This window comes from Tenericutes bacterium MZ-XQ (assembly GCA_002838205.1).
Classification (GTDB): domain Bacteria; phylum Bacillota_I; class Bacilli_A; order Acholeplasmatales; family Acholeplasmataceae; genus Mariniplasma.
In genome coordinates this window covers 807399-865069 of sequence record CP017950.1, presented here as the reverse complement: position 1 = coordinate 865069, position 57671 = coordinate 807399, and the positions used below count along the sequence as shown (strand labels likewise).

At 32.1% G+C, this 57671-nt stretch carries 61 protein-coding genes and 1 other annotated feature (2 of these 62 cut by a window edge); of the genes, 58 read left to right on the top strand and 3 right to left on the bottom strand.

Annotated features, from left to right (window positions below; translation table 11 throughout):
- A protein-coding gene (locus BK011_04300) for a phosphoglycerate mutase (2,3-diphosphoglycerate-independent) (GenBank protein ID AUD64935.1) crosses the window boundary here: on the bottom strand, positions 1 to 787 show its 5' portion. 737 nt of this gene lie to the left of the window's left edge; 787 of the gene's 1524 nt are visible here — the first part of the coding sequence; its start codon is at positions 785 to 787; the stop codon falls past the left edge of the window.
- A gap of 144 nt (positions 788 to 931) precedes the next feature.
- Positions 932 to 1045: a binding site (FMN riboswitch), on the top strand.
- A 280-nt stretch (positions 1046 to 1325) separates the two neighbouring features.
- Here BK011_04300 and BK011_04295 point away from each other — a divergent pair.
- The 26 genes from BK011_04295 to BK011_04170 all read left to right on the top strand — a co-directional run bounded on the left by BK011_04295 (position 1326) and on the right by BK011_04170 (position 24492).
- Positions 1326 to 2372, top strand: coding sequence for a hypothetical protein (locus BK011_04295; GenBank protein ID AUD64934.1), 1047 nt, complete (start codon positions 1326 to 1328; stop codon positions 2370 to 2372).
- A gap of 37 nt (positions 2373 to 2409) precedes the next feature.
- Complete coding sequence (locus BK011_04290) at positions 2410 to 3075, top strand: hypothetical protein (GenBank protein AUD64933.1); 666 nt, start codon at positions 2410 to 2412, stop codon at positions 3073 to 3075.
- A gap of 123 nt (positions 3076 to 3198) precedes the next feature.
- Positions 3199 to 3669 carry a hypothetical protein gene (locus BK011_04285; protein AUD64932.1) on the top strand — a complete coding sequence of 157 codons (471 nt, stop codon included), beginning with the start codon at positions 3199 to 3201 and terminating at the stop codon, positions 3667 to 3669.
- A gap of 98 nt (positions 3670 to 3767) precedes the next feature.
- Positions 3768 to 5063: a phosphopyruvate hydratase gene (locus BK011_04280; protein ID AUD64931.1), complete on the top strand. Its 1296-nt coding sequence runs from the start codon at positions 3768 to 3770 to the stop codon at positions 5061 to 5063.
- A 111-nt stretch (positions 5064 to 5174) separates the two neighbouring features.
- A complete protein-coding gene (locus BK011_04275) occupies positions 5175 to 7178 on the top strand; it encodes a ribonuclease R (protein ID AUD64930.1) in 2004 nt (667 codons plus the stop codon).
- 13 nt (positions 7179 to 7191) lie between these two features.
- Complete coding sequence (locus BK011_04270) at positions 7192 to 7635, top strand: SsrA-binding protein (GenBank protein ID AUD64929.1); 444 nt, start codon at positions 7192 to 7194, stop codon at positions 7633 to 7635.
- A gap of 5 nt (positions 7636 to 7640) precedes the next feature.
- A complete protein-coding gene (locus BK011_04265; protein ID AUD64928.1) occupies positions 7641 to 8531 on the top strand; it encodes a hypothetical protein in 891 nt (296 codons plus the stop codon).
- Positions 8522 to 9373, top strand: a complete 852-nt coding sequence (locus BK011_04260; GenBank protein ID AUD64927.1) for a hypothetical protein — start codon at positions 8522 to 8524, stop codon at positions 9371 to 9373. The genes BK011_04265 and BK011_04260 overlap by 10 nt, the downstream gene beginning before the upstream one ends.
- Positions 9351 to 9797, top strand: a complete 447-nt coding sequence (locus BK011_04255) for a hypothetical protein (GenBank protein ID AUD64926.1) — start codon at positions 9351 to 9353, stop codon at positions 9795 to 9797. Before BK011_04260 ends, BK011_04255 begins: the two co-directional genes overlap by 23 nt.
- A 262-nt stretch (positions 9798 to 10059) precedes the next feature.
- Complete coding sequence (locus tag BK011_04250; protein AUD64925.1) at positions 10060 to 12639, top strand: alanine--tRNA ligase; 2580 nt, start codon at positions 10060 to 10062, stop codon at positions 12637 to 12639.
- Entirely contained in the window at positions 12636 to 13058 is a 423-nt protein-coding gene (locus BK011_04245) for a crossover junction endodeoxyribonuclease RuvA (GenBank protein AUD64924.1), read from the top strand. The genes BK011_04250 and BK011_04245 overlap by 4 nt, the downstream gene beginning before the upstream one ends.
- Positions 13039 to 13326, top strand: coding sequence for a hypothetical protein (locus tag BK011_04240; GenBank protein ID AUD64923.1), 288 nt, complete (start codon positions 13039 to 13041; stop codon positions 13324 to 13326). Before BK011_04245 ends, BK011_04240 begins: the two co-directional genes overlap by 20 nt.
- A complete protein-coding gene (locus BK011_04235) occupies positions 13326 to 13883 on the top strand; it encodes a hypothetical protein (GenBank protein AUD64922.1) in 558 nt (185 codons plus the stop codon). The genes BK011_04240 and BK011_04235 overlap by 1 nt, the downstream gene beginning before the upstream one ends.
- A 1-nt stretch (position 13884) precedes the next feature.
- Complete coding sequence (locus tag BK011_04230) at positions 13885 to 14766, top strand: hypothetical protein (GenBank protein ID AUD64921.1); 882 nt, start codon at positions 13885 to 13887, stop codon at positions 14764 to 14766.
- Positions 14767 to 14768: 2 nt separating this feature from the next.
- The gene (locus BK011_04225; GenBank protein AUD64920.1) at positions 14769 to 15950 is read left to right on the top strand and encodes a protease; all 1182 of its coding nucleotides are present in this window, start codon (positions 14769 to 14771) and stop codon (positions 15948 to 15950) included.
- The gene (locus BK011_04220) at positions 15947 to 16606 is read left to right on the top strand and encodes a hypothetical protein (protein AUD64919.1); all 660 of its coding nucleotides are present in this window, start codon (positions 15947 to 15949) and stop codon (positions 16604 to 16606) included. The genes BK011_04225 and BK011_04220 overlap by 4 nt, the downstream gene beginning before the upstream one ends.
- Before the next feature lie 41 nt (positions 16607 to 16647).
- Positions 16648 to 17157: a transcription elongation factor GreA gene (locus BK011_04215; GenBank protein AUD64918.1), complete on the top strand. Its 510-nt coding sequence runs from the start codon at positions 16648 to 16650 to the stop codon at positions 17155 to 17157.
- Positions 17157 to 17711: a hypothetical protein gene (locus BK011_04210; protein AUD64917.1), complete on the top strand. Its 555-nt coding sequence runs from the start codon at positions 17157 to 17159 to the stop codon at positions 17709 to 17711. The genes BK011_04215 and BK011_04210 overlap by 1 nt, the downstream gene beginning before the upstream one ends.
- Positions 17689 to 18714, top strand: coding sequence for a hypothetical protein (locus BK011_04205; protein AUD64916.1), 1026 nt, complete (start codon positions 17689 to 17691; stop codon positions 18712 to 18714). The genes BK011_04210 and BK011_04205 overlap by 23 nt, the downstream gene beginning before the upstream one ends.
- The gene (locus BK011_04200) at positions 18711 to 19292 is read left to right on the top strand and encodes a hypothetical protein (protein ID AUD64915.1); all 582 of its coding nucleotides are present in this window, start codon (positions 18711 to 18713) and stop codon (positions 19290 to 19292) included. Before BK011_04205 ends, BK011_04200 begins: the two co-directional genes overlap by 4 nt.
- Positions 19267 to 19581, top strand: coding sequence for a ribosome silencing factor (locus BK011_04195; GenBank protein AUD64914.1), 315 nt, complete (start codon positions 19267 to 19269; stop codon positions 19579 to 19581). Before BK011_04200 ends, BK011_04195 begins: the two co-directional genes overlap by 26 nt.
- A gap of 2 nt (positions 19582 to 19583) precedes the next feature.
- On the top strand, positions 19584 to 20228 hold the full coding sequence (locus tag BK011_04190) for a hypothetical protein (protein AUD64913.1): 645 nt from the start codon (positions 19584 to 19586) through the stop codon (positions 20226 to 20228).
- 61 nt (positions 20229 to 20289) lie between these two features.
- Positions 20290 to 20793: a hypothetical protein gene (locus BK011_04185; GenBank protein AUD64912.1), complete on the top strand. Its 504-nt coding sequence runs from the start codon at positions 20290 to 20292 to the stop codon at positions 20791 to 20793.
- Positions 20762 to 22843, top strand: a complete 2082-nt coding sequence (locus BK011_04180) for a hypothetical protein (GenBank protein AUD64911.1) — start codon at positions 20762 to 20764, stop codon at positions 22841 to 22843. The genes BK011_04185 and BK011_04180 overlap by 32 nt, the downstream gene beginning before the upstream one ends.
- 45 nt (positions 22844 to 22888) lie before the next feature.
- Complete coding sequence (locus BK011_04175) at positions 22889 to 23836, top strand: DNA polymerase III subunit delta (protein ID AUD64910.1); 948 nt, start codon at positions 22889 to 22891, stop codon at positions 23834 to 23836.
- A 2-nt stretch (positions 23837 to 23838) separates the two neighbouring features.
- Positions 23839 to 24492 carry a hypothetical protein gene (locus tag BK011_04170; protein AUD64909.1) on the top strand — a complete coding sequence of 218 codons (654 nt, stop codon included), beginning with the start codon at positions 23839 to 23841 and terminating at the stop codon, positions 24490 to 24492.
- 32 nt (positions 24493 to 24524) lie between these two features.
- Here the strand turns inward: BK011_04170 and BK011_04165 are convergent, their stop codons facing one another.
- Positions 24525 to 24785, bottom strand: coding sequence for a 30S ribosomal protein S20 (locus BK011_04165; GenBank protein ID AUD64908.1), 261 nt, complete (start codon positions 24783 to 24785; stop codon positions 24525 to 24527).
- Between the two features lie 116 nt (positions 24786 to 24901).
- Between BK011_04165 and BK011_04160 the strand changes: the two genes are divergently transcribed.
- From BK011_04160 to lolD, 7 genes are all read left to right on the top strand, one after another.
- Entirely contained in the window at positions 24902 to 25471 is a 570-nt protein-coding gene (locus BK011_04160; GenBank protein ID AUD64907.1) for a CDP-diacylglycerol--glycerol-3-phosphate 3-phosphatidyltransferase, read from the top strand.
- 44 nt (positions 25472 to 25515) lie between these two features.
- On the top strand, positions 25516 to 26511 hold the full coding sequence (locus tag BK011_04155; protein AUD64906.1) for a recombinase RecA: 996 nt from the start codon (positions 25516 to 25518) through the stop codon (positions 26509 to 26511).
- 137 nt (positions 26512 to 26648) lie between these two features.
- Entirely contained in the window at positions 26649 to 29138 is a 2490-nt protein-coding gene (locus BK011_04150) for a hypothetical protein (GenBank protein ID AUD64905.1), read from the top strand.
- On the top strand, positions 29135 to 29653 hold the full coding sequence (locus BK011_04145) for a hypothetical protein (protein ID AUD64904.1): 519 nt from the start codon (positions 29135 to 29137) through the stop codon (positions 29651 to 29653). Before BK011_04150 ends, BK011_04145 begins: the two co-directional genes overlap by 4 nt.
- A 93-nt stretch (positions 29654 to 29746) precedes the next feature.
- Complete coding sequence (locus tag BK011_04140; GenBank protein AUD64903.1) at positions 29747 to 30397, top strand: hypothetical protein; 651 nt, start codon at positions 29747 to 29749, stop codon at positions 30395 to 30397.
- Positions 30394 to 31620, top strand: a complete 1227-nt coding sequence (locus BK011_04135; protein ID AUD64902.1) for a hypothetical protein — start codon at positions 30394 to 30396, stop codon at positions 31618 to 31620. Before BK011_04140 ends, BK011_04135 begins: the two co-directional genes overlap by 4 nt.
- A complete protein-coding gene (gene lolD, locus BK011_04130; protein AUD64901.1) occupies positions 31613 to 32323 on the top strand; it encodes a lipoprotein ABC transporter ATP-binding protein LolD in 711 nt (236 codons plus the stop codon). The genes BK011_04135 and lolD overlap by 8 nt, the downstream gene beginning before the upstream one ends.
- A 43-nt stretch (positions 32324 to 32366) precedes the next feature.
- On the opposite strand, the gene BK011_04125 is transcribed toward lolD, so the two are convergent.
- Entirely contained in the window at positions 32367 to 32987 is a 621-nt protein-coding gene (locus tag BK011_04125) for a hypothetical protein (protein AUD64900.1), read from the bottom strand.
- A gap of 203 nt (positions 32988 to 33190) precedes the next feature.
- Between BK011_04125 and BK011_04120 the strand changes: the two genes are divergently transcribed.
- The 25 genes from BK011_04120 to BK011_04000 form a co-directional block, all read left to right on the top strand.
- A complete protein-coding gene (locus BK011_04120) occupies positions 33191 to 34771 on the top strand; it encodes a ribonuclease Y (protein AUD64899.1) in 1581 nt (526 codons plus the stop codon).
- Positions 34772 to 34812: 41 nt separating this feature from the next.
- Positions 34813 to 35574 carry a metallophosphoesterase gene (locus tag BK011_04115; GenBank protein ID AUD64898.1) on the top strand — a complete coding sequence of 254 codons (762 nt, stop codon included), beginning with the start codon at positions 34813 to 34815 and terminating at the stop codon, positions 35572 to 35574.
- 41 nt (positions 35575 to 35615) lie between these two features.
- A complete protein-coding gene (locus BK011_04110; protein ID AUD64897.1) occupies positions 35616 to 37061 on the top strand; it encodes a tRNA (N6-isopentenyl adenosine(37)-C2)-methylthiotransferase MiaB in 1446 nt (481 codons plus the stop codon).
- Positions 37054 to 37389, top strand: coding sequence for a hypothetical protein (locus BK011_04105; GenBank protein AUD64896.1), 336 nt, complete (start codon positions 37054 to 37056; stop codon positions 37387 to 37389). Before BK011_04110 ends, BK011_04105 begins: the two co-directional genes overlap by 8 nt.
- Positions 37390 to 37487: 98 nt before the next feature.
- Positions 37488 to 39182: a hypothetical protein gene (locus BK011_04100; GenBank protein ID AUD64895.1), complete on the top strand. Its 1695-nt coding sequence runs from the start codon at positions 37488 to 37490 to the stop codon at positions 39180 to 39182.
- A gap of 24 nt (positions 39183 to 39206) precedes the next feature.
- On the top strand, positions 39207 to 41726 hold the full coding sequence (locus BK011_04095) for a DNA mismatch repair protein MutS (GenBank protein AUD64894.1): 2520 nt from the start codon (positions 39207 to 39209) through the stop codon (positions 41724 to 41726).
- A 6-nt stretch (positions 41727 to 41732) separates the two neighbouring features.
- A complete protein-coding gene (locus BK011_04090; GenBank protein ID AUD64893.1) occupies positions 41733 to 43418 on the top strand; it encodes a hypothetical protein in 1686 nt (561 codons plus the stop codon).
- Positions 43418 to 44287, top strand: a complete 870-nt coding sequence (locus tag BK011_04085; protein ID AUD64892.1) for a tRNA (adenosine(37)-N6)-dimethylallyltransferase MiaA — start codon at positions 43418 to 43420, stop codon at positions 44285 to 44287. Before BK011_04090 ends, BK011_04085 begins: the two co-directional genes overlap by 1 nt.
- A 9-nt stretch (positions 44288 to 44296) precedes the next feature.
- Entirely contained in the window at positions 44297 to 44788 is a 492-nt protein-coding gene (locus BK011_04080) for a hypothetical protein (protein AUD64891.1), read from the top strand.
- Complete coding sequence (locus tag BK011_04075; protein AUD64890.1) at positions 44788 to 45243, top strand: 3-dehydroquinate dehydratase; 456 nt, start codon at positions 44788 to 44790, stop codon at positions 45241 to 45243. Before BK011_04080 ends, BK011_04075 begins: the two co-directional genes overlap by 1 nt.
- Positions 45244 to 45353: 110 nt before the next feature.
- Positions 45354 to 45551, top strand: a complete 198-nt coding sequence (locus BK011_04070; protein AUD64889.1) for a cold-shock protein — start codon at positions 45354 to 45356, stop codon at positions 45549 to 45551.
- A 372-nt stretch (positions 45552 to 45923) separates the two neighbouring features.
- Positions 45924 to 46760, top strand: a complete 837-nt coding sequence (locus BK011_04065) for a hypothetical protein (GenBank protein AUD64888.1) — start codon at positions 45924 to 45926, stop codon at positions 46758 to 46760.
- A 50-nt stretch (positions 46761 to 46810) separates the two neighbouring features.
- Positions 46811 to 47509 carry a hypothetical protein gene (locus BK011_04060; GenBank protein AUD66143.1) on the top strand — a complete coding sequence of 233 codons (699 nt, stop codon included), beginning with the start codon at positions 46811 to 46813 and terminating at the stop codon, positions 47507 to 47509.
- Positions 47502 to 48254, top strand: a complete 753-nt coding sequence (locus BK011_04055; GenBank protein AUD64887.1) for a hypothetical protein — start codon at positions 47502 to 47504, stop codon at positions 48252 to 48254. Before BK011_04060 ends, BK011_04055 begins: the two co-directional genes overlap by 8 nt.
- 82 nt (positions 48255 to 48336) lie before the next feature.
- Positions 48337 to 49062: a hypothetical protein gene (locus BK011_04050; protein ID AUD64886.1), complete on the top strand. Its 726-nt coding sequence runs from the start codon at positions 48337 to 48339 to the stop codon at positions 49060 to 49062.
- A 70-nt stretch (positions 49063 to 49132) separates the two neighbouring features.
- Positions 49133 to 49972, top strand: coding sequence for a hypothetical protein (locus tag BK011_04045; GenBank protein ID AUD64885.1), 840 nt, complete (start codon positions 49133 to 49135; stop codon positions 49970 to 49972).
- A 1-nt stretch (position 49973) separates the two neighbouring features.
- Positions 49974 to 50342, top strand: coding sequence for a hypothetical protein (locus BK011_04040; GenBank protein AUD64884.1), 369 nt, complete (start codon positions 49974 to 49976; stop codon positions 50340 to 50342).
- Positions 50343 to 50354: 12 nt separating this feature from the next.
- Entirely contained in the window at positions 50355 to 51785 is a 1431-nt protein-coding gene (locus BK011_04035; protein AUD64883.1) for a proline--tRNA ligase, read from the top strand.
- Between the two features lie 49 nt (positions 51786 to 51834).
- Positions 51835 to 52146 carry a hypothetical protein gene (locus BK011_04030; GenBank protein AUD64882.1) on the top strand — a complete coding sequence of 104 codons (312 nt, stop codon included), beginning with the start codon at positions 51835 to 51837 and terminating at the stop codon, positions 52144 to 52146.
- Positions 52147 to 52166: 20 nt separating this feature from the next.
- On the top strand, positions 52167 to 53204 hold the full coding sequence (locus tag BK011_04025) for a hypothetical protein (GenBank protein AUD64881.1): 1038 nt from the start codon (positions 52167 to 52169) through the stop codon (positions 53202 to 53204).
- 10 nt (positions 53205 to 53214) lie between these two features.
- The gene (locus BK011_04020) at positions 53215 to 55137 is read left to right on the top strand and encodes a V-type ATP synthase subunit I (GenBank protein AUD64880.1); all 1923 of its coding nucleotides are present in this window, start codon (positions 53215 to 53217) and stop codon (positions 55135 to 55137) included.
- Between the two features lie 19 nt (positions 55138 to 55156).
- Positions 55157 to 55609 (top strand): ATPase, encoded by a 453-nt coding sequence (locus BK011_04015; protein ID AUD64879.1) that lies wholly within the window; start codon positions 55157 to 55159, stop codon positions 55607 to 55609.
- Between the two features lie 19 nt (positions 55610 to 55628).
- Positions 55629 to 55937 (top strand): ATP synthase subunit F, encoded by a 309-nt coding sequence (locus tag BK011_04010; GenBank protein AUD64878.1) that lies wholly within the window; start codon positions 55629 to 55631, stop codon positions 55935 to 55937.
- 10 nt (positions 55938 to 55947) lie between these two features.
- Positions 55948 to 56553: a hypothetical protein gene (locus BK011_04005; GenBank protein ID AUD64877.1), complete on the top strand. Its 606-nt coding sequence runs from the start codon at positions 55948 to 55950 to the stop codon at positions 56551 to 56553.
- A 9-nt stretch (positions 56554 to 56562) separates the two neighbouring features.
- On the top strand, positions 56563 to 57671 hold the 5' portion of the coding sequence (locus tag BK011_04000) for a V-type ATP synthase subunit A (GenBank protein ID AUD64876.1). It continues 643 nt past the right edge of the window; 1109 of the gene's 1752 nt are visible here — the first part of the coding sequence; its start codon is at positions 56563 to 56565; its stop codon lies beyond the right edge, outside the window.

The window sequence follows — 57671 nt, the reverse complement described above, 5'->3', positions numbered from 1 at the left end:
TAGATAAAGCAACAGACATACGGATTGCTCTATCTGGTCTAAAGTTCGCGAATAGTACAGCATCATGATCTTCGATTAAACCGGCTTTATCAACTAAGAAAGGTTTAATAAACTCATCAGTAATATTTTGATCATACGATGCTTGCATGCCTTCTAAAGGGTCAGCAAATGTCTCACCTGTTCCTAAAACCATATTGTCATAAGCTTGCTGCAAACGATCCCAGTTATTATCTCTATCCATTGCATAATAACGACCTGAAACAGTCGCAATCTTCATGCCATGATCGATTAAATCTTTTAGATATCCTAATCCAGCATCAGTTGGTGTATCTCTACCATCCATAAATGCATGCATATATGGCGTAATTCCATTTTGAACAGCTAGATCATGTAGTGCTTTGATATGAGTAGGATATGAGTGAACACCACCATCAGAAACTAAACCCATGATATGTAATTTTGAATTGTTTTTCTTTACATGTGCAATCGCATCTAAAAATGCTTTATTTTTAAAGAAAGAACCATCTTTAATCGCAACATTAATTCTTGTTAGTGATTGATAAACCACACGTCCGGCACCTAAGTTTAAGTGACCGACTTCACTGTTTCCCATTTGTCCTTCTGGAAGACCTACGGCTTCACCACTTGCTTCTAAAGTGTTTGTTGGATATTCGCTAAAAAGTTTATCTAAGAAAGGTTTTTTAGCTAGATGTACGGCATTTGATTCACTTGGTTCACCAAGTCCGTAGCCGTCCATGATAATAAGACCTGCAAATTTTTTATTCATAATAACTCCTTCATATACGTTTTTTCATCACCTCTATTATACTAAAAAAAAGTTAATAAGTTAAACATACTGAATGTAAAACGTTTACAGTTGATAATTTCTGTTGATTTAATTTAGAATTATGTTAAAATAAAAGTGCAAAATAAAATACTTCGGGGCACCGTGTAATTCGGGACCGGCGGTAAAGTCCGCGAGCCTTAGGGTTGAACTTGTGAAATTCAAGTACCGACAGTAAAGTCTGGATGGAAGAAGAATATGTCATTTTTTGATGTCTCTTTTGTCGCCGAAGTAATTTGGCGATTTTTTATTTAATTTATAACTGTGTTCAAGATAAATACTGATTTTGTATAACTCATAATTGAATAATAACCTTACGTTTGGTAAAATGATTATGCCAAACAAGAATAGTGAATAGAATACCTTTTAAGTTGATGTCTTTAATCAACCAGCTTGGACACTATTTCTTGTTTGGCGATAAGAAAGTTCCTATTCAAGCTGGTTGCTTAAGGACATTTATCATTTAAGGAGTCTACCAAACATGAATCAAGCTATAACACCAGAAACATTGTACCCAATCATTCAAACTTTATGTGCTGATGATTATAATGAACTGCTTAAGAAAATGCAGCTGAATCAAAAGATAATCAATGATGCTGCGAATGCTCTTCATAAAATCATCTTTAGAGAGCGTCGAGTTCCTAACGGATATGTTAGAAACGGTAAGACACCTACTGGTCGTCAAAAGTATCTCAATCCTCAAACCAGTAGATCTATTTCAGATACCCATCATTCCATCGTTCGTTACTCCAAGAAGTCATATGAACAGTGGTTGATGTTTATCAAATGTATGCTCTATGGTCTATCTTTAAGAAAGAGTGCATCTGAAGTTGGGATTTCAACGACTACTGCCTTTGCGTGGCGTCATAAAGTCATCGAAGCGATGAAAGACTATCAGGAAGTTGTCAAACTGTCTGGGGAAATAGAGATTGATGAAACTTATTTTCTTCTTAACATGAAGGGTCCTTGGAAAGGTAAACAAATGCCAAGATCTGCTAAGAAGAAAGGTGAACCCGCCGTTTTACGTGGTGTTTCTAATGAACATGTTTGTGTTCTTATCGCACTTGATGAAAATGATCAGGTTTTAACGAAGGTCGTTGGTCAAGGAAATCCGTGGAAAGATGATATCTTCGATGCCATTAAAGGTAAGGTTAAAGCGGGTAGTCATATCACATCAGATAGTAAATCATCTTATTTTGATATTGCTCATCAATTAGAATGTTCAGTTACACAAATTCCTTCTGGTGAACACACCAAAGATGAATACAGTTTAGGAGTTATTAATAATTATCATAGTGAATTAAAAACCTGGTTTAGAAGATTTAGAGGCGTATCTACGAAACATTTAGAGGGTTACTTGATGTGGTTTAGGTTCATGAAGTATTTAAAGTATCAATTGGAGTATGACAAGCACTTAAATGCGGCATTAAAATATGTCATATCAAACCATGTTTCAATCAAATCAAGTGATATTCATCAAAGAGATTGGCCTATTGATATTTTTAAGCCATATCAGTATTTATCTTGAACACAGTTTAATTTATAAAAATCAGGAGGTTAAAAAAATGTCAAATTACTTGCGCTTAAAAAAGATGTTGTATGTGGTATCACTTGCAGCTGTATCGATTATCTTATCGTTAATCGAGATTCCTTGGTTTCCGCCATTTTCATTTCTAAAGATTGACTTTAGTGAAGTGGCAATATTGGTTGCGTTACTTGTTCTAGGTAACAAAGAAACAATATTTGTTGTTTTAATTAGAACAATAGCTAGAAGATTATTTAGAGGATTTGATCCAGCAGATTTAGTTGGTGAAGCTTTAGCAATGTTTGCATCTTTTTCAATTATCTTTGCGTATAATTTAGCTAAGAAATTCTTAAAAGATCATTCAAAACCATTGATGATTGAAGTTGGTGTGAATCACAATAAGATTACGCTAAAAGAATATATTGTATATACTGCAACAATCGCAGTGACGTTAAGTGTTATCTTAACAACAATTAATTTCTTTTTCTCGACACCACTATTTTTAACATTACCACCGATTGCGATGGCTGAAAGTGGTAAGGTGCATTTCTGGGCATTTAGTTTTATTGAAGATTCTTTTTATACATTTGGTACATATTTAGCATTTATTTTAACTGCATATATTCCATTCAATTTAGTTAAAGGTTCTGTAGTAACGATTGTGTTCTTATTATTAAAACCAAGAATTAAATATTTAGAGTTATAATGTATAAGATGATAGGGCTGCCTATCATCTTTTTTTTACATAATTTGCCAATGTCGTCCTATGGATTTAGATTTTGTCTCAATGTTTGGTAAAATAGAAATAAACAACTAATGGAGAAGTGACATGGGATTAAAACAAAAATTTCAACAACCAATATACAAAGATGATTTGATATATGTGATTAGACAAGTTTTATTTATGGGTTTTACTGGTGGTATTTTAATTGGAGCATTACAATTATTGATGATCTATCTATTTAATTTTGAACTCACATGGTTAATGTTATTTGTTTTAGCATTTTTAACCGCTAGACGAATTAAACAAGTCATACAAGAAAACCATATCATCTATAATTTACTTAGTGTATTAGCATTTATTTTAGGTTACTATATTTTAAATATTACAACGAGAGTGGGTATCTTTTATTTATTGACTGGGTCTTTATCTAATGTCCCCGTTTTAGCAATTTTAAATCCAATCATTTATTTTCAATTTTTAAATCCATTGAGTTCAACTTTTTTACAGGTAAATAACCTATTAGAAATCTTATTCTTCATTATTGGGATATATTATGCATTTCAGTATAGCAAGTAAACGTTTTTATAAAGTTTATACCTTTATTTAACACATGAAATTGTGTATAATAGATATGGTAATTTAAACAGGCAAAAACTATATAAAGGAGTGAAATTATGCCATTTATTAGCGATATTTATGCACGCGAGGTATTAGACTCAAGAGGTAATCCAACTGTTGAAGTTGAAGTTTACACTGATTCTGGTGCGTTTGGACGTGCGATTGTTCCATCAGGAGCATCAACAGGTGAGCATGAAGCAGTAGAATTAAGAGACGGAGATAAGAAACGTTATTTAGGAAAAGGTGTTGAAAAGGCAGTTAAGAATGTTAACGAAGTCATTGCACCTGAGTTAGTTGGTTTTGATGTAACAAATCAAAATGCAATCGACATGATGATGATTGAATTAGACGGCACTAAGAACAAAGGTAAATTAGGCGCTAACGCAATCTTAGGTGTATCTATGGCAGTTGCAAAAGCTGCAGCAGATTTTTTAGGTGTTGAATTATATCAATACCTTGGTGGTTTCAATACAAAACAGTTACCAGTTCCTATGATGAACATCATTAATGGTGGTTCACATGCTGATAACAATGTTGACTTCCAAGAATTTATGATTCTTCCAGTAGGAGCTAAGACTTTCAAAGAAGCAATCCGTATGGGTGCTGAAATTTTCCACAACTTAAAGAAAGTTTTAAATGCTAAAGGATACAACACTGGCGTAGGCGATGAAGGTGGATTTGCACCTAACTTAGGATCTAACGAAGAAGCATTACAAGTCATTATGGAAGCTATTGAAAAAGCTGGATTCAAACCTGGTGAAGATATTTTCTTAGGTATGGACGTTGCATCAAGTGAATTCTATAACAAAGAAACTAAGAAATATGTATTAGCTGGTGAAGGTGGAAAAGAGTTTGATGCTAAAGAATTAACTCATTTCTATGAAAACTTAGTCGCTAAATACCCTATCATTTCAATCGAAGATGGTTTAGATGAAAATGATTGGGAAGGTTGGAAGTATTTAACTGAAAAACTAGGTAAGAAAATTCAATTAGTTGGTGATGATTTATTCGTAACTAACACTGAAAAATTAGCTAGAGGTATTGAAGAAAAAATTGGTAACTCAATTTTAATTAAAGTAAACCAAATCGGTACTTTAACTGAAACTTTCGATGCAATCGAAATGGCTAAACGTGCTGGATATACTGCAGTTGTATCACATCGTTCAGGTGAAACTGAAGATACAACAATTGCTGATATCGCAGTTGCAACTAATGCTGGTCAAATTAAGACTGGTAGTGCTTCAAGAACTGATAGAATTGCTAAGTATAACCAATTACTTAGAATTGAAGATCAACTTGGTGTAGTTGCAGAATATAGAGGATTAAATTCTTTCTATAACTTAAAAAAATAATTTAAAGATTTTACTAGAAAACGCATGAATTTCATGCGTTTTTTTGTAATATTTATCTTAGTAATAAAGCGATGCATTTGATAATATGATATAATACTAACGAGGTATACTATGGAAAATATATATTTAGAGTTTTATAAAGAACAAACAAGAAAATTACATAAAGATACGTTTAAAGATGTCGATGTTAATGATTATCAATATCTTATCTTTGAAGATCCATATATCATGCTTGATCATGATATATTAATTGGTAGACTTGATCGCAAAAAATCATTTGGTTTTTTAAGACAAGAACTAGAAGATATTTATATTGAGTATCAACATTTATCAGATGCTATGCACGATGATATCGTTCTTGTTAAAGATGATATTGAACCAAAAGTAGTTTATATCGTTGAACGCGCGTTAAAAGTTTTAATCGCAACCGTTAGAAAACATAAAAAAGGGTTGTTTTTTGAGCCTGAAGAATTTATAGAAAAAAGATTATTTGTGGATGACTATCCTGGATTAGTTGAAGGGCATGTTGTTTTATTAGAGGTTGATTCAATTGATAAGTTTACAGTTAATTCTCATGTCAAAAAGGTCATCGGACATGTCAATGATCCAGATATCAATACATTAAAAATTGTTCATGCATACGAATGGCCAGATCATTTTCCTAAAGATGTGATGGATGATCTTGATAACATTTCTATTGATATTGAGCAAGAGAAAAAACAAAGACTTGATTTAACCAATGATTTAATCATCACCATTGATGGTGCTGATGCTAAAGACTTAGATGATGCGATTAGTTTAAGATATGAAGATGGAAAGTATTATCTAGGTGTTCATATCGCAGATGTCAGTCATTATGTTAGAAATGGATCATTTTTAGATATTGAAGCATATAATCGTTCGACCAGTGTTTATTTAGCAGATCGAGTCATTCCAATGCTACCGCATTTACTTTCAAATGATAAATGTTCATTAAATCCTGATGAGTTAAAACTTACACTATCATGTATGATGACTTTAGATGAGAACGCAAAAGTCATTGATTATGATATTCAAAAGAGTTTTATCACTTCAAAAAGAAGAATGACTTATAGTGAAGTCAATCAGTTTTTAAAAGACGGAAAATCACTTGGAAATAAAGAAATAGAAGACATGCTTTTAAGCATGAATGAATTATCATTAAAATTAAAACAAATTCGAAAAAAACGTGGTGAAATTGAGTTTGAAAGTAGTGAATTAGGATTTATTGTTGATAAACAAGGAAAAGTTTTAGATGTTTATGAAAGATCAACTGATGATGCAGAAGAGTTAATTGAATCATTTATGTTAATTGCAAATGAAACAGTTGCGTTTCACATGCATCATGCAGATCTACCTTCAATTTATAGAATCCATGAAAAACCAGATGTTGTGAAACTTAAAAATGCACTTCAAATGGTTTCTAGATTAGGGTTTAGTGTCAACATGAAACAATTAGGAAGACCTGAACCACTTCAAATGATTACTAAAAATACATTAAACACACCATATAGTTATGTTGTGCATATGTTATTACTTAGAGCGATGCAAAAAGCGAAATATTCACATCAAAAAGATATCCATTATGGGCTAGGTGCAACTTATTATACACACTTTACATCACCAATTAGAAGATATCCAGATTTAGTTCTACATAGACTCATTCACTTATTTGTTTTAGGTGAAGCTAAAGACTTGAAAAAGCAAATCTATCATTATGAAGCAGTGATGCCTGATATTGCTAAACATACCTCTGATCAAGAAAGAAAAGCTGTACAAATGGAAAGAGATGTTGCTAAACTTAAGAGTTGTGAGTTTATGGAAGATAAAGTGGGTAACTACTTTAAAGGAACTATTACACAAATGATGCCAAGTGGTATGTTTGTAAAACTCTTAAATGGTATTGAAGGATTTGTACCTTTAAGAGAATTAGATGATTATTATATGTATAATGAATCACTACTGACTTATATTGGCAGAAGAGGAAAAAAATATCGACTAGGAGATCAAGTTAAAGTTGAGCTTTTAAAAGTCGATGTGAGTGAAAAGAAGATGGACTTTACCATCGTTGATAAAAAGAAAAACAAAAAGAAATAAAGAGGTTTAAGGCATGAAGATTATCAGTCAAAATAAAAAAGCCAGACACGATTATTTTATCGAAGAAACCTATGAAGCAGGCATGAAGCTTATGGGTAGTGAAATTAAATCGATTAGACAAGGAAAGGTTAACTTAAGTGATAGTTATGTCACTTTTAAAGATGGAGAAGCCTTTATTTTAAACATGCATATTTCAAAATATGATTATTCTAATAGGTTTAACCACGATGAAACCAGAACAAGAAAAATATTACTTCATAAAAATGAAATCTTAAAACTTTTTGGCAAAACTAGAGAACAAGGTTATGCAGTCATTCCATTAAAAGTATATTTAAAAGAAGGACTAGCAAAAGTTGAAATTGGTCTTGCCAAAGGTAAGAAAGATTACGATAAACGTCAAACATTAAAAGAAAAAGATGCGCAAAAGCGCATGGATAAAATCTTAAAGCACAGGTGAATGAAATGAAAGTCAAAGTTGGATTAGCTCTTGGTGGTGGGGGAGCACGAGGATCTTACCAAATTGGTGTATTAGAAGCATTTAGACAAGAAGGATTACTCAAAGATATTAAACATGTTTCTGGGACATCCATTGGAGCCATCAATACCATGATGGTCATGGCTAATTTTAGCTATGAACGCATGTTAGAGACTTGGGAAAAAATTGAAAACAGAGATATTTATGGTAAGAAGTTTGACAAATTTAAGTTTGATAAACAAGGTCTTTTTAGTTTGCAGGATGTCTTTGAAAAGCTTTCAAAAGAGGTCACATTAAGTGAAATTAGAGAAAGCAAAATTCATGGATATGCTACAGCTGCAAAACTAAAAAAAGGTAGTCTACTTGATCAAGTTTTAATCCATAGAATGGAAAAAGAAGTTTTCTATTTGAATGATTTTAAAGATCCATTAAAGGCAGTTTTAGCGAGTGCATCCATTCCTATTTTGTTTGGGACAACAGAGATCGATGATGAAGCTTATGTGGATGGTGGAACTTTAGATAATTGTCCAATTCAACCTTTAGTTGATGCAGGGTGTAAAGTGATTTTAACGATACCCATTGATGGTATGTTTAGTAGAAGAAAGTTTAAGAATCATTCAATTTTACTAGTCAATTTTGAAACCCATTACTTATTTAAACTCATTCCTTATGATATCTTAGATTTTAAAACTGAAGATATTAAGAAAAAAGCACTATATGGCGAAAAAATGGGATATGCGCTTATTAAAAAATTAAGAGAAGAAAAGATACTTGATGACAAAAACGAATGGCATATAAAAGATGAGTTCACTTATGTTTCTATGACAAAAGAAACAGAAAAACCAATAAGAGATGAGGTCAAAGCATTATGGACTTAAGGATTATTGAATTTATGGGATTGATTAGAAATCCAGCATTAGACTGGTTTTTCTATATCACGACAAACTTAGGGGATCAATATGCATTTATATTGGTTGCTGCTGTATTGTACTGGACGTTTGATAAGAAATATGCGCATAAGTTTGCTTTAACTTTTATGGCAAGCGCAATCATCAATACTGGATTAAAAGAGTTAATCCAAAGACCAAGACCTTATACAGTTGATGGTATAGAACCACCATTTGGATATGAAACGCATGGGTATTCATTTCCAAGTGGTCACTCACAAGCAGCAGGGGTATTAGGGTATACATTTTATGACTTATCTAAGAAAACTAAATTGAGTTGGTTTAAATGGGTAGCCCTTTTCATTGTGATTGTTGTTCCATTATCTAGAGTGTATTTGGCACAACACTACCTATCTGATGTGATTGTTGGTTTACTTTTAAGTATCATCATCTCAATCTATATGTTTAAATTGATTGATAAAATGAATGATAAAGAAGAGATTTATACGCTTTATGCAATACCTTTCTTTTTGATACTTATGATATTTGTTCAAAATCATGATTTATATATTGCAGCTGGTGGATTTATTGGGTTTGCACTTGGATACTTTTTAGAAAAAAGATATATCAAGTATAGTGTTGAAGCTAAACCTATAACTCAAGTATTAAAAGTCTTATTAGGTATCATCATTGCACTCGCAATTAAAGAAGGACTTAAACTTATTTTTCCAGACATTTTAATCTTTGATTTCATAAGATACTTAATGATTGGAGGATGGGCTGCACTTGGTGCACCTTATATGTTCAAATATGTCTTTAAAAACAATCATTAAAAAATCGTTTGATGAATTATCAAATGAAGAGTTATACGATATCTTAGATTTAAGATATACTGTCTTTATGATGGAACAAAAGATCATTTATGTCGATACGGATTATAAAGATCAAAAATGTATGCATTACTTTGTTAAAAATAAAGAAGGTAAAATCATATCTTACTTAAGACTCATCCCTAAAGGATTGAAATATGAGGAGTACTCCATGGGAAGAGTCGTCACAGATGCTAACTATAGAAAAAAAGGATTGGCAACGCTCCTTATAGAAGAAGTAAAAAAAGATCTTAAAGGTGAAGCCATTAGAATATCTGCTCAAGCATATCTCGAAGATTATTATAAAATGCTAGGTTTTAAAACAGTGACTGATCCTTATATTGAAGAAGGCATTCTTCATATAGAGATGCTTTGTAATAATAAATAACTATATATATTGTAAAAAAAATTAAATTATGATAATATAAATACGCGATGAACAAAACGAGTAATAAGTCATTTCTTTATTAGAGACTTCGTGTTTGGTGAAAACGAAGAAGAAACCTTATGAAGCTATTTGGGAGCATAGGTATGTCGGCCGTAACGACTTATGAGGGCTAGATATTAATCTAGAACTAAGGTGGTACCGCGTAATTTTACGTCCTTAGAGAAATCTATGGGCGTTTTTATTTATTTTTAGGAGGATATTTATGAATTACATGACTGCAAAAGAGATTAGAGAGACTTGGTTAAACTTTTTTGAATCTAAAGGACACAAGGTTGAACAATCAGCCTCACTTGTTCCACAAAACGATCCAACACTACTTTGGATTAATGCTGGGGTAGCCCCACTTAAAAAGTATTTTGATGGTTCAGAAAAACCAACCAATCCAAGATTGACCAATGTTCAAAAATGTATTAGAACCAATGATATTGATAATGTTGGTAAGACCGCAAGACACCATACATTTTTTGAGATGCTTGGTAATTTTTCTATTGGTGATTATTTCAAAGAAGATGCGATTAAATGGGGGTTTGAGTTATTGACAGATCCAAAATGGTTTGGATTTGAACAAGATAAACTCTATATCACATATTATCCAGAAGATGAAGATGCAAGAAATATATGGTTATCTCTTGGTATAGAACCTTCTCATTTGATTCCTAGAGCAGATAATTTTTGGGAAATTGGATCTGGTCCTTGTGGTCCCGATACGGAAATCTATTATGATCGTGGTCCTTCATATGATCAAAGAGGCGTTGAACTGATTGAAGAAGATATCGAAAATGAAAGATATATAGAAATTTGGAACATAGTGTTTTCACAATTTAACGCAAAAGAAGGTATTGAAAGACAAAACTATAAAGAGTTACCAAGTAAAAACATCGATACAGGTGCAGGACTAGAAAGATTTGCATGTGTCATCCAACAAACAGAAACAAACTTTGAAACAGACTTGTTTTTTCCAGTGATTAAACATATCGAAATATTATCAAACGTGAAATACAATGGCCAAATGGCTTTTAAAGTGATCGCAGATCACATTAAAGCATTGGTATTTGCGATTAGCGATGGTGCGATGTTATCTAATGAAGGTAGAGGTTATGTGCTTAGACGATTGCTTAGAAGAGCTGTGAAGTACGGAAGAAAACTTGGATTAACAAAACCATTCTTATATGAACTAGTTGATGATGTTGTCTCTATGATGGGTGTTTTTTATGAAGGGTTATATGAAACACAAGACATCGTTAAAAAATTGATTTTAAAAGAAGAAGAAAAATTCTTAGAAACCATTAGTGATGGTGAAAAACACTTAATGGAAGCAATTGAAAAAGAGGGTAAAGAGATTTCAGGCGAAACAGCATTCAAACTCTATGATACTTACGGGTTCCCTATTGAGCTGACTTTAGAATATGCAGAAGAACATGGAGTTGTCATTGATATTGAAGGCTTTAAAAAGGCTTTAATGATGCAAAAAGAACGTTCTAGACAAGCTAGAGGCAAATCGGGATCGATGAAAGCTCAAGAAGAAGCTTATTTGAAATTTACTGAAAAATCAAAATTTATAGGATATGATTATTTACAATCTGAATCAAAAGTGATTAAAGTATTTGAAGAAGGTATTGTACTTGATCAAACACCATTTTATGCGACTTCTGGTGGACAAGTTCATGATGAAGGTACGATTAATGGATATCAAGTGATTGATGTCATGAAACTTCCTCATGGACAGTTCTTACACAAAGTTGAAGGAGAGTTTGAAGAAGGCGATGAAGTGCTCGCAATCGTTGATGCAAAAAAACGTTTAAAAACGATTAGAAATCATAGTGCAGCACATTTATTCCATCAAGCGATCAAAGAGATTTTTGGGAAACATGCAAACCAACAAGGCTCGCAAGTATCACCAAAAAGCTGGAGATTTGACTTTAATCATTTTGAATCTGAATCTGATGAGAAAATTCTTGAGATTGAAAAACTAGTTAAACATTATATCATCGAAAAACCGCTAGATGTTGTCATTAGAGAAATGCCTATAGATGAAGCTAGAAAAATAGGAGCAATGGCTCTATTTGGTGAAAAATATGGTGATATCGTTCGTGTGGTTGATATGGACTGGAGCAAAGAGTTATGTGGTGGAACGCACGTTTCTAACACAAAAGAGATCATTGATTTTGCAATTTGTTCATATGAATCTATTGGTTCTGGGATATACCGTATGGAAGGTGTTACAGGTGTTGAGCTTAAATCACAAGTTAAATCCTTTATGGAAAACTTATTTAACGAGATTCATTTAATTGAAGAAAAAATCAATAAATTAGATGAAAAAGTTCTCTTGCCACAAAGACCTGAAATACTAGGAAGTTATCAAGATATTATCAACTATCGTGGTTACATTGAAGACTTAAAACTATTTGCAAAAAACCTTGAAAAAGAACTTCAACTCAAAAAACAACAAGATGTATTATCAAATTTAGATGCATTTATCAAAGATCCAAATGATAAACGTCAGGTCATTGTGACACATGATGTTGATTCTAAAGTATTAAAACAACTCACTGATGCGTTATTTGATAAAATAAAAGCTGAAGTACTATTAATGATCAATATAACACCTGAAAAGGCAACATTTATCTGTAAATCTAACTTGGATAACGCAAATGTTATCATTAAAGAGGCTACAAAACTTACCAATGGTTCTGGTGGTGGACGAGGACAAATGGCTCAAGGTGGAACCCAAGAACTTGATCAAGTTGATGAGATGATTAAAAAAGTAAAAGAGATGCTATGAAAAAATATTTAGGTATTGATTTAGGAAGTAAAACTTTAGGGTTATCCATGAGTGAATCTGGTATTATCGCACATAGTTTAACGACATATAGATTTAAAGAAGATGATTATAACGAGGCAGCTAACATCATTGTTGGTGTTATCGATGAATATCAAATTACTGATGTTATCATAGGTTATCCAAAACACATGAACAATGATGTTGGCATTCGTGGTAAAATAAGTGAAACGTTCAAAGAAATGCTTTTAGAGAAAAAAGATGTTAATATTGTATTATGGGATGAAAGATTATCGACGAAATCTGCGATATCTGCCATGATCAAAGGAAATGAACGTAGAAGTAAGCAAAAACAAAAAAAAGACGAATTAGCTGCAGTACTGATACTGCAAAACTATTTAGATTACAAAGGAGATCATTAATATGGATGATAACAAATTAACTTTAGTTTCAGAAGACGGGAAAGAAACGGTATGCGAAATTATTTTAACGCATGAGCACAATGGAAAGAACTATGTGATATTTGAATTTATGGATACACATGAAATTTCTGCTGCAGAATATGTAGAAGATAAAAATAACCCATCAGAAGGCACATTCAAAGACATCGAAACAGATGAAGAATGGGAAATGCTTGATGGTGTATTAGACAAGTTCTTTGACGAATTAGAGGATGAAGAAGAAGAATAATGCTAAACGATTTAAAACAATATGCAAAAGACCATAATGTCCCCATTATTTGTGATGATGGGCTTTTGTTTTTAAAAAAAACAATTAAACAATATCAAGTAAAATCAGTACTAGAAATAGGAACAGCTATTGGGTATAGTTCTATTTTTATGGCTTTAGAAGGCTGTGAAGTTACTACCTTTGAAAGAGATAGAAACATGATTGAACTTGCTAAAAAACATATTGAACCTTATAAAGATCAAATCAAGTTAATTGCTGAAGATGCACTTCTTTTTGATGGGGATTTAGGTGTTTATGATATGATTTTTATCGATGCAGCAAAAGCACAATACCAAAAGTTTTTTGAAAAGTATACACCATATTTAAAAGAAGGTGGCATAGTTGTTTGTGATAATTTAAGTTTTCATCACTTAGATATTAAAAAAGTGAGTAGAAGCACTAGACAACTCATTCAGAAACTTCAAAAATTTAAAACATATTTAGAAATTCATCCAAATTATGAGACGACATTTTATGATGTTGGTGATGGGATGAGTATTACGAAAAGAGCTGATTAACATGAAATTATTAACAACTTTATATGATATTAAACACATGGAAGATTTGATTTCAAATTTCGATGGTTTTATCATTGGAAACGATCAATTTGGCGCTAGACTTACAAATAGTTTTTCTATTGATGAAATCAATGTAGCCATTGATTATGCTAAAAAAAAGCATAAGGAGATCTTTTTGCAAGCAAATCAAATGCTAGATGACAACTTGATTGAAGCATTAGGTATGTTCATTGATCGTATTGACGTTAACCATCTTACAGGCATCATTGTTGGTGATTTGGGTGCTATCATGCTTCTTAAATCTAAAAATTTAGCGGATAAAGCAATATACCATCCAGAAACACTATTAACAAACTCATATGACTTTAATTTTTTAGCTAAAGAAGGGATTTTAGGTTCGTTTGTTGCTAAAGAAATAACGCTTGATGATGTATTAGAGATCGGAAAAACAAAAGCGATTAAACTCTTTATGGTTGGACACGGGCACTTAAATATGTTTTACTCTAAACGACAATTGATTCATAATTTTATGGACTTTTCAGAACAAGATAATATTTACCATAACAAACAAAATTTAAAGATTATTGAAGAACAAAGAAAAGAAGAACCTTATCCAATATTAGAAGATAAAGCTGGAACACATGTATTTAGATCTCATGTTTTTTCAGCTCTCAATCATTTAGATGATTTAGAAAAAGTTGTAGATTACTTAGTTATAGATTCTATTTTTAAAGATGACAAATATGCTTTGCAAATCGGCTCTTTATATAAGAACAAACAAAAAGATAAAAAAATCATTAACGATGTACAAGTTCAATATAACGAATCATGGGATGAAGGATTCTTCAACACCAAGACGATTTATAAGACAAAGGAGTCTTAAATATGATTGAATTATTAGCTCCAGCAGGAGATTTAGAAAAACTTAAGATTGCCTTGATGTATGGTGCAGATGCAGTTTTCATTGGTGGACAAAACTTTTCTTTAAGAGCAAGAGCATCAAATTTTACGATTGATGATATTAAAGAAGCATGTACATTTGCACACGAAAGAGGGAAAAAAGTATACATTACAACAAACATCATTCCTCATAATGAAGATTTAAAGGGTGTTTTAGAATACTTAAAGGCATTAGAAGAAGCTAAGGTGGATGCGATTATATCAGCATCACCTTATATCATCGACCAAGCATTAAATCATACAAACCTTGAAGTCCATTTATCGACACAACAATCAGCTTATAATACGCATACAGTTAACTATTGGTATGATAAAGGCGTTAAAAGAGTAGTTCTTGCTAGAGAACTTGATAAACATCAAATAAAAGATTTAACTGAAAAAACTAAAGCTGATATCGAAGTGTTTATTCATGGAGGTATGTGTATGAGTTTTTCAGGTAGATGTAGTTTATCCGATAATATGACTGGAAGAGATGCAAATCGCGGTGGATGTGCGCATTCATGCAGATGGAACTATGACCTTGTTGAAGATGGAAATCCTGTTTCTGATAAGACATTTTCAATGTCAAGTAAGGATTTAGAAGCTTTAGAACATATTCCATTTTTAATTGATGCCAATGTAAAATCACTAAAAATTGAAGGGCGCATGAAATCTCTACATTATATTGCAACTGTTGTTTCAACATATCGTAGTTTGATTGATACATATTTAAAAGATAAAGAAATCCCTGATTTTGCCCCTTATTACGAGGAACTCACTAAAGCAGAAAACAGATTGGCATCACATGGATATTTAGAAGGACTTCCTGGTGTTGAACAACAGCTTTATCATCAAAGAAGTGAAAAACCTTCGCAGTTATTTATCGGACTTGGTGTTGATTATGAACCTGAAACAAAGATTGCGACGATTGAACAAAGAAACTATTTTAAAATAGGATCGGAAATTGAAGTGTTTAATCCAAGTGGGAAAAGATTCACATGTAAAGTAAGTGATCTCTTTGATGAAAAAGGTGAAGCTCTAGATGTTGCAAGACATCCAAAACAAATCTTAAAATTACATGTTCCAGAAGCTGTTGAACCATACGCAATGATCAGAAAAATTGTATGAATATTTTAGAAAAAAATGGAAAATCCATTAAGTATCATATCGAAAGAAAAAAGATTAAGCACACTTATGTTCGCGTTAAAGACGATTATATTCACATATCTACTAACTCTAAAATCAAAGAGCATCTTATTCTAAACTTGTTAAACGAAAGATTTGATGATTTATATCAAAAACTATCCAAAAAACAAGTCATCAAAGATCATGAGATTAGATTATGGCAACAAACATATCAGTTTCATCTTGAACCTGGAAAATTTGAGTATGAAATTGATGGAAATCATGTTTATTGCAAGTATCCAAAATTAAATACCATTGAAGCAAAAAAAGCGATTTACAAAAAAGAAATCAAAATGATGGTTGAATATCTAAGACCACAAATTTTAAACACACTTCATCAAGTTGGAATTCATGAACTTACTTATAAGTATAAATACTTAAAATCTAAGTTTGGATCTTATCATCGTAGACATTTAGAAATTACGCTTAATACTTTTTTAGCAACCATCGATCCAATGTATTTAGAATATGTAATTTATCACGAATATGCACATCATAAAGTCTTTAATCATTCCAAAGCTTTTTATGATGTGTTAGACCAAATGATGATAAATCACAAAAAGATACAGAAAACACTGAAAAAAATGGAAATAATATAAAAAATCATGTATAATGAATAAGTAATTTAAGGAGGAATATCATGGCTTTAAAACAACAACAATATCAATTAACTCAAGAAGGTGTTGATAAGTTAAAAAATGAACTTCAATACCTAAAAGAAGTTAAAAGACCTGAGAATATAGAAGCTTTAAAAGATGCGAGAGCACAGGGTGACTTATCAGAAAATGCTGATTATGATGCAGCAAGAAATGAACAAGCGCGTATTGAAGCTAGAATTCAAGAAATTGAAACCATTATTAAAAATGTTAAGTTAATAAGAAAATCTTCAGTAGATAAAATTGATATCGGTAAATCTGTTAAAGTTTTATTTGTAGAAAAAGAAGAAGAAAAAACATTTCATCTAGTAGGTAGTTTAGAAGTTGATCCTAAAGCAAACAAAATTTCTGTTGAATCAGCAATTGGTAAAGCTTTAATTGATTTCGCTAAGAAGAAAGAAGAAGCTGACGATAAAAATGTTGTCGGAAGCATTGTTAATGTGAAAACAGAAACTGGAAGAATCTTTCAAATTCAAATATTGGAAATTATTTAATGAGTCTATATAAAAAATGTATACCAGATTTTTATTATGAATCGATATTAGAAATTCCATATAAGAAACTACAAGAGCAAGGGATAAATACCTTGTTTTTTGACTTAGATAACACGATTATTAGTTATGATGAAGATGAACTTAATGATGAACAAATTAACTTCTTATTAGAGCTAAGTAAAATATTTCAAATTGTTGTTCTATCAAATAGCGGTTTTAAACGTGTATCTAAAGCGCTTAGTCAAACAACATTTCCTTACGTATACCATTCAGCAAAACCAACAAAAATAGGGTTTAAAAAAGCACTTAAGAAGGTGCATGCTAAAAAAGAAGAAATCATCGTGATTGGTGATCAACTGATGACTGATATTTTAGGTGCAAACCGTATGGGATTTAAAGCTTGTTTGATTAGAAGTGTCAAAAGAAAATCTGATCGAAAGATTACACAGTTTAATCGCAAAATCGAAAAATTTATGTTAAGAAAAATCGAAAAAAAATATCCAAAGTTATATATTGAAAGGCTTGAAAAATATGTCAGCGATCACCAAATGTAAAGGTTGTGGCGCAACACTTCAAACCGAAGATTCTAAAAAAGTTGGTTATGCTAAATCTATAAACCATGATTACTGTATGTCATGTTACAAATTACTACATTATGGTGAGGTGGAAGCACACTTTCATCCTGAAGACCTACCATCTTTCAATAAAGATGCTGTCGTATTCATGGTAAGTTCAGTCATGCATTTAGATATGCTATTTGAATATCCTGTGTATCGTTATGAACCTGATTTAAAGTATGTTTATTTAATTAATCAAATCGATTTATTACCAGATAGCACGAATCTTGATGAAATGTTGGCTCGGATTACTGACAAGGCAAAATCAAATCGAATTCCATATGTCGATATCATTATGATGTCTGCTAAAAATCCTTATGATATCGAAAACCTACATCATTATATGATGGGTTTTAAAGAAAAAAATATTTATTTAATAGGTGTTCAAAACTCAGGGAAAACAACGATTTTTAAAGCCTTGACTAAAGACCCTCATGCGTTATCATTTACTAAAGCAGGGCTTACACAAGAGGCGATGATGAAGCAATTAGGATCACATGTCATCTGGGATATGCCAGGTCTTTATCAAGAAGGATATATTCATCGATTTTTACCATATGAAACGTATAAAAAGTTGATTCCTACACAAAGAATCAATCCAAAGATTTATCAAATGAAGAAACATCAGAGTTTATTTATAGAAGGACTCATAGCGATAACGATAAAACAAGATGATCAAACAATTGTATTATATCTTCACAAAGATATTAACATCCATAAAACGAATATGAATCGCATTAAAGATTTACTGGATAAAAAATCAGAGATGTTTGATATTTATGTGGATGTTTATGAAGAAAAATCTTTTAAAATACCTGTAGGTAAAACACAGATCACTTTTGCAGACATTGGTTTTATACATATTGATGGACCTAACACAATCAGTGTTAAACATCCTAAAGGGATGCATATCACGTTAACAGAGGCGTTATTCAAATGATAGATTTGATCAAAAAAAGGGTAGAAGAAAAACTAAAAACTCACCCTAATCGTTTATTACATGTCCTTGGTGTTTATGAAACAGCAATAAAACTTGCTAAACACTACAGTCTAGATCAAGAAAAAATAGCGATAGCAGCATTATTTCATGACTATACGAAATATGATGATTTAAGCGATCAAATCAAATGGTTAACAAAAGCAGAAATCGTCAAATATAAAAAATATCCCGTCATGTATCATGCCTTAAGTGCAGCTTCCTTATTAGAAGAAACATATCACGTACATGACCTAGATATATTGAACCCAATAAGATATCATGTTTGGGGAAAGTCAAACATGAATTTATATGAAAAAGTTATTTTTATTTCAGACTACGCTGAGCCAAATCGTACATTTTTTAATCCTCATGAGATCTATGATCTTGCACTTAAAGATATCGATCAAGCAGTTTGTGTTTGTATGAAAATAACGATAGATTATTTAATAAAAGAAAACATTGTTCCAAATGTAGAACAAATGGAAGCATATCAATATTATATGGAGGTAACTAGTGGAAAAACTAAACAAAATTATTGATGCATTAGAAGGCTTAAAGGTAAAAGATTTAAAAGTTTATGATTTTGAAAAAGCATCACCTTTCTATGACTATTTTATTATTTGTACAACAAATGAAAGACAAGGTTCAGCCGCAATCAATCATTTAAAAAAAGCATTAGAAGCAGATGAAATTAGACACATTGAGGGTAAAGGTGGTTCATGGGTGTTAATCGATTGTCATGAAGTTATTGTTCATTTATTTAGCGAAGATGACCGAGCATTCTATGGATTTGATCAAAGACTTTTAGATATCAAAAGAATTAGATAAGTATGTTCGCCAAGATTTATGACTTACTCATGTCAGATGTTGACTATGATGCGTTATTATTACTAATCAAACCATACATCAAAAAAGACAGTACGATTATTGATGCTGGATGTGGTACTGGCTATCTTTTAAAGGCATTGATTGAAAACGGGTATGATGCAATCGGTATTGATATCGATGATGAAATGTTAGCAATCGCTCAAGAGAAGTTAATGTCCAATCATTTAATAGCTCCACTTTATTATCATGATTTAAGAAGACCAATGCACATGAAAGTAGATGTGGTTATCAGTTTGTTTGATGTTATGAACTATTTTAAGGGTGTTAAACAAGTCATCATGCAAATCAAAAATGCATTAAATAAAGATGGAATATTTATATTTGATGTTTATCGGTATGATGTTTTAGAACGTTATGATGGATATCATGAGACAGAAGATGATCCAATCCATTATGATTGGCAAATGAATACTTCAAAAGAACGACTTATACACGAAGTTAAGTTTGATGGTTATCATCATCATTTAACACAGTATATAAGACCGATATCTTACTATACAAAAATATTAGAAGATGTTGGTTTTAAAAACTATAAAATCATCAGTGGCCCAGATGAAAGAAAACACTATATCATCGCTAGTTTATAGCGATGTTTTTTTTAAAAAGTAAAATCATTCATTCATATCTAATATTTAATGGAGGGATATGATGAAAGAAATAATGATTATGGTTTGTATCATCACATTAGTGTTGATGATTATCTTTTTTCCAAAACCGGAAACTTATACGTTTGTTACTCATGAGAAAGAAGATATGTATACTTATACAATCACTATAGAAGGTGCAGTTTATCAGCCAGGAAGTTATACCTTTTTTGAGTCTTTAACATTAAGAGAGATTATCCAGTTATCCACTTATGTGAAAGATGATGCAGATTTAGACCAACTTAATCTCGAAAAAAGATATGACAGTAACACAACCATATATATACCAAGTAAAGAGCAAGAGATACCAAACTACGAAAGAATAAATATCAATGAAGCCAATTTCCAAACTTTACTAGAAATTCCAGGGATGCAAGAAAGACAAGCTGCATCGATTATTATTTATCGAGAAGCCCATGGACTCTTTGCATCTATCGAAGAGTTGATTCATGTTAAGTATATAGGAGCAGCAACGCTTGAAAAACTTAAGCCATACATTACAACTTGACACATTCTATAAGTATGGTATAGGTCTATTTATAGCCATTTTATGTCTTTTTCATCTGTGGTTATTTTTTGGTTTAATAGTATATGTATACATATTAAGAAAACAAATCAATATCCTTTTTCTTTGTTTTCTTTTCTTATGTATCTACTTGCCTTATGTACATATAAATCAACCAATTGATGAACATATAGAAGATATATTTATGGTTGTTGATATGGATGATTATGATGCTTATCAAAGATTAACTGTAAAAAAAGGTTTAAAGAAATTTCATCTATACACATATCAAGACACCTATCACATAGGTGATGAAGTATATCTTAATGGTGAGTTAAACTTATATAAAGGAAAAACCACACTCTATGGATTCGACGCAAAAACATATTTTTTAGGACATGGTATATATGGGGAAATTGAGTACGAAAACATATTGATCGTTGGACACAAATTTCATATCAACCAACTTAGAGATCATCTTATGCAGGGTGTTAAAGCATATGAATCAAGTTATCTGAATGCATTCTTATTTGGTGAGCATATTAAGGACGAACATATAAAATCAATTTACGAAGATTTTAATATTATATATTTATTCACCATATCGGGAATGCATATTTATGTTTTAGTTTTATTACTAAAAAAAATGATGTTCTATTTAAATTTTAGAGAGAATTATCAGCATATGGTTATTATTTTGCTTATACTCTTTTTATGTATACTGAATCAGTTCCATTATGCTGTATTAAGAGTTGTCATGATTTACTTGTTAAAAATATGGAATAAGAAGTATAAATTGGCTTTCCAACATTTAGATCTTATTTGTATTGCGTTTTATTTGATGTTGTTATTTAATATTCATTTCATATTTCATCAAGGATTTTTAATGACCTTTATCATTCTTATTACGATAGAACTTTTACACCCTTTATATCAATCGTTTGGACTATACATAAAACCACTCATCATAACAACTCTAATTACTATAGTTTTAGTTCCATTTTTTTCTGAAATTCATCTCTTACAGATTTTATGTCTACCCATCATTATAATGATAGTGATCTATGTTATTTATCCGTTATCTATTTTATCAGTTATATCCGTAAATTTTTATATTATATTTCAAGAAATCACAAAGATATTTGAAAAACTAATTACGCTGCTATCGCATCACCAAATGAGTTTTTTTATCCCTAAACTAAATGTATACTTAACACTTATATATTATGCTTTATTGATTTGGATTTGTTTTGGTAGGTATAAGCTTAATGTGTTTAAAAGACTTTTTTATGGATCTGTTGTAATGATATTGCTACTTGTTTACCAACTAAATAGTTATCAAGAACGTATTGTGTTTCTTGATGTAGGTCAAGGAGATACTACCATTGTTCAAGCAGATGAATGCGTCATGGTAATTGATAGTTTTTATGGAACATTATCCTATTTAAAGCATCATGGGATATCTCGTTTGGATTATCTTATCTTAACACACAGTGATGAAGATCATATACGAGAAGCTAAAGATATTATGAAAACCATTGATGTTAATCAAGTGTTAATCAGTGAATATGATAATAATTATCCAGACTTTAATCAAAAAGCAATTCGTGTAAAAGCGCATGATAAAATCATGTGCGGTAGTCTTTCTTTAAATATTTTAGGACCATTAAAATCATATGAAGTAAACAATAATAACTCGATTGTCATGAAATTTGAATATGATTACAAAGTTTTTTTATTTACAGGTGACATAGAAAAAGAAGCAGAAAGTGACTTAGTACATACATACAAAGAAAATCTTAGAAGTGATGTCATTAAAGTACCACATCATGGGTCTTTAACCTCATCAAGTATCGATTTTTTAGATCATGTGAATCCAAACTTTGCAGTTATTTCCCTTAAAACACCAAACAGGTATAATTTTCCATCAGAAGATGTACTAGTCAGATATATCAACAAAGACGTTACAATCTATCGCACAGACCAACATGGAACAATCATTTATGATGGAAAAAAGCGAAAAGAAAAATGGTCGGTTAATCTATCAATTTAGAGCGTTTTTTAGTATAATAGAAATAGTGTATAAGGAGGCATGATTATGGCTGAAGCAATATATGTTTTTCAAAGTCAGAACGAATATTTATTACATCATAGTGTTGAAGAAAAGATCAAAAAATTAAATGTAGATCCATTTAACATCATGCGTTATGATTTACTTGAAAGTAAGAGTGAAGATATCTTAGAAGATATGCAAACAATTTCATTTTTTTCAGAACAAAAAATCATTGTAATTAAGAACATTCAATTATTAGATAAAGAAACAGATGACGTATTTAAAAAATGGGTACAATACTTCGAAAAACCAAATCCGGATGTTTATGTCATTGTTGAACAGTTAGAAGTATTACCAAAAAACAGTCAGACAAGTGAACTTTTAATGAAACATGCATATATCGAAAAAATCGATGATATGAAAAAAGAAGAGTATCCAGATTTTGTTAAAAATATGTTTAAGAAGTTCAATTATTCAATTACTGAAGATGCTGTTAACGCTTTATTAGAGCGAACTAATTTTGATTTTAACCTATTATCTCAAGAAGCTGAAAAGTTGATGCTGTTTTCTTATGATAGCAAAGAGATTCACGAAAAAGAAGTCATATTACTTGTGAGTAGAAATCTAGAGGAAAATATTTTTGAACTTACCAATGCACTGCTTGCTAAAGATCAAGCAAAGACCATTGAAATCTTTTATGATTTAGTTGCTAGAAACGAAGATCCACTACGTATCTTAAATTTCATCGTCAATAAAGTCAGAGAACTCATTCATGCAAAATTACTCATTGATAAAGGCTATCGCCAAGATGAGATTGCTGATCACTTTAATATTAAAAGTGGTAGAGCGTATTATTTAGTCAAGAACGCTCAAAAAGCTGACTTCAATATTTTAGAGACACATTTGAAAAAATTAAGTAAACTTGATTATGATATCAAGAGTGGTAAGATTGATAAAAAACTGGGTCTTGAATTATATCTGTTAGGAGCGTGAACATGTTAGATCACAAAAGAGTTTTATTATTTGATTTTGAAACAACAGGACTATATCCAGAAAAAGAGCAAATCATTGAAATTGGTGCTGTTCTTATGGAAAAACAAGACGGTGCATATGTTGAAATTGATGCATTTGATCAATTGTTATTAGCAGATAAACCGTTGTCTCCAAAAATAATCGAAATCACACATATTACTGATGAAATGTTACTTAGAGAGGGTATTGAACAAGAAATTGCATGTCAAAAGTTTTTACAAATGCTAGAAGGTAACCCTTTACTTGTTGCATATAATATTCAGTTTGATATATCATTCTTACATTTCTTTTTAAGAAGATATTTTGATAAAAATTATGAAATTAAAAATGACATCCTAGACGTAATGGCAATATACAAAGATAGACACAGATATCCTCACCGCTTAGACCGAGCGGTTGAGGTATATCGTGCCAACGTAAAAAATACACATAGAGCAATCGATGATATTAGAGCAACCTTTGATGTGTTAATTAAAATGAATGAAGAATTACCTAATATAAGAAAATATGTTAACGTCATTGGGTTTAACAAAAAATATGGTGTTAGTGGTATTAAACTTCCGCATGTTAAATACGTTGCTCAATATGGTGGTCAAAGAGAAATAGAACGACTATAAAAAAAAAGAAGCATCCTACGATGCAACTTTTTTTAAAGGCTATTCACCAATTTAGTTAATTGAGATTTATGTCTAGCTACAAAGTTTTTATGATAGATACCTTTAGCTTGACCTTTGTCTAATTTCTTATGAGCGAAAGATAATGCTTGAGTCGCCTTTTCTTTATCATGATCATGAGCTGCAACTTCAACAGCTTTGATTGCTGACTTCACAGATGATTTAAATGATTGATTACGTAAACGACGTTTTTCGTTTGTCTTATTTCTTTTAATTTGTTGTTTGATATTTGCCACAATTTCACCTCCTAATTACGCACAATTAATTATATCAAAACCAAATTAAAAAAACAACAGTAAACACATAAATATGTTAAAATAGAGGTATATTCAGTAAAAAGGAAACTATATCAATGACAACAGCTAACAAATTAACCATTTTAAGAGTCATCATGATTCCTGTGATGATTGCGTTTCTTTATATCGAAGCGTTAGAAAAGGAAATAGGATTTCTAAATTTAAGTATCGCACAGTTTATTTTTGCAGTTTTATTTGTGATAGCATCACTGACAGACTTACTTGATGGTTATATCGCAAGAAAATTTAATCAGATCACAACTTTCGGTAAATTTTTAGATCCTATCGCAGATAAAGTATTAGTTTTAGTGGCACTTCTATATTTAATGGTGTTAGACCCTGTTCGTGTACCTATATGGGCAGTCATGATTATCATCATGAGAGAGTTTATGGTCACGGGCATTAGATTGCTAGCAGTGGATAAAGGATCAGTGATTGCTGCATCACCTTATGGTAAGTTCAAAACAGCATCTACAATGGTTGCGTTAGTCTTAATGCTGTTTAATGATTTTGGGTTAACGCCATGGATTGGAAATATTATTTTCTATATAGCAATTCTATTTACAGTCATTAGCGGTGTTGATTATTTGTTAAAAAACAAAAAGGTAGTATTTGAAAGCATTTAAAGTAAAAAACAATTATTCTATGTACAATAATATGGAGGTGCACAATGGATAAAGATAAAAGAGCACAAGCCTTAGAGGCTGCAATGAAACAAATTGAAAAACAATATGGTAAAGGTTCAGTGATGCGTTTAGGTGACGAGGCAGATCGTCATGTTGCCGCAAACCCATCGGGATCATTAGGTTTAGATATTGCCCTTGGAATCGGTGGTTATCCTAAGGGAAGAATTATAGAAATTTATGGCCCAGAAAGTTCAGGGAAAACAACGTTAGCACTTCATGCCATCGCAGAAGTTCAAAAGGCAGGCGGATATGTAGCATTTATTGATGCAGAACATGCGCTTGACCCTAAATATGCACGTGCACTAGGTGTAGATGTTGATAATTTGATATTATCCCAACCAGATACTGGTGAACAGGCTTTAGAGATTGCTGAAGCTTTAATCAGAAGTGGTTCTGTCGACACGATTGTTGTTGATAGCGTTGCTGCATTAGTTCCGGAAGCAGAAATTAATGGGGAAATGGGTGATTCTCATGTAGGACTCCAAGCAAGACTGATGAGTCAAGCAATGAGAAAATTATCAGGTGCCATTTCAAAAACAAACACTACAGCAATTTTCATTAACCAAATTCGTGAAAAAGTCGGGATCATGTTTGGTAATCCAGAAACGACTCCAGGTGGTAGAGCACTTAAGTTCTATTCATCTGTAAGACTAGAAATCAGACGTAGCGAAGCCTTGAAAAATGGTTCGGATATCATTGGTAATAAAGCAAATATTAAAGTTGTTAAAAACAAGGTTGCACCACCATTTAAAGTTGTTAGTGTTGATATCATTTATGGTGAAGGTATATCTAAAGTGGGCGAATTGATTGATTTAGCTTCAGATCTAGATATCATCAACAAGAGTGGTGCTTGGTATGCTTATAACAACAATAAAATTGGTCAAGGTAGAGAAAACGCAAAACAATATTTGTTAGATCACAAAGATGTTTATGATGATGTGTATAAAAAAGTATTAGAGCATTATCATATTACTTATTAAACATGAAACACTATTTCACATAGTGTTTTCTTTTTAAGCAAAAATCATTAATTATGAATGATTTAGGTATAAAATACCAATAAAGTTATACATTAAAATGTATAATAAGTATACAAAACAAAAGAAGGCATGATGATATGAAAATAGAATTTTTTAAAAAAATTTCATACATATTCATATGGATAACAATTTCTATTTTTTTCTTCATGCAACAAGAACAAGTTGATGAACCGATTGAATTAATGTATGAAGTAAGCTCTATCAGTGAAGCTAACAAGATAGCAAATACATATGAGTTGGAACTCCTCGAGTTTAATGATTATGGTTTTGCGATTTTTCAGACGAATCAAAACAAACAACTTAATGACCTCATTGACATAGGATTTGAGATAAATGGAACATATCAAACAGCAAAAAATCCGATTTTTGATAATAACGGCACCGATCCATTTTATACCGATCAATATGCAATACCGATCATGGAAGTAGATGACGCTTGGTCTTTGGAATTGGGCGATCCAACATATGTGATTGCAATCGTTGATACAGGTATCGATACTGACCACGTCGAGTTTACGAATCGTATATCAGCTAATTCTTACAACGCGGTTACTAAAACAGTAGGACTTCCTGCTGTTGAAGATACAAACGGCCATGGAACTAATGTCGCTGGTGTGATTGGAGCTAACAAAGATAACGGTGAAGGTATTGCCGGAATTGTCCAAAACAGTATTTTACTTGTCATTAAAGCAAATGAAATTGATGATCCATCGACTCCAGATCAAGATGAATCAGATTCTTTTAAAGATTCTTCATTAGTAGAAGCAATCCGATATGCAACTGAACATGGAGCTGACATTATCAATATGAGTTTGGGTGGATCAGGATATAATAACTTGGTTCAAAATGCGATAAATGATGCATATGCAGCAGGTGTGATTATTGTTGCTTCAAGTGGAAATGATGGGACTAATGATACGCTATATCCAGCATCATATAACCATGTCATATCTGTGGGCGCTGTAGATTCAAGTTTAAACATCGCAGCATATTCTAATTTTAACAGTGATGTTGATATTAGTGCTCCAGGAACTGGTATCGTTACGACACATATTGGAGATACTTATGTATCTGCATCTGGGACATCTTTTTCAGCACCTCAAGTGACAGGAGTCATCGCTTTATTACAATCATATTTACCAGAGCTAACTGATCAACAAATCATCGATAGAATTTATCAGACTACACTTGACCAGGGAAGTGTTGGAAAAGATGATTACTATGGATGGGGTGTGATTAATGCATATCAAGCAATGTTGTTAGATCCAATCACTATTACATTTGAAACCTACAATGCTCTAGCAATTGCACCAATTGAAGTAGAAAAAAATCAACCATTCACGATTACAGCTCCACAAATTGATGGATATATATTTGATGGTTGGTATTTGGATGAAGCATTTACACTGCCATTTATTATTGGTGTAGATACATTGAGTGTGGATACGACTTTATATGCTAAGTTTATTGCAATCCAGTATACTATTTCATTTGTTACAGATGGTACACCAGTTGATGATATTATTACAACTTATAACCAAACCTTTATTTTGCCATCCTCAGAAAAAGATGGATTTGCATTAGAAGGCTGGTATTTGGATCAAAATTTCACGATTAAATATGTAAGTGAACCTGTAACCAGTAGTTTTACCTTATATGCTAAATTTGTTAAAACAGATTATATCATCAACTTTTATATTGATGACGTGCTTGATCAAACTCGGTTTGTTGAAATCGGTACTTCATTAGCATTATATATTCCAAGTGGAGACAGTGAGTTTATAGGTTGGTATTTAGAGCCTACATTTATTACTTTATATCAAGATGAGGTTCCAACATCTGATCTTAATTTATATGCGCGTTTTGATGATGGTAGGTTTGTTGTGACCTATTATGATAGTGATCAAACAACAGTTTATATCATCCAATATGTGAGTGAAGGACATGATGCAATCATTCCAGAAGGTCCAAAAAAACCATCTACACCTTCTCTTGAGTTTGAGTTTATTGGATGGAGTGATGATGGATTAGATGTGTCATCTGATTTATCAATTTATCCAGAATATGAAGTTACTTATGACAATCGTTCGATAAGATTACGATCAGGACTAGATACAGTAAATCTTTATGAGACATGGACAGATGCTGGAATTAGTGTACTTGATAGTTTGTTATCATATGAAGTCACAGGAAGTGTAGATACGCAAACAGCCGGAAGATATATCATCTCATATGTTATTTATTATGATGGAGAAATCATCGATACTATTGATAGATATGTAAATGTCGTTGAACCACAAGTTATGATTACATTAAATCCTGATGTGACAACTATTTTTGTTGGGGAACCATATGTTGATCAAGGTGCGATTTCAAATGTTGGATCTGTTCAATCAAATGGAGTTGTTGATACAACAACTATAGGTACTTATGTCATTACGTATTCAGTGACTTATCAGCAAAAAGTTTATACGAAATCAAAATACGTCTATGTTTTAGAAGCTCCAGTTTATGAATCACCAGAAACGCTTTACATCATTCCTCAAAAAAAGGAGTGGGTTTTATGAGAAAAACAATATTTTTCATGATTATAATGGTATTATCATTGAGCTTAGTAGCTTGTGCTGAACCATCGATTGATCGACTTAAATTTAATTTAAATCCAGGCATAGATACAATTGAACTTTATACAGAACATGTGGATGAAGGTGCAAAAGCTACTTATGGTTTTAGAACACTTGATGTTGAAGTTTTATCAAATAATGTAGACACATCAAAAATAGGTGAATATGAAATTGTCTATTATGTAACTTATCTTGACTTTAAGAAAACCTTGACGAGAAAAGTAACTGTCGTTGATGAAATGTTGCCGATTGTCACACTAAATCCTGGATTAGATACTATTTATCAAGGGGAAACTTGGATTGATCAAGGTGTCTTTAGTGATGAAGACATAGATGTAGAAGTAACGGGATTTGTGGATATCAATACCCCTGGTGAATATGTCATTACTTATACTGTTAAAGATATCAACGGGCAGGAACTTGTTTTATATAGATTTGTTAATGTTATTGAAAGGTAAAGCTTAGCTTTACTTTTTTTAAGCAAACTCTTATTAGAAAAATAATAATTTGATATAATATATGTAGTTAAACGTAGAAATGGGGTAATGTATATGAATCACGAGAACATTTATGATCATTTTTTAACATACTTAAAAAAAGAAGATAAGAAACAAAGTGTCTTGTTTGCCTTAAGCTTACTAGAAGAAGAAAAGTTAAGCATCGAAGATTTATATAAACATATTTTAGCGCCTTCGCTCATTTTTTTCGAGTGTGATGTCAATGATGAAGATATTTGCATATGGAAAGAGCATACGAGAACTTCAATTATTAGAACCATCATTGAAGCTGTTTATCCATATATTGTCAAAAGACTCGAAAAAATCAAACCTATTGGAAAGAAAGTAGTCGTTTTAACACCAGCTTTTGAATATCATGAAATTGGTGCTATTATGGTTAGTCATTTGATGGTATTACAAGGATTTGATGCTACTTATATAGGTGCGAATACACCTAAGCAAGATATCATATCAGCGCTTAGAGCTTATCATCCAGATTATATTGCACTTAGTGTGACGAATCCTTATAATATTGTCGTGACACAACAAATATGCGATGAAATCAAAAAATTCTTCCCAGAAATAAAAATCATTTTAGGTGGACAAGCATTTAATGATCAAGCAGCATTAAGTAGTGTAAAATACGATTACTTATTATCTGATTTTGATGCAATCAAGCAGTTTGCAGATGAGGTGAGCGTATGAAGTTAGCGTTTAGTATTGCTTGGCGCTTTTTGATGTCTGCAAAGAAACAAACCATTGTGATTGTCTTAGGGATTGCTGTGGGTGTATCTGTGCAAGTATTTATTGGTTCGTTGATTTCAGGACTTCAAGTCGATTTGATTGATACGGCAGTCGGATCAACCACACAAATAACAGTTTCATCCGATATCGATCGTACAATTGATCTAAATCCTGGAGAAATATCATTGCCTGTGATAACTGATGATAGCATTTCTTCATCAATCAGTAATCTTTCTGAAGACTTGATTTATGTCACTGAGACACTTGATGTCATTGGTTTTGTTGAAAAAGATGGCATCGAAAAACAAGTTGTTTTTAGAGGGTTTGATTTAGAACAGGCAGAAGGTATCTATAAGTTAGAGACGGATGAGAAACTTGTTTATGGCCGCATGCCAAAACAAGCTGATGAAATGATCTTAGGTATTGATTTTTATACTGAATATCAAGAAAACGATATTGAGCTTTTCAATGAAACCAACCCGATTACTGTAGAGGTAAGAAGACAAGGAAGTAATGAACTCATTAATTTTAAAGTTGTTGGATTCTTTGATTTAGGTGTTAAAGCCTTAAATAACGCTTGGGGTATTGGAACGATTGAAGCTGCAAGATCTATTTATGGCATTGATGATTATTATATTTCTTCAATAGAGATGCAAGTTTCTGATCCGTTTTTAGCGAAGGAACTTGCAACACAAATAGAAAATGAACTTGGAGATACATATGAAATAACCAATTGGATGGATGAACAAGCATCTTTATTATCAGGGTTAGAAGGACAATCAATTTCATCACTTATGATTCAAGTATTTGTAATTGTTGCTGTTGTGTTGGGGATTTCATCAACCTTAGCAATCACTGTTTTACAAAAATCAAAGCAAATCGGTATTTTAAAAGCAATGGGATTAAAAGATAAAGATGCCTCATTTGTGTTCTTATCTGAAGGAGCAATATTGGGCATATTTGGTGCAATTGTAGGTGTTATTTTAGGTGTTGGTCTATCAGTTATGTTTGTTACATTCGCAATCGATCAAACAACAGGTGAACCTGTCGTTCCACTCAATATTGATCCTGGATTTATTGCATTATCAGCTTTCGTTGCATTGTTTGCATCTATTTTATCGGCTTTATTACCTGCAAGAAGATCTTCTAAAATGACAGTGATTGAGGTGATTAGAAATGCATAATATCGTAGAACTTAAACAAATCAATAAAATTTATGGTGAAAATACACCGAACCCGACACAAGTTTTATTCGATTTGAGTTTATCGTTTGAAGCTTCAACATTTAACTCAATTATAGGACAATCGGGGAGCGGTAAATCAACTTTATTAAACATTCTTGGAACTCTAGATAAAGCAACTTCAGGAGAAGTCTATATGAATGGTATTAATACGCAAAAAATGAAGAAAGATGAAATTGCTCAATTACGAAATGAGTCTATCGGTTTTATTTTTCAATTTCATTATTTATTACCTGAATTTACGGCACTAGAAAATGTATTGTTACCATACAAGATTACAAAAAAACCAATCACGCAAGAAATCATTGATCGAGCAAATGAATTACTTGATATCGTTGGATTAACTGATAGAAAAAACAATCTAGCCTTAAATTTATCAGGAGGTCAACAGCAAAGAGTTGCAATCGCAAGATCTTTAATCAATAATCCTAAAATTATTCTTGCTGATGAACCGACAGGTAATCTTGATAGTGATACTACAGATCAAGTTTATGAGCTCTTAAGGAAGATTAATCAAACCTATAAAACGACGTTTATTGTGATTACACACGATAGACATATTGCAGAAAAGGCAGACCGGATTATCGAAATTAAAGATGGACGTATCCATTTGGATATCCATAAAAATAAACAAAAAAAAGACTAAGCAATAAACTTAGTCTCTTATCGAAAGCACTTCGGTGCTTTTTTTAATTTGGAATAACAATGTCAGGATTTAAATCTTCCAACGGAAATTTCACATATTCTACTTCAGTCACATCTTGACCTGCACTTGTATAAGTGTATTCAACTTTTAAATAAAGATTAGGCTCTTCGACTTTAACAAATAATAATGGTGTAATCGGAAGATCATAATTAAAATCGATAGCAAATGTTGTAAAATTTGTAGAAATTGGTCTTTCTACACCAACGGAACTAAGATTTTTCCAATCAGTTTTTAAGACAGGTGTAATTTTCACATTAACTATATCAAAATTTCCATTAGCAAAATATCTGACATCAAAACGGTAATAACCTTGAACCAATATGCCATCATTGTTTTCAACAGGCTTTTTAAGGGCATCCCACTCAATATCTAAAGTGATTGCTTTAAGTTCATCTGCCGAAACAAAATTTCTAATTTTTTCTGATTCTTCAGTTATTTCTTGTTCAAAATAAACTGATTTATTTGAAGTGTAACTGCCTACATAAGCTGTAATTATCAAAGAAATTGGTAAGATCACTAAGAATAACCAAACCCCAACTTTTATTCTATGATTATGAATCCATTTCAATATTAAATTTAATTTCGTATTCTTTTTTTTGTTCATAAGCTATAACCCCTTTTTGTATGTACATTTTCTATTATACACAAAAAAATCAAAATTAAAAGGTTCATGAAAATCTTCGTGGTTATTACATTGACTTCAGTATAAAAAATAAGTTATAATAAGATAGTATTGTGAATCTAACAATTAATCAATAATTGTTTAAATATTTATCAATCTAATAAAAAATAAATGGAGGTGTTAGAATGCTATTTCCCATAGCACTCACAGTAGTAGAGACAGTCATCTCCATTTTGCTAGCCATAATCGTAGGCATAGTCGTTGGATATTTCATTCGTGTTTGGCATCACGAAAAGAGTATCAAAGAAACTAGAGCCATGGCTGAAAAAATTGTTGAAGATGGAAAAAAAGAAGCTGAAAAAGCGAAACGAGAAAGTGTTTTAGAAGCAAAACAAGAAATTTTTGCGTTAAGAAAAGATTTCGAAAATGACATGCGCGAGCGTCGTCAAGTTGTTGTTAACTTAGAAAACAAAGTTACACAACGTGAAGAAAACTTGAATAACCGTGCAATTCATTTAGACAGAAGAGAGCAATCTTTAGCTGCACGCGAAGAAAAACTTGATGAAAGAAAAGAACAACTTGAACAATTAAATAGCAAAGTGGAAGAGACATTAAAAGAACAAGAAGAAAAACTCATGGAGATCTCTGGTTTAAATACAGAACAAGCAAGAGAGATTATCATGGAAAGAGTCAGATTAAGTATCTCTGATGAAATTGCAACATTTATCAAAGAAGAAGAAGAAAAAGCCAAAAATGAAGTCCACAATCGTTCAAAACAATTGTTAGCACTAGCAATGCAAAAATATGCAAGTGAAACAACTACTGAACGTACTGTATCTGTTGTTGATCTACCTAATGATGAAATGAAAGGTAGAATTATTGGTCGTGAAGGCCGTAATATTCGTACAATAGAAGCCTTAACAGGTGTTGATTTAATTATTGACGATACACCAGAAGCAGTCGTATTAAGTGGATTTGATCCAGTCCGTAGAGAAATTGCCAAACGTGCACTCAGCACGCTAGTATCTGATGGACGTATACATCCAGGTAGAATCGAAGAAGTTGTCGAAAAGGCGAGAGTTGAAGTTGACATGTTCATTCGTGAAGCTGGAGAAGATGCAGTGTTTACCGTAGGTGTAGGTAAAATACACCCAGATTTAATTAAATTATTGGGCCGTTTAAGTTTTAGAACAAGTTATGGTCAAAATGTATTAAAGCATTCAATTGAAACAGCATTTTTAGCAGGTAAATTAGCTGCTGAAATTGGTGAAGATGAGAATTTAGCAAGACGTGCTGGATTACTTCATGATATCGGTAAGGCCGTTGACCATGAAGTTGAAGGCGGACACGTTGAAATTGGTGTAAAACTTGTAAGTAGATATAAAGAACCAAAAGAAGTCATTGACGCAATCGCTTCTCACCATGGTGATAAAGAAGCAGAGAGTATCATTGCTGTATTGGTAGCTGCTGCAGATGCACTGAGCGCTGCTAGACCAGGTGCTAGAAGCGAATCAATGGAAAACTATATTAAACGTTTGGAACAATTAGAAGCCATTTCAAATGAAATTCCAGGTGTTGAAAAGTCTTATGCAATTCAAGCAGGACGAGAAGTAAGAGTTTTAGTTAAGGCTGAAGAAGTCGATGATCTATCAACGTTCAAAGTTGCTCGTGAAATTAAAGAGCAAATTGAAGAGAAGATGACATATCCTGGAACAATAAAAGTTACAGTGATTAGAGAAACTAGAGCTACTGATGTTGCGAAATAAGAGGCTTTATGCCTCTTTTTCTTAGTAAAGAAGGGTAAGAAATGAAGATTTTGTTTATCGGAGATTTATATGGTGATCCAGGTGTTGATATGATTGAAAAATATCTTCCAGAATTGAAACAAACATATAAACCCAATTTGGTTATTGTCAATGCTGAAAATGCTGCACAGGGCAGAGGCATTAATAAAGCAATTTACAAAAAACTTATGTCTTTAGGTGTTTCTATGATTACCATGGGTAATTGGACCTGGGGAAATAAAGAACTATTTGAGTTTATTGATGATGCAAACATCATTAGACCTTTTAATTACCGTGAAGCTCCAGGTGACGGCTATAAAATGATTAATTACAATCATCAACGCATATGCATTATCAATGCTTTAGGAAGAACATTTATGAATGCGAACTTAGAAGATCCTTTCACTGGTATTAAAGCAATTATAGAAAAAGAAAAACCTGATGTTTCCTTTGTCGATTTTCATGCTGAAGCGACATCAGAAAAAGTTGCGCTAGGGCATTACTTAGATGGATTGGTTGATGTTATTGTAGGCACGCACACACATGTGCCAACTGCGGATAATCGAAAATTACCAAAAGGGACTTTATACATCACTGATGTAGGCATGACTGGTCCTTTAGACGGGATCATTGGAGTTGACCAAACGATTGTGATTAACAGGTTTTTAAATGGATTTTCAACGCCTAATCGCGTAGCTGATGGTCCTAAACAGTTAAATGCTGTCTTGATCGATCTTCAAAAACAGACTATAGATAGAATCCACATAGAAAGCGAAACAGTATAATTTATACTGTTTTTTCATGTATAATAGAAACGGGTGATGATATGAGCAAAAAAATAGATATAGAGAAATACTTTACGCCTGATTTAAATAAGGCTAGAAAAAGAACAAAAAAGACAATTGAAGAAGTGCAATTTGACTTAAACGATACATATAAATCAATAGGTCATAATAAGACCTATTTAATTCATACTTATGGATGTCAAGGTAATGAAGCTGATAGCGAAACCATGGCAGGTATTTTAGAACTTATGGGTTTTAAAAACACCAATGATGAGAAAGATGCAGATATTATTTTGATTAATACATGTGCAATTAGAGAAAACGCTGAAAATCGTATTTGGGGTGAACTGGGGAGACTAAAAGCATATAAAAGACAAAATCCAAACCTTATTTTGGGTCTGGCAGGATGTATGGCTCAAGAAGAAAATGTCGTTGACCGTGTGTTAAAGAAGTATCAACACGTAGATATTGTTTTTGGCACACATAATATTCATAAACTTCCAGACTATATTCAGACTGCTATGTTTGCAAAGGAACGTGTGATTGAAGTTTATTCCAAAGAAGGAGAAATAGTCGAAAATCTTCCGAAAACAAGAAATCATCAGTTCAAAGCTTGGGTAAATATCATGTTTGGCTGTGATGAGTTTTGTACATATTGTATTGTTCCTTACACAAGAGGTAAGGAAAGATCAAGATCAAAAGAAGAGATCATTGAGGAAGTCAAAGAACTAGTCAAACAAGGTTATCAAGAAGTTACATTACTTGGACAAAATGTGAATGCATATGGAAAAGACCGAAAAGAAGACGACTATACGTTTGGAGACTTATTAAGAGATCTTAATGATACAGGAATCAATCGTATTAGATTTACTACCTCACATCCACATGATTTAGATAGAAAAACTATGGAAGCGATGAGAGATTGTGAACATGTCATGCCATTTTTCCATTTGCCTGTGCAATCTGGATCTAATCCAGTATTAAAAAAGATGAATAGACATTACACTAAAGAATCTTATTTAGAAAAATTAAAAGAACTTAAAGAAACCGTACCAGGCATATCAGTAACTACAGATATCATTGTTGGCTTTCCGGGTGAAACTGAAGAGGATTTCTTAGAAACTTTAGATTTGGTTGAAAAAGCAGATTTTGAAGGAGCGTTCACTTTTGTTTTCTCAAAAAGAGAAGGGACACCAGCAGCTAAGTTCGAGGATGAAACTCCTGAAGAAGAGAAAAAACAAAGATTATATAGATTAAATGAAAAAATCAACGATGGATATTTAAGAGGATCTCAAAGATTTTTAGGTGAAACAGTAAAAGTATTGGTTGACGGTGTATCAAAACACGATGACGAAGTTCTAGCAGGATATTCTGAACATCAAAAACTAGTCAATTTTAAAGGCGATAAATCTTTAATTGGACGTATTGTTCATGTCAAAATTACGGTTGCAAAAACTTGGTTTCTAATGGGTGAGCTCGTTGACTGAAAAACAAAAAATCATTGAAATGATTAAAAATAGTGAAGAAATTAAAAGATATAAAGCCATTGAAAAAGTGATTAATGATAACCAAGATTTGAAACTAAAAATCAATCAATTAAAGACTGTTCAGAAGCAATTAGTTAATGCAAAAGAGATTCAAAAAGAAAAATCTGCTGAACATTTTCAAAAGCTATATGATGACCTCTTAGATGAGATTGAAGCATATCCCCTTATGTCCGATTATCTCGCTTTGCAAGGCGATATCAACGAAATGATACAAGCAATTGCTGAAATCATAGAAGATGGGATTAATAACGAATTAAACAGCAAATGACCCTAAATCCTCAATTTAGGGTCATTTTGATACCAATAACTTGATAAATTATCAAAAAAATTGTATGATTAAGTAAAGAGTTCATATGGAGGTAGCTTATGCCAAGATTGACAAGAGATAGCAATATTAAGGTTGGAAATAAGGAGTATAAAGTCGAAGATCTATTAAAGACAATTATTTATTTACCTGAAACTGATATCAAGAATTATTTTATGGATCTTGGACTAACTATTCCTAGAGAACTGCGCATGTATGTCTTAAAAGAAAATTTAAGAGAGAAAGTTGTAGAAACTAGAAAGTCAAGATTAACTATGGCTGATGAAATCAATTATAGACTTTCTTGGTTTACTGAATTTTGTGAAACACAGCTTGAGAACTTACTTGTTTTCTTTGATGATGAAAGAATTTTTAGAAATTATTTAGAAGATTTTTGGACAGATCTTTTAGGCTATATGGTTGAAAAACATGTACCAGCTGAAGACATGAAACGTTTATATGATTTAAGCGTTCAACAAGTTAAGAAGCATGGACTTGTTTTACCTAACTTAAAAACATATAATCGTGGATTAAAAGATATTTTTTATGATAGCTTTGGTAGAATAGATGGTTTAGCACCACAAAAATTAAGACCAGTACTTTATAAGAGTTCTACACTTGGCGAAATTCGCGATTTAGGGACAAAATATGGTGTTAATGTACCTAGAAGACTGAAGAAAAATGAACTTGCAGAAATCATTATTAATGAACTCAAAGATGAGGGAAAATATACTGAAGAGTTAGAGCGTAAAATCAAAGGTATGTCAGTGATTGTGATGCAACGTTATGCAGTCGATCATGATATTAAAGCTTCAACAGAACTTAAAAAAGAAGAAATCATTGAATATGTTTTAAAACATGCTGAAGAAACTAAGGAAACTTACTTTGTTCCTCAATCGATTGAAGAATATGATAAAGAGGTTCATGATGTCTCTGAAGATGTAGTTAAAGAAGAACCTGCTAAAATAGAAGCAGTTGAAGAAGAACCTAAAGCTGTTGTTGTTGAAACAGTTGAAGAAGTTAAAGAAGAATTGGTAGTCGAAGTTAAAGAAGAAGCAGAAGATATCGTAGTTGAAGAACCGGTTATTGAACAAGAGGTTGAAAAAGTGGAAACTAAGGTTGAAACTAATGAAAAACCTCAAATTCAATATGTCGGACAGTCCATCAATTTAGATGAGCTTGTTAAGGAAATTAAACTATTAAGAGAAGCTATTGAAAAGAATCGCGAAGAGAAAAAGGTTGAAGTAGTTAAAGAAGTCACTGAAAAAGAACCAATCATTCAACCAGAAAATGTTGTTCAAGATGAGATTGAAATAGAAACCCTTGAAGATGCTCAAACGATGGAAGTATCACAACAAGAAGCACTAATTTTAAATTCAGCTGAATTTTATGGTGACAAAAAACTATATAAAAAACTTCAGAAAAAAGAGGAAGCTGCTGAAAGAGAAGCATTCATTGAGAAACAAAAAGAAAATTCAACGATAGGTGTTGATCAAAATGATGATGAAAAACTTCCGGCAGAAGTTAGATTCTTTGGCAAATTATTTAAGAGAATAGGTAAGATTTTATTCAAAATCATCATTATCGTTGTTCCGATTGCACTGATTTTATTATTGCTATTTGGATTACTAACATATTATGTAACAACACTTACATTCCTAGATGGAATAAAAGCCGCTTTAAACAACTTAGTCTATATTGGCGGTAGAGGATTAATTGATTTTATTCACCATTTATTTGCCTCAATAGGCATGTAAAAATACTAAAGTAGGGGGCACCTTATGGAAAAACAACAATTCACCCCAATGATGCAACAATATCTTGATATTAAAGAAGACTACGCCGATGCGATAGTCTTTTTTAGATTAGGTGATTTCTATGAAATGTTCTTTGATGATGCAATCATAGCATCAAAAGTTTTAGAAATTGCATTGACTTCAAGAGATGCAGGGGAAAAAGTACCGATGTGTGGTGTTCCATTTCATTCTGTTAAACCATACATTCAAAAACTTATTGAAAAGGGTTTTAAAATTGCTATTGCTGAACAAGTAACAGAACCAGGGAAAGGCTTAGTTCAAAGAGAAGTTGTAAGACTTATTACACCAGGTACTGTTTTTGAAGACGGCATTTTAGACCAAAATACGAATAATTTTATCGCAAGTGTCATATTAACTGAAAAAGGATATGCATTAACATATGTTGATATTTCAACTGGTGAAGCATTTATTACAGATACATTGGATAAAAAAGAAGTTTTTGATTTAATTCTATCCTTAGATATTAAAGAGGTATTAGTATCAGTAAATTTCGATAAATTATTTATTGAACAGCTTAAAGATAATGATTTACTCATTTCATACGCTGATGATTATACATTACATGATTACACATATATTAAACATCTTGATAGAGAACAAAAAAGAGCAGCTTCTCATTTATTAAATTACTTAAGTAAGACACAAATGCAAACCTTGAATCACTTAATGCCATTTACATATGTTCAAAAAGTTGGACATATGCATGTGGATTATCGAGTGAAAAAGCATTTAGAGATATTAGAGTCCTTAACCAATAATCACAAAACAACACTTGAATATTGGTTAAACCATTGTCAAACAGCAATGGGATCAAGATTATTGAAATCCTACTTAAATCACCCTTTAAATGATGAAAATGCCTTAAATGAGCGTTATGATTTCATAGAAGCATTTATGCCTTATCAACCAAGAGAAGATTTAATAGAGCATCTAAAGTATATTTATGATATCAATCGTATTGTAGGTAGAATATCATTCCAAACTGTAAATGCAAGAGATTTATATCAATTAAAAGAAACACTTAGACATATACCATATGTTATTGAAACCCTAAAATTATATGAACACCCACGCATTAAATCATTAATCAAAAACATAAAAGATCATCAAGAACTATTCAAGTATTTAGATCAAGCCATCGAAGAAGATCCACCACTAACAATTAAAGAAGGTGGAATCATCAAAGAAGGTTTTAATCAAGATTTGGATGATTTAAGACATATTAATCTCAAAGGTCAATCATGGCTTAATGAATTTGAGATGAGTGAAAAAGAACGCACAGGTATTAAAAATTTAAAAGTTGGATATAATCGTGTATTTGGTTATTATATTGAAATCTCAAAAGGGAATACGCAATATGTGAAAGATGAGTTTGGATATGAAAGAAAACAAACTTTGACAAATAGTGAACGATATATATCACCAGTACTTAAAGAAAAAGAAGATCAAATTCTTCATGCTAAAGAAAAAGCAATCAACCTAGAATATGAGTTATTTAAAGATATAAGAACTTATGTAGAAAAATATACACATGACTTACAAGAACTCTCTACACAAATTGCTCAAATAGATGTCTATTTAAATTTAGCAATTGTTAGTGAAAAAAACCAATATAAAAGACCAATGATTAAAAAAGATCGAAAAGTTAGGGTTATCCAAGGAAGACATCCAGTTGTTGAAAAATTTACAACATTTATTAAAAACGATGTCGTCATGGATGAAGGTGAGATATTTTTAATCACTGGACCAAATATGAGTGGTAAATCGACTTATATGCGTATGTTTGCGATGATGATTTATATGGCTCAAATTGGTTGTTATGTGCCTGCTGACATGGCAGAACTCCCTCTTTATGACGCACTTTATACAAGAATTGGTTCTTCGGATGATTTATCTGGAGGCAAATCTACATTTATGGTAGAAATGGTAGAGTCTAATGAAGCATTGACGTATGCAACAAAAGATTCACTCATTTTATTTGATGAAATCGGTAGAGGTACAGCAACATACGATGGTATGGCTCTTGCTCAAGGGATGATTGAATATATCCATGAAAAAATAGGATGTCAGACATTATTTTCTACACACTACCATGAACTAACAGTTCTTGAACAAAGTCTATCAAGATTAACTAACTTATGTGTAAGAGCTAAAGAAGAAAACAATACGATGGTTTTTTTACATCATGTAGAAAAAGGAACAACCGATAAGTCTTATGGTATCCAAGTAGCGTCACTTGCACATTTACCGAAATCGTTAATTACAAGAAGCAAACAAATTTTAAATAAGTTAGAAGATAAAGAGAATAAGGTTGCACTTGATTTATTTAATTATGAAGATTATGAATCTTCTTTAGATCAAGTGATTGATGTTAAAGAAGTTGAAGTTCTAGATGAAATAAAGTCATTAAACACAGATGAAATGACACCAATAGATGCGCTTTTATTACTCAAACATTTACAATCAATCATACAGAAAAAGTAGGTATTTATGGCTTTAATTAAACAAATGGATAGCAGACTTGCGAATATGATTGCTGCTGGTGAAGTTGTTGATCGCCCAAGTTCTATCGTAAAAGAACTTGTTGAAAATGCAATTGATGCAAAAGCAACATCCATTACCATCGAAATTGAAAATGTAGGTATGAACAAAATTACCGTCACTGACAATGGTACAGGGATGGATTTTGCTGATGCCCATTTAGCATTTGAAAGACATGCAACATCTAAGATCAAAAATGAATATGAATTAAGTCATATTTCGACACTTGGGTTTAGAGGCGAAGCCTTAGCAGCTATTCAAGCAGTTTCTAAAGTTTCATTAAAGACTAAAATGGAAGGTCAAGAAGGTATAGAAGTTATATATCATGGTGGTCATTTCATTGAAGATAAAAAGGCAACATTAAATACTGGAACTGTAATTACGGTTACTGATTTGTTTTATAATACACCAGCAAGATTTAAGTATATTAAATCAGAACAAGCTGAGAAATACGCAATCATTGATATTTTTGATAGATTAGCACTTGCAAATCCGGATGTTAGATTTAAACTAATCATAGATGAAAAGCTAGTTAAAGAAACATTTGGAAAACACGATTTTCATCAGTTGATTGATCAAATCTATGGATCAAAGATGACAAAAGATATGATTGTTTTCAATCAGACATTTCAGAATATTGATATAACAGGATATCTAGTTTCTCCCAAAATCACGAGATCTAGAAAAAAAGATATCTCTATTTTTGTAAATCACAGATATATTAAAAATTATAAGTTAATTCAATCAGTAATCGATGGCTATCATGGCTTTTTAATGACAAATAAGTATCCTATCGCGCTCATTCATTTAACTATGGACCCTCAACTTTTAGATGTCAATGTACATCCTCAAAAATATGAAGTTAAATTTGTTAATGAATTATTGTTAGCTTATCAAATAGAGCAATACATTAGACATGCACTCGAACAAAAAACACATCAAATACCTGAAAGATATGAAGAAATCAAGAAAGTTAAACAAGAGACTTACGATGTTCAGCATTTGGATTTTGAACTTAATGAAACAGAAACGAATGAACAACCAAAGCATGATGGAATTCCAGAGCAAAAAATCCCATCATTTGATTATATTGGTATTTTTTCGGGGACTTACCTATTATTCCAAAATAAAGATGGATTGTTTTTAGTTGATCAACACGCTGCCCAAGAGCGTATCAGATATGAGCATTATTTCGAAAAATTAGGGAATCCAAAATCCCATCAAAGACAATTACTGATTCCTTATGAACTGGATTTAACACATAGTGATTTAGATATACTTGAACAATATCAATCTGTTTTCAAATCATATCAGTTTGAGTTTATTAATCAAAAGATCACAGGATTACCAACATGGTTAAGAGAAAAAGAAATTGATCTTGCTATAGAAGAAATGATTACTCAACTTGAAAATCACGGAAAAGTTGATTTAAAATTACTTAGAGATTATCTTGCTAAAGATATTTCATGTAAAGGGTCAATAAAGGCCAATCAATATATATCTAATCAAGAAGTCGAGCAATTAATGAAAGATTTAAGATTGTGTAAAAATCCTTATACATGTCCACACGGCAGACCAACAATTATTAAGTTATCTCATTATGATGTTGAACGCATGTTTAAGCGGGTGGTATGATGAAAAAAGTTATCGTTATCGTCGGACCAACAGCATCAGGAAAAACAAAGTTATCGGTAGATTTAGCAAAAAAAATAGGTGCAGAAATTATCAATGGTGACTCTGTTCAAATTTATAAAAAATTAGATATTGGTTCCGCAAAAATTAAAGAAGATGAAAAACAAGGTATCAAACATCATTTGTTTGATGTTTGTGAGCCTAAAGATACATATACAGTTTACCAATTTCAAAAAGATGTTAGATCATTGATTGAAAATATCAAGCATCCAATGATTGTCGGAGGGACTGGTCTTTATATTAAGGCTGCTTTATATGATTATGAGTTTGAATCCGAAGAAAAAAAGATTGATGTTGAAACCATTTATGAACATGATTCAAATGAAACTTTATATCATAAAATAATTGAGTTAGATCCGAACATTGAAATCGATCCACATAATCGAAGAAGATTGTTAAGAGCTTTAGCTTTGGCGCATCAAGGACAACTAAGATCACATAAGCAAAATAAGGATCAACCATTATATGATTTATGCATATTGTATCTAGATTTAGACCGTAAGGTTTTAGAGGAAAGACTTCATATGAGGTTAGAAAAACAGTTAGAAGATGGCTTCATTGATGAAGTCAAAGCTTTAAAAGATGATGGTATAAAAATTAATGCGATTGGCTATAGAGAAATCGATCAATATTTGGACCAACTATTGTCATATGAAGAGATGAAAACTGAAATCATTAAAAAAAGTAAAGCTTTAGCCAAAAAACAAAAGACATGGTTTAAAAACCAAATGCATGCATATATGCTTGATGCTTTATCAGAAAGCTTATTAGATGATGCATATAAGACCATTAAAGATTTTTTAAACGAATAGAGGGATGAGATGAATATATATATCATAGGTATGCCTGGATCTGGCAAAACAACAGTTGCTAGACATCTAGCAGAAGCCTTAAATTATACATATATTGATTTAGATGGTATGATTGAAAAAGATGCACTCATGTTTATCGAAGAGATATTTGATAAGTATGGAGAAGAAAAATTTAGACAGTTAGAAACAGAAGCCATTAAATCTATAGAATGTGACCAAGCAGTGATATCTTGTGGTGGTGGTATTGTGACAAGAAAAGAAAATAAAGAACACATGCAAGGACTAAAAATTTATTTAGACACTGATTTAGATGTGATTAAAAAACGACTAAAAAACGATTATCAAAGACCGTTGCTTCAAAAAACAACTCTAGAACAACTCTTTGATGAAAGATTTTTAAAGTATCAAGATTTTGCTGATGTCATCATCAATAACAATTATGATGTGGATCAAACAGTTAAAGTGATATTAAACTATTTAGATAAAAAAGAGGTAAAATAATGAATATTTTAGTGATTCATGGACCCAATTTAAATATGTTAGGTAAAAGAAATGAAAAACATTATGGCACCTTTACTTTAGATGAACTATATCAAGAAATAGCTGATTATTTCGAAGATATAGAATTCTCGTTTTTTCAAACAAGTTATGAAGGCGAAATCATTGATGTCATCCACCAAGCTGAAGAAGATGGATATGATGCGCTCATCATCAATCCTGGTGCTTACACGCACACTTCGATAGCAATTAGAGATGCATTAGAGTGTATCGATATCATTAAAGTTGAGGTTCATTTATCAGATATTGAGAAAAGAGAACCATTTAGAAAAATAGATTATATTAAAGATGTTTGCCATGCAAGATTTATGGGTAAAAAGATTGATAGCTACATAGAAGCAATCAAATTTATCCAAAGTTTATATGAAGAAGAACATATGCATGACATTGACGTGTAAATAAAATAATATTTATTTTGATATTTATTCGAATGACTTGTATTATACATTTATTCGTGTATAATGGAGATAGACATTAAGTTGTTAGATTTAAAAAAGGAGTATCGTAAATGAAAGGCACTGTAAAATGGTTTGATTCTGACAAAGGATATGGATTTATCTCTTCAGAAGACAACAAAGACATTTTTGTACACTTTTCAGCAATTCAAACTGAAGGTTACAAATCACTAGCTGAAGGCGACCAAGTCGAATTTGAAGTTAAAGACGGCGATCGTGGCCCACAAGCTGCTAACGTAGTTAAATTATAATTTTAAAATTTATCTAGGTAGTAAAAGGGAACTCATTTGAGTTCCCTCTTCTTATTTAATGGATGAAAACGTTTTACGAAGTTTTTAATGTTGACATCTTTTTCATCTATGTTACAATAGTCCCATACAATTTAAGAGCATTTAGAGGTAGCGATGTAGAAGAGTACTTTGTGGAGTCGGCAGACTATGAAACAAAGGAAAGGCAGCCATCGCCGAATGAATATCTTAGGCATAAGATGTTTGTGGGGTTATAAGAAATACTTATGACACTCCTACTATAAGTAGAGGCGCTAATAAAATATCTATTTTATGTTGAAGTGTCCTCTTGGGTGCTTTTTTTTGTAAAAAAAACAAAGAAAAGAGGAAAAGAGAATGAAAAGAATTTTTGCATTCGTATTGATTTTGGCTGTTACATTTAGTTTAGCAGCATGTGGGACATCAAATGAGTTTGATGTGGAAGAAGAAACACAGATTGTTGTGGGGTTAGAAGCAGCTTATGCGCCTTTTAACTGGGCGACGCCTGAAACAAATGATTTCACTGTTGAAATTAGTGGTCAATCAGGGATGTATGCTGATGGTTTTGATGTTGTGATGGCTCAGGCGATTGCTGATGAGCTAGGTTTAGAACTTGTTATAAAAGCAATTGAATGGGATGGACTTATTCCAGCGTTATTAGCAGGAGAGATTGATTTGATTATCGCTGGTATGTCTCCAACTCCAGAAAGATCTGAAACAGTTGCGTTTACTGATGAATATTATAGAAGTGAACAAGTGATGGTAGTGAACCGCGATGGAAATTATGCCAATGCGACATCACTAGATGATTTTAGTGGTGCTAGAGTTGTTGCTCAACTTGGAACACTACAAGATGATTTAATTGGGCAAATCGATGGAGTTAACCATTTAGAGGCATTAAACGACTATCCAACCTTAACAACTGCTTTATTAAATAACGCTGCTGACGCATTTGTTGCGGAACTTCCAGTTGCTCAAGGTGTTGTGCAATCAAATCCTGATCAATTCAGTATTGTTAGCTTTGTAGAAGGGCAAGGATTTGAAGTCAGTGATGAAGATGTTGTTGTCTCGATTGCTTTAAGACAAGAGGATGTAACACTTTTAGGATTAATCAATGATGTTTTAGCAATGATTTCTACAGATACTAGAAATGCTTATATGGAAGCTGCATTAGGTAGACAACCACAATCATGATTTATCAAACACTTCCTGCTAGAGATGCCTTTTTTGAGACGGTTTGGTATTTGGTTGATACATATGGATCGTTTTTTATAAGAGGTATTATTATAACCTTATTATTATCGGTAGTAGGAACCGTAGGGGGATTTATATTATCCCTCTTTTTGACGGTTATCAGAACTGCTGAAATCGATAAGAAGAGAGATCATTTACCTAAAAAAGTCCTAGTCAAAATGGGGCATTACATGACGAATTTCTATGTCACAATTTTTAGAGGAACACCGATGATTGTACAGGCAATGATTTTTTATTATGGTGTTTCTAGATTGCAGTTAGCTTGGTGGACACCGCTTGTTGCCGGTCTTACTGTTGTTACTTTAAATACGACTGCATATATTGCAGAAGTGATAAGAAGTGGAATCAATGGTATCGATAAAGGGCAGATGGAAGCTGCTAGATCTTTAGGGTTTTCAAGAAGAAAAGGTATGTTTTTGATTGTCATGCCACAAGCGATTAAAAACTCTTTACCAGCTATAGGTAATGAATTCATTGTCAACTTAAAAGATACTGCTGTTTTGTCAGTCATTGGCGTATCGGAACTCTTTAGAGCAACTCAACTAGCAACCGCTCCAAATTATAGAACAACTGAGGGATTTTTTGTTGCTGCGGTGATGTATTTATTGTTGACATATGTCACTAGCAAAGTTGTCAATTACTTAGAGAAAAGAAAACCAGCGCAAAAGAAGGTGACAAGTCATGTCTAAAGTTATTTTAAAAATCAATAATATACATAAAAAATTTGATGACCAACTTGTTTTAAATGGAATCGATCTAGAGATTCATGAAAAAGAAGTAGTGAGCATCATCGGATCATCAGGATCAGGAAAAACGACACTACTCAGATGTTTGAATCTTTTAAATGAACCAGATGATGGTCATATCTATTTTTTAGGTGATGATCTAATGGATCAAAAAACAGACATTGATCATCTAAGAATGCATATGGGTATGGTCTTTCAATCTTTTAATTTGTTCAACAATAAAACAGTACTGGAAAACTGTACTTTAGCACCTATAAAACTTTTAAAGATGGATAAAATAGAAGCTGAGAAACTCGCGTATGTCTTATTAGAAAAAGTAGGTATGAGAGAGTTTGCTCATCAACCTGTAACTCAATTATCAGGTGGACAAAAACAAAGAGTAGCAATCGCTAGAGCGCTTGCGATGAATCCTAAGATCATGCTTTTTGATGAGCCGACGAGTGCACTTGATCCTGAAATGGTTGGAGAAGTCTTGCAAGTCATTAAAAAACTAGCACTTGAAGGTATGACAATGGTTATTGTAACTCATGAAATGGGGTTTGCTAAAGAAGTATCTGATCGTGTAGTCTTTATGGATCAAGGTGTAATCTTAGAAATGGGTAGTCCAGAACAAATATTTGAAGCTCCAAAAGAGATAAGAACACAAGCTTTTCTTAAAAGATTTGTGAAAAATGAGAACACTTTGTGAAAAAGTGTTTTTCTTTTTAACGTTGTTGTCTATGAGAGCGCTTTTATGATATAATAAATTCAAAGATGGGAGCGTTGATAATATGGAGAAAGATCTATTAGAAGTAGAGCGTAAGCATCTAAGTAATGTCTTAAAAGAATGCGAAGAGAAACAAGTTTGTGATATGGAAGAAAAATTCGCATTGACATATACTTATGATGCAGTTGGAATGGGAGAAAATAGAATCCCTTATGAAGATGTAAAACGTTTAAGCCAAGCTAAAGCTCTACTTGAGTACAGTGAAAGAGAACAAAAGGAAATTTTAAATCATTTAAAAGCTTATCAGTATGTGAAAAATGAAGCTCAAACTGGAAAAGTTTTTGATGAAGAAAAACTAAAAGATATCCATGAAATTTTAGTGGAAGGTATATTCCAAGGTGGATGTTATCGTAATGTAAACATTAATATTTTTGGTGCAACACACCAACCACCGGATCATGTTAAAGTTTATGATCGTATGGCGAAATTCTTTAGAAATTTAGAGCATTTTGAAGGAACACCATTAGAAAGAGCAACTTATGCACATGCAAGTATTGCTAAAATTCATCCGTTTGTCGATGCAAATGGAAGACTTGCAAAACTTGTTCTAAATTATTTCTTAATGAAAAATGACTTTTTACCAATATCTATACCACTGGAATTACGTGAAACATATATAGAAAAACTTGAAATATTTAAAACTGAAAAAGATTTAAATCCATTAACTGATTTCTTCAAAGAATTACTCATCAAACGCTACGAAGAAGTCTTAAAAGAATTAGACATTTGAGTGCTTGATTGCACTCTTTTTTTTCGTGCTTTTTATCATGATATATGATAAAATATAATAAGGTGATGACATGTCAATAAAAATAGGTGAAACGCAAAAATTAAAAGTGGATCGAAAAACTGATATCGGATATATGCTAACAAGCGATATGGATGAAGTTTTCCTACATTTCAACGAAAGTTTGCATCAAACATTAAATCCAGGTGATTTGGTTGATGCATTTTTATATTTGGATCATAAGGGTAGAGTAGCTGCTACATTAAAAACAGCATATTTAACGGCAGAACGACCGGCATTCTTAGATGTTAAGGATATTCATCCCCAATTAGGGGTATTTCTTGATATGGGTATATCTAAAGATTTACTTTTATCAAAAGATGATCTTCCTTTTGATAAAGATTTGTGGCCAAAAGTTGGAGACAAATTGTATGTAATACTTTATGTTAAGGGCAAAATGGTCGCGAAACTTGCGAGTAAATCTGATATTGATTTAAAACCCGAAACGGTATTAAAGCCAAAAGATCATATTGAATGCTATGTACATCAAATTGGTAAAATCGGACTCAATCTACTATCCCTTGAGGGGCATCAAATATTTGTTCATGAGTCCATGTATCAAGGAAAACATAGACTAGGTCAAAAAGAAGATGTTACAGTGACATTTATATCTGATAAAGGTATCAATGGATCATTAATTGAACAAAAAGAAGTGAAACTATTTGATGATGCAAATCTTATTTTATCTCATCTCATTAGATATGGAGATTTAGATTTAGACTCAGATAGTTCACCAGAAGATATCAAAAAAGTTTTTGATATGAGTAAAAAAGCATTTAAGCGAGCATTAGGTCATTTATATAAAGAACGTAAAGTTGATTTTACAAATGGAAAAACAAAGTTGGTGAAGTAAAATGAGCGAAAGAAACGAAAAAGATCCTTTTGCAGAATATGATAAATTTTGGGATGAACTTAATGAAATAGATGAAATCAAAGACGATGAAGATTATTTCAAAGAAAAAAGAAAACAAAAACCATATACATTCAACTCGTTTTATAAACAATCAAAAAGTAACAATGGTCAAGCTAACGGTCAAAACATAGTAAAAGGATTTACTGTTATGTTTGTATTCTTCGTGATTTCTTTCATAATCATAGGCTTAATTAATATGCCTGCATTTAGAATGGGTATGTCTTTCTTCTTTCCGATACAAGCCATATTTTCATTTATCTTTTTCATCACGATTGTGTCATTTATTCTTAGAAAAATAAAAAACAAATAATAAGGTGAAGTTATGAATCAAAATAAATTAGTAGAAAATGTTACATCAAGAGATCAAGATTTTGCACAATGGTATACAGATTTGTGCCTTAAAGCAGAACTCATGGATTATAGTGATGTCAAAGGATTTATTATATATCGCCCATATGGATACGCAATATGGGAAGGTATTCAAAAATATTTAGATCGAAGATTTAAAGAAACAGGACATGAAAATGTCTATATGCCATTAGTGATTCCTGAGTCTTTATTTGAAAAAGAAAAAGAACATGTTGAAGGTTTTGCTCCTGAGACTGCAATGATTACAACTACAGGTGTTGAAGATTTGGCAGAACGTTTGATTATTAGACCAACTTCTGAAACATTATTTTGTACGCATTATCAAAAAATCGTAAATTCTTACAGGGATTTACCTAAAAAATATAATCAATGGTGTAGTGTGGTGCGTTGGGAAAAAACAACACGTCCATTTTTGCGTGGTAAAGAATTCTTATGGCAAGAAGGTCATACAGTTCACCACAATGAAGAAGAAGCAAGAAAAGAAACATTAGATATCTTAGATATTTATAATGATTTAGGAAAAGAATTACTTGCAATTCCTTTTGTTACAGGTAGAAAAACTGAAAAAGAAAAGTTTGCTGGTGCTGTTGAAACTTATTCGATTGAAGCTCTAATGCATGATGGTCAAGCCCTACAATCAGGTACTACACATTATTTTGGACAAGAATTTGCGAAAGCATTCGATATTAAGTTTCAAGATGAAAGAAATAAGATTCAATATGCTTATCAAACTTCTTGGGGCGTTTCAACACGTTTAATTGGGGCTGTGATTATGGTTCATGGTGATGATGAAGGATTAGTTTTACCGCCATACGTTGCACCAAATCAAATTGTGATTATTCCAATCCAAGGAAAAAAAGAAGTTGTCAAAGAAGCAACTCAAAAACTTTATCAATCACTCAAAGACGAAGGATATCGTGTTATTGTCGATGATTCTAACAAATCTCCTGGATGGAAGTTTAGTGAGTATGAAATGAAAGGTGTTCCAGTTCGTATCGAAGTTGGACCACGTGATTTGGAAAATAATGAAGTTGTAATTGTTACTAGACACGATCGCAAAAAACAAGCATATCAAGTTGAAGATGTAACTAAGCATATGGATAAGATTTTAAAAGATATGCATGATGCTATGTATCAAAATGCACTAAATCATGCGAATAAAAACACTTATGAAGCAAAAACATATGAAGAGTTCAAAGCATATATTAAAAAAGGTGGATATGTTGCGTTAAGTATTTCTGGTGAAGAAGCTGAGCTTAAAATCAAAGCGGATACTACAGCAACAGCTAGAGTAATACCATTTGAACAAAAACTCATCACAGATGTTTGTCCAGTGACGGGCAAAAAAGCAGTACAAACTGTCTGGTTTGCACGTGCATATTAAGATTTTTGTGATATAATGGTAAACGTTGGAAAAATAATGAGGTGATATTATGCACAATTCAATTATTAAAGATACGATTCGATTAGATAAAGAAGCTAGAGAAAAAATCGAAGCTCTAAAAAAAGAAAAAGATCATTTAGATGAACTACTTAAAACTGAAACTCATGAACTTAAAGCAACTTATGAGGCAGAGAATAAGAAAATTATAGATGAAAGAAAAGAATCATATCAAAAAGAAATAGAAACAAGACAAAAACGAGAAAAAGACAACTACGATAAAATGTTAAAAGAGATTCAAAAATTATATAAAGAACAAAAAGAAAAGTGGATTGAAGAAATTTATGAAGCTTGCATTAAATAATAGCAAGAAGGTGAATTCATATGAGTTCGTGGTCTAATAATGCAATTATTACAAAAGCAAAATCTATGTATGGACGATTTCTGAAGCCTTCTGATTATGATAAACTCATTAAGTTTCATTCGCTTCCAGATTTGGTATCATTTTTAAAAAAACACCCGCATTATCAAGAGGTGTTAAAAGATGTTTCGGAATCTACAGTTCATCGTGGAAATTTAGAGTCTCTCATACGAAAAAATTTATTTGATCAAGTTATAAAATTGATCAAAACGGTTTATTCAAAAGACTCAGAATATTACGAACTTAATATTTTAAAACAGGAACATGAGATTATTTTATCTATTATAAGAACATTCATTTCTGATGATACAGAAGATCAAAAAGGTAAGTTGCCTTACTTTTTTGACGTGCACACCGAATTAGATATGAAAAAATTAATCAAGGTAGCAAGTTTTGAAGAGCTTTTAGATGCTTTAGAGCATACACATTACGAAGATATTATAAGACCTTATTATACAAGAAACAAAGATAATATTAGATACTTAGATATTGAACATGCACTCGAAGCGTATTACTATGATGAAGCTTTTAGACGTATTGAAAAGCATTACAGTGGATCATTAAAAAAAGATCTAGAGAGTATCTATCAAACGAAAATAGAACTCGCAAACATTACTAAAATATATCGTTTGAAAAAGTTTTATCAAGCTGATCCGGGAACGATTAAAGGTGTTTTGATTACCAAATATAGTCGTATGAAAGAAAAGAAAATTGATGAAATGATTGATTTAAAAGATCCAGATGAAATCTTGAAGTATCTTGCAAAATCTGAATATCAGAAATTCACAAGCGACAAAGATTATGTTTACATCGAATATTATGCAGGTCAAATTCGTTATGATTTAGCTAAAAAATTTATGTATTTTTCAACAGAGGTGCCGAAAGTTTATACAGCTTTCATAACACTCGCTGAAATAGAAATAGAAAATATCACCAACATTATCGAAGGTATTAGATACCAAGTGAGTGAAGGTGAAATGAAACAAATGTTAATTTATTAGGAGGCATGAAATGGGTATAGCAAAAATAAAACTAATTGATATCACTTCAAATACTGCTAATTTAGATCCCGTTTTATCAAGATTCGTCGACTTAAGAGAATTTCATCCGGTTTTAGCCAGTGAAATCTTAGAGCGAGTACATGGTTCAACATCTTTTGTTGCTGAAAATCCATGCCAACCACTATTACAAGAGTTAGATGATATTGAGAAAAGATATGATTTAAATCTTCCAGATACTGAGGTTAGAGACTATAATTATGATTTTAGTGAAATGTATGATTATATGTCCCAAATCAAAGAAAGTTTAAGTGAAGAAGTAAATCGTATTAAAGAGTTAGAGGATCACATTAGGAAATATAAAGATGCACTCATTCAAGTGAGACATATTGAAAGTTTAGATATTCCACTTGATGATTTGTTTGCATGTGAGTTTATATCAATTAGGTTTGGTAGACTTCCAAATGACAGTGTGGAAAAACTTAGATTTTTCCAATCACGACCGTTTGTATTTAAGTCATTTAATACAGATTCAAACAATAGCTGGTGTATGTATTACACAACTGATGAGTATAAACGTGAAGTTGATAATATATTTTCATCATTATTCTTTGAACGAATATTTATTCCTGATTTTGTACATGGACGACCTAAGGAAGCCGCTAAAGCTTTAGAAGAAGAAATTAAACAAGCACAAAAGATGATTGATAATTATAAATATGATATTTATGATATCTCTTGTGGATGTAGCAATCGACTTTCTTGTATAAAGTCTGAGTTGTTGTTCTTAAATAGAACATTTGAAGCAAAAAAATATGTTGTCGGACTTGGAGATAAATTCACAATATCCGGATTCGTTGAAGATCACAATGTTTCAAGAGTTCAAGCAGCTTTTAAAGATATGAAAGATACTGTTGAGATTGAAGTACAGGAAGCAGATAGTGATAAACGTATTACACCACCTACGAAATTAAAAAATGGCTGGTTTTCAAAACCATTTGGATTGTTTGTGGAAATGTATGGTTTACCTGGATATAAAGATATAGATCCAACACCATTTGTCGCAATTACTTATTCATTACTCTTTGGAATGATGTTTGGTGATTTAGGACAAGGACTTGTTCTAATGCTTATCGGCTGGTTACTTTATAAGTATAAAGGCATGAGACTTGGTGCAGTTGGTGTGAGAATCGGATTATCCTCTGCGATCTTTGGACTCATATATGGCTCGGTCTTTGGAAATGAAGAGATACTTAATCCAATGTTCCATGCTTTAGGTTTTGCTGAGAAACCAATACATGTCATGGATTCAAATTTTACAATGACATTGTTGATTACTGCTATTGGTATTGGCGCAACACTTATTTTAATTGCAATGATTTTTAATATCATAACATTAATCAGGAAGAAACATTATGCAGAACTGATTGCATCACATAATGGGCTTGCCGGATTTATGCTATATGGATTTATTCTAGTTGGTGTTGTTTTACAGATGGGACTTTTGATACCAGTATTTAACACAATAACTATATTAATTTTCATTGGTATTCCGATGTTACTCATTTTCTTTAAAGAACCTATTGAAAGAAAATTCCATGGACATAAGATGTTTCCAACTGGATTTGGAGGATTCTTTGTTGAAGGATTCTTCGAACTGTTTGAAATCGTCTTGTCTTATGTAACCAATACAATGTCATTCTTGCGTGTTGGAGGATTTATACTATCCCATGCTGGTATGATGCTAGTGGTCATGAGCCTGATGGAAATGGTCGGAGGAGCGGGAAGTATTGTGGTCCTTATCTTCGGTAACATATTTGTAATGGCTCTTGAAGGTATGATTGTTGGTATTCAAGTACTAAGACTTGAATTTTATGAAATGTTTTCTCGTTATTACGAAGGTAATGGCGTTGCGTTTGATGCTTTAAATCTATAATTATTGGAGGAATAGAAAGATGTATTTAAATTTAATTGAAATTATATTACCATTATTATTAGTTGTTTTAATTACTTTACCACTAATCAAAGTGTTTAAAGGTGAAGTTAGTGCGAAATCTGCGAAAAGTAGATTGATAACACATATCGCTGGGTTCTTTACAGTCATCGTATTTGTACTTGTGATGCAAATGGTGATTAGCCCTAGAGTGTTTGCTGCTGAAGATACTGGGGCTTCATCGATTGTTGGAACCATGGCTCAAGGTTTAGGATTTTTAAGTGCTGCACTCGCTACAGGTATGTCAGCTTTAGGTGCAGGTATTGCCGTTGCTGCAGCTGCTCCAGCAGCTATTGGGGCATTTTCTGAAAATGAAAAGAACTTTGGTAAATCATTAATTTTCGTTGCACTTGGTGAAGGGGTTGCGATTTACGGATTACTTATTTCAATCTTAATTATTAATAACTTAGGATAATTTAGAGAGAAGGATTTTTATGAAATTTTTCTTATTATCGGACAATACAGATAGTCTTGTGGGTATGAGACTTGTTGGCATTGACGGTGTTGTAGTTCACGAAAAAAAAGAGTTTTTAAGAGCATTAGAAGATGCGCTAGAAGATCCATCAATAGCGGTTATTTTAGTGACGACAAAACTTGTTGAACTTGCACCTGGTGTCATTTCAGAGTTGAAACTGACCCAATCAAGACAATTGATTGTCGAAATTCCTGACAGACATGGTGGAGCGGGTATTGGTGAAGCGATTGACCGATATGTTTCTGAAGCCATAGGCGTCAAGTTGTGAGGTGAGGACATTGGCATATTATAATGAAGACCAGCTTTACCGTTATTTTGATAAGGCTATTAAAAAAGAAGCAGGCAAAAAAATCGATCAACTCAGAAAAGAAATCGATTATTTGTATGCAAAAGAAATGAAAAAGATCAAAGAAGAGCTCATATTAAAGAAAAATCTTGAGTTAAATAAAGCACTTAGAGAACTTCAAGTTGAGTATCAAGATCAAATTAACCAAATTGGTGTTGGTTTCGATGAAAAACTAATTAAAGAAAGAACATTTATGGTGAACTTTATTTATCAAAGTGTCTTACTTAAACTCGGTGATTTCATTCAAACAAAAGACTATGATCAATTGATGGCAAAAAAAGTTGAGGATATCAATCAGTTTGTAAAAAACAAAAAAGTAATTTTTAATGTTTCTCCAAATGATGAGCGTATATCTAAAGTGATTGAAAAAACAATGACTTCAAGTTATGAAATTAAAGTTTCACAGCATATCCACTTAGGTGGCTTTTTAGCTGAAATACCTTCAGATAAAATAGAAGTTGATGAAACACTAGATACGAGATTTAACGAAAGAAAAGCATGGTTCTACAAGAATTCTAAACTTTTCATCAGACGATAGGAGGTAACCATGACAAACAATCAAATTTATTCGATTAACGGTCCTGTTGTTACCGTAAAAAACGCTACTGTTTTTCAAATGCTAGAAATGGTATATGTAGGAAAACAAAAGCTTCTTGGTGAAGTGATTTCTATTAGTAAAGATAAAACAACTATCCAAGTTTATGAGGATACAACTGGACTCATTCCTGGGGAACCAGTATTTTCAACTGGAGAACCCATATCAGCATTACTAGGACCGGGTTTATTGACCAATATTTTTGATGGTATCGAAAGACCACTTAAAGATATTGCTGAAAAAGAAGGCATTTATATTCCTACTGGTAGTGATGTTGAATCACTTGATCGCCATAAACCTTGGGATGTAAAACTTACAGTAAAAAAGGGTGATCACATTAAGTTTGGTGATATATATGCAACCATCCAAGAAACACAAATGATTGAGCATCGTTTAATGGTACCAGAAGGATTTGATGGTAAAGTTGTAGATGTTAAAAAAGATGGTACATATAAACTATATGATGTGATTGTTCAGACAGAAGATATGTATGGAAATATCCATGAATTATCACTTTGTCAAAAATGGCCAATTAAAACGCCAAGACCTGTAAAAAAACGTTTAACACTTTCTAAGCCTTTAATTAGTGGACAACGTGTTATCGATACACTTTTTCCAATTGCTAAAGGTGGAACAGCTGCTGTTCCGGGTGGATTTGGAACTGGTAAAACAATGATGCAACACCAGTTTGCTAAATGGTGTGATGCAGATATCATTGTTTATGTTGGATGTGGTGAACGCGGAAATGAGATGACACAAGTTCTAGAAGAATTTAGTGAACTTATTGATCCACGCACCAATAAACCATTATTAGAAAGAACAGTACTCATTGCAAATACATCAAATATGCCGGTTGCAGCGAGAGAAGCAAGTATCTATACTGGAGTTGCAATTGCAGAATACTATCGTGATATGGGTTATCACGTTGCTGTTATGGCTGATTCTACATCAAGATGGGCTGAAGCATTAAGAGAAATTAGTGGACGTCTTGAAGAAATGCCTGCAGAAGAAGGATTCCCAGCTTATCTTCCTTCACGTATATCTCAGTTTTATGAACGTGC

Coding starts and splice junctions, on each gene's coding strand:
- BK011_04265 (AUD64928.1), top strand. CDS start 7,641: ATGAAAGTCAAAGTTGGATTAGCTCTTGGTGGTGGGGGAGCACGAGGA.
- BK011_04260 (AUD64927.1), top strand. CDS start 8,522: ATGGACTTAAGGATTATTGAATTTATGGGATTGATTAGAAATCCAGCA.
- BK011_04025 (AUD64881.1), top strand. CDS start 52,167: ATGAGTTCGTGGTCTAATAATGCAATTATTACAAAAGCAAAATCTATG.
- BK011_04280 (AUD64931.1), top strand. CDS start 3,768: ATGCCATTTATTAGCGATATTTATGCACGCGAGGTATTAGACTCAAGA.
- BK011_04275 (AUD64930.1), top strand. CDS start 5,175: ATGGAAAATATATATTTAGAGTTTTATAAAGAACAAACAAGAAAATTA.
- BK011_04070 (AUD64889.1), top strand. CDS start 45,354: ATGAAAGGCACTGTAAAATGGTTTGATTCTGACAAAGGATATGGATTT.
- BK011_04040 (AUD64884.1), top strand. CDS start 49,974: ATGAGCGAAAGAAACGAAAAAGATCCTTTTGCAGAATATGATAAATTT.
- BK011_04210 (AUD64917.1), top strand. CDS start 17,157: ATGAGTCTATATAAAAAATGTATACCAGATTTTTATTATGAATCGATA.
- BK011_04255 (AUD64926.1), top strand. CDS start 9,351: ATGTCTTTAAAAACAATCATTAAAAAATCGTTTGATGAATTATCAAAT.
- BK011_04245 (AUD64924.1), top strand. CDS start 12,636: ATGAAAAAATATTTAGGTATTGATTTAGGAAGTAAAACTTTAGGGTTA.
- BK011_04140 (AUD64903.1), top strand. CDS start 29,747: ATGAATCACGAGAACATTTATGATCATTTTTTAACATACTTAAAAAAA.
- BK011_04170 (AUD64909.1), top strand. CDS start 23,839: ATGTTAGATCACAAAAGAGTTTTATTATTTGATTTTGAAACAACAGGA.
- BK011_04185 (AUD64912.1), top strand. CDS start 20,290: ATGAAAGAAATAATGATTATGGTTTGTATCATCACATTAGTGTTGATG.
- BK011_04030 (AUD64882.1), top strand. CDS start 51,835: ATGCACAATTCAATTATTAAAGATACGATTCGATTAGATAAAGAAGCT.
- BK011_04235 (AUD64922.1), top strand. CDS start 13,326: ATGCTAAACGATTTAAAACAATATGCAAAAGACCATAATGTCCCCATT.
- BK011_04290 (AUD64933.1), top strand. CDS start 2,410: ATGTCAAATTACTTGCGCTTAAAAAAGATGTTGTATGTGGTATCACTT.
- BK011_04020 (AUD64880.1), top strand. CDS start 53,215: ATGGGTATAGCAAAAATAAAACTAATTGATATCACTTCAAATACTGCT.
- BK011_04120 (AUD64899.1), top strand. CDS start 33,191: ATGCTATTTCCCATAGCACTCACAGTAGTAGAGACAGTCATCTCCATT.
- BK011_04085 (AUD64892.1), top strand. CDS start 43,418: ATGAAAAAAGTTATCGTTATCGTCGGACCAACAGCATCAGGAAAAACA.
- BK011_04100 (AUD64895.1), top strand. CDS start 37,488: ATGCCAAGATTGACAAGAGATAGCAATATTAAGGTTGGAAATAAGGAG.
- BK011_04065 (AUD64888.1), top strand. CDS start 45,924: ATGAAAAGAATTTTTGCATTCGTATTGATTTTGGCTGTTACATTTAGT.
- BK011_04050 (AUD64886.1), top strand. CDS start 48,337: ATGGAGAAAGATCTATTAGAAGTAGAGCGTAAGCATCTAAGTAATGTC.
- BK011_04270 (AUD64929.1), top strand. CDS start 7,192: ATGAAGATTATCAGTCAAAATAAAAAAGCCAGACACGATTATTTTATC.
- BK011_04075 (AUD64890.1), top strand. CDS start 44,788: ATGAATATTTTAGTGATTCATGGACCCAATTTAAATATGTTAGGTAAA.
- BK011_04285 (AUD64932.1), top strand. CDS start 3,199: ATGGGATTAAAACAAAAATTTCAACAACCAATATACAAAGATGATTTG.
- BK011_04175 (AUD64910.1), top strand. CDS start 22,889: ATGGCTGAAGCAATATATGTTTTTCAAAGTCAGAACGAATATTTATTA.
- BK011_04125 (AUD64900.1), bottom strand. CDS start 32,987: ATGAACAAAAAAAAGAATACGAAATTAAATTTAATATTGAAATGGATT.
- BK011_04135 (AUD64902.1), top strand. CDS start 30,394: ATGAAGTTAGCGTTTAGTATTGCTTGGCGCTTTTTGATGTCTGCAAAG.
- BK011_04150 (AUD64905.1), top strand. CDS start 26,649: ATGAAAATAGAATTTTTTAAAAAAATTTCATACATATTCATATGGATA.
- BK011_04080 (AUD64891.1), top strand. CDS start 44,297: ATGAATATATATATCATAGGTATGCCTGGATCTGGCAAAACAACAGTT.
- BK011_04145 (AUD64904.1), top strand. CDS start 29,135: ATGAGAAAAACAATATTTTTCATGATTATAATGGTATTATCATTGAGC.
- BK011_04015 (AUD64879.1), top strand. CDS start 55,157: ATGTATTTAAATTTAATTGAAATTATATTACCATTATTATTAGTTGTT.
- BK011_04155 (AUD64906.1), top strand. CDS start 25,516: ATGGATAAAGATAAAAGAGCACAAGCCTTAGAGGCTGCAATGAAACAA.
- BK011_04250 (AUD64925.1), top strand. CDS start 10,060: ATGAATTACATGACTGCAAAAGAGATTAGAGAGACTTGGTTAAACTTT.
- BK011_04095 (AUD64894.1), top strand. CDS start 39,207: ATGGAAAAACAACAATTCACCCCAATGATGCAACAATATCTTGATATT.
- BK011_04090 (AUD64893.1), top strand. CDS start 41,733: ATGGCTTTAATTAAACAAATGGATAGCAGACTTGCGAATATGATTGCT.
- BK011_04295 (AUD64934.1), top strand. CDS start 1,326: ATGAATCAAGCTATAACACCAGAAACATTGTACCCAATCATTCAAACT.
- BK011_04160 (AUD64907.1), top strand. CDS start 24,902: ATGACAACAGCTAACAAATTAACCATTTTAAGAGTCATCATGATTCCT.
- BK011_04055 (AUD64887.1), top strand. CDS start 47,502: ATGTCTAAAGTTATTTTAAAAATCAATAATATACATAAAAAATTTGAT.
- BK011_04035 (AUD64883.1), top strand. CDS start 50,355: ATGAATCAAAATAAATTAGTAGAAAATGTTACATCAAGAGATCAAGAT.
- BK011_04220 (AUD64919.1), top strand. CDS start 15,947: ATGAATATTTTAGAAAAAAATGGAAAATCCATTAAGTATCATATCGAA.
- BK011_04045 (AUD64885.1), top strand. CDS start 49,133: ATGTCAATAAAAATAGGTGAAACGCAAAAATTAAAAGTGGATCGAAAA.
- BK011_04110 (AUD64897.1), top strand. CDS start 35,616: ATGAGCAAAAAAATAGATATAGAGAAATACTTTACGCCTGATTTAAAT.
- BK011_04225 (AUD64920.1), top strand. CDS start 14,769: ATGATTGAATTATTAGCTCCAGCAGGAGATTTAGAAAAACTTAAGATT.
- BK011_04230 (AUD64921.1), top strand. CDS start 13,885: ATGAAATTATTAACAACTTTATATGATATTAAACACATGGAAGATTTG.
- BK011_04115 (AUD64898.1), top strand. CDS start 34,813: ATGAAGATTTTGTTTATCGGAGATTTATATGGTGATCCAGGTGTTGAT.
- BK011_04190 (AUD64913.1), top strand. CDS start 19,584: ATGTTCGCCAAGATTTATGACTTACTCATGTCAGATGTTGACTATGAT.
- BK011_04200 (AUD64915.1), top strand. CDS start 18,711: ATGATAGATTTGATCAAAAAAAGGGTAGAAGAAAAACTAAAAACTCAC.
- lolD (AUD64901.1), top strand. CDS start 31,613: ATGCATAATATCGTAGAACTTAAACAAATCAATAAAATTTATGGTGAA.
- BK011_04010 (AUD64878.1), top strand. CDS start 55,629: ATGAAATTTTTCTTATTATCGGACAATACAGATAGTCTTGTGGGTATG.
- BK011_04205 (AUD64916.1), top strand. CDS start 17,689: ATGTCAGCGATCACCAAATGTAAAGGTTGTGGCGCAACACTTCAAACC.
- BK011_04215 (AUD64918.1), top strand. CDS start 16,648: ATGGCTTTAAAACAACAACAATATCAATTAACTCAAGAAGGTGTTGAT.